This window comes from Ornithinimicrobium sp. INDO-MA30-4 (assembly GCF_021535045.1).
GTDB lineage: Bacteria > Actinomycetota > Actinomycetes > Actinomycetales > Dermatophilaceae > Ornithinicoccus.
In genome coordinates this window covers 1577234-1631763 of record NZ_CP091056.1, presented here as the reverse complement: position 1 = coordinate 1631763, position 54530 = coordinate 1577234, and the positions used below count along the sequence as shown (strand labels likewise).

At 62.0% G+C, this 54530-nt stretch carries 64 protein-coding genes, 10 pseudogenes and 1 riboswitch (1 of these 75 cut by a window edge); of the genes and pseudogenes, 45 read left to right on the top strand and 29 right to left on the bottom strand.

Annotation, left to right across the window (positions count from 1 at the left end; translation table 11 throughout):
- Positions 1-354: 354 nt before the first annotated feature.
- The 5 genes and pseudogenes from L0A91_RS09490 to L0A91_RS09470 all read right to left on the bottom strand — a co-directional run bounded on the left by L0A91_RS09490 (position 355) and on the right by L0A91_RS09470 (position 2447).
- Positions 355-1349: pseudogene (locus L0A91_RS09490) on the bottom strand (YihY/virulence factor BrkB family protein).
- Positions 1350-1432: 83 nt separating this feature from the next.
- Positions 1433-1759, bottom strand: coding sequence for a DUF3618 domain-containing protein (locus L0A91_RS09485; protein ID WP_235244127.1), 327 nt, complete (start codon positions 1757-1759; stop codon positions 1433-1435).
- Positions 1756-1860 (bottom strand): phage holin family protein, encoded by a 105-nt coding sequence (locus L0A91_RS09480; protein ID WP_235246684.1) that lies wholly within the window; start codon positions 1858-1860, stop codon positions 1756-1758. The genes L0A91_RS09485 and L0A91_RS09480 overlap by 4 nt, the downstream gene beginning before the upstream one ends.
- A gap of 29 nt (positions 1861-1889) precedes the next feature.
- A pseudogene (locus L0A91_RS09475) lies at positions 1890-2068 on the bottom strand (phage holin family protein); the annotation flags it as partial.
- Between the two features lie 88 nt (positions 2069-2156).
- Positions 2157-2447 carry a hypothetical protein gene (locus L0A91_RS09470; RefSeq protein WP_235244125.1) on the bottom strand — a complete coding sequence of 97 codons (291 nt, stop codon included), beginning with the start codon at positions 2445-2447 and terminating at the stop codon, positions 2157-2159.
- 150 nt (positions 2448-2597) lie between these two features.
- Here L0A91_RS09470 and L0A91_RS09465 point away from each other — a divergent pair, with 150 nt between their 5' ends.
- Entirely contained in the window at positions 2598-2870 is a 273-nt protein-coding gene (locus L0A91_RS09465) for a DUF4235 domain-containing protein (RefSeq protein WP_235244123.1), read from the top strand.
- Positions 2871-2933: 63 nt separating this feature from the next.
- Here the strand turns inward: L0A91_RS09465 and L0A91_RS09460 are convergent, their stop codons facing one another.
- Positions 2934-3107, bottom strand: coding sequence for a hypothetical protein (locus L0A91_RS09460; RefSeq protein WP_235244121.1), 174 nt, complete (start codon positions 3105-3107; stop codon positions 2934-2936).
- Positions 3108-3350: 243 nt separating this feature from the next.
- Between L0A91_RS09460 and L0A91_RS09455 the strand changes: the two genes are divergently transcribed.
- Together L0A91_RS09455 and L0A91_RS09450 are read left to right on the top strand one after the other, a co-directional pair.
- The gene (locus tag L0A91_RS09455; protein WP_235244119.1) at positions 3351-3653 is read left to right on the top strand and encodes a TetR/AcrR family transcriptional regulator; all 303 of its coding nucleotides are present in this window, start codon (positions 3351-3353) and stop codon (positions 3651-3653) included.
- Complete coding sequence (locus L0A91_RS09450) at positions 3650-3937, top strand: hypothetical protein (protein WP_235244117.1); 288 nt, start codon at positions 3650-3652, stop codon at positions 3935-3937. The genes L0A91_RS09455 and L0A91_RS09450 overlap by 4 nt, the downstream gene beginning before the upstream one ends.
- A gap of 31 nt (positions 3938-3968) precedes the next feature.
- Here the strand turns inward: L0A91_RS09450 and L0A91_RS09445 are convergent, their stop codons facing one another.
- Positions 3969-4283: a multidrug efflux SMR transporter gene (locus L0A91_RS09445; RefSeq protein ID WP_235244115.1), complete on the bottom strand. Its 315-nt coding sequence runs from the start codon at positions 4281-4283 to the stop codon at positions 3969-3971.
- Between the two features lie 114 nt (positions 4284-4397).
- Positions 4398-4606, top strand: a riboswitch (cobalamin riboswitch).
- A 123-nt stretch (positions 4607-4729) separates the two neighbouring features.
- Here L0A91_RS09445 and nrdI point away from each other — a divergent pair.
- The 3 genes and pseudogenes from nrdI to nrdF all read left to right on the top strand — a co-directional run bounded on the left by nrdI (position 4730) and on the right by nrdF (position 8401).
- On the top strand, positions 4730-5176 hold the full coding sequence (gene nrdI, locus L0A91_RS09440) for a class Ib ribonucleoside-diphosphate reductase assembly flavoprotein NrdI (protein WP_235244113.1): 447 nt from the start codon (positions 4730-4732) through the stop codon (positions 5174-5176).
- Positions 5177-5265: 89 nt separating this feature from the next.
- Positions 5266-7347: pseudogene (gene nrdE, locus L0A91_RS09435) on the top strand (class 1b ribonucleoside-diphosphate reductase subunit alpha).
- A 14-nt stretch (positions 7348-7361) separates the two neighbouring features.
- Positions 7362-8401, top strand: a pseudogene (gene nrdF / locus L0A91_RS09430) (class 1b ribonucleoside-diphosphate reductase subunit beta).
- A 116-nt stretch (positions 8402-8517) separates the two neighbouring features.
- Here the strand turns inward: nrdF and L0A91_RS09425 are convergent.
- A pseudogene (locus L0A91_RS09425) lies at positions 8518-9288 on the bottom strand (SDR family NAD(P)-dependent oxidoreductase).
- A gap of 15 nt (positions 9289-9303) precedes the next feature.
- A pseudogene (locus tag L0A91_RS09420) lies at positions 9304-10445 on the bottom strand (acyl-CoA dehydrogenase family protein).
- Positions 10446-10571: 126 nt separating this feature from the next.
- Between L0A91_RS09420 and L0A91_RS09415 the strand changes: the two are divergent.
- The 12 genes and pseudogenes from L0A91_RS09415 to L0A91_RS09365 all read left to right on the top strand — a co-directional run bounded on the left by L0A91_RS09415 (position 10572) and on the right by L0A91_RS09365 (position 19398).
- A complete protein-coding gene (locus L0A91_RS09415) occupies positions 10572-11171 on the top strand; it encodes a patatin-like phospholipase family protein (protein ID WP_235244110.1) in 600 nt (199 codons plus the stop codon).
- Positions 11172-11205: 34 nt separating this feature from the next.
- On the top strand, positions 11206-11436 hold the full coding sequence (locus L0A91_RS09410) for a hypothetical protein (RefSeq protein WP_235244109.1): 231 nt from the start codon (positions 11206-11208) through the stop codon (positions 11434-11436).
- 50 nt (positions 11437-11486) lie between these two features.
- Positions 11487-11753 (top strand): sulfatase-like hydrolase/transferase, encoded by a 267-nt coding sequence (locus tag L0A91_RS09405; protein ID WP_235244107.1) that lies wholly within the window; start codon positions 11487-11489, stop codon positions 11751-11753.
- Positions 11750-12004 (top strand): sulfatase-like hydrolase/transferase, encoded by a 255-nt coding sequence (locus tag L0A91_RS17470; protein WP_260115177.1) that lies wholly within the window; start codon positions 11750-11752, stop codon positions 12002-12004. The genes L0A91_RS09405 and L0A91_RS17470 overlap by 4 nt, the downstream gene beginning before the upstream one ends.
- Entirely contained in the window at positions 11988-12965 is a 978-nt protein-coding gene (locus L0A91_RS09400; RefSeq protein ID WP_260115176.1) for a sulfatase-like hydrolase/transferase, read from the top strand. Before L0A91_RS17470 ends, L0A91_RS09400 begins: the two co-directional genes overlap by 17 nt.
- Before the next feature lie 30 nt (positions 12966-12995).
- The gene (locus L0A91_RS09395; protein ID WP_235244105.1) at positions 12996-13850 is read left to right on the top strand and encodes a hypothetical protein; all 855 of its coding nucleotides are present in this window, start codon (positions 12996-12998) and stop codon (positions 13848-13850) included.
- A 151-nt stretch (positions 13851-14001) separates the two neighbouring features.
- Entirely contained in the window at positions 14002-14841 is an 840-nt protein-coding gene (locus tag L0A91_RS09390; RefSeq protein WP_235244103.1) for a formylglycine-generating enzyme family protein, read from the top strand.
- 96 nt (positions 14842-14937) lie between these two features.
- Positions 14938-15899 (top strand): annotated as a pseudogene (locus L0A91_RS09385) (IS481 family transposase).
- Positions 15811-16599: an SDR family NAD(P)-dependent oxidoreductase gene (locus tag L0A91_RS09380; RefSeq protein WP_311198157.1), complete on the top strand. Its 789-nt coding sequence runs from the start codon at positions 15811-15813 to the stop codon at positions 16597-16599. Before L0A91_RS09385 ends, L0A91_RS09380 begins: the two are co-directional and overlap by 89 nt.
- A gap of 133 nt (positions 16600-16732) precedes the next feature.
- Positions 16733-17842 carry a thermonuclease family protein gene (locus tag L0A91_RS09375; protein WP_235244101.1) on the top strand — a complete coding sequence of 370 codons (1110 nt, stop codon included), beginning with the start codon at positions 16733-16735 and terminating at the stop codon, positions 17840-17842.
- Between the two features lie 169 nt (positions 17843-18011).
- On the top strand, positions 18012-18467 hold the full coding sequence (locus L0A91_RS09370; protein WP_235244099.1) for a hypothetical protein: 456 nt from the start codon (positions 18012-18014) through the stop codon (positions 18465-18467).
- 184 nt (positions 18468-18651) lie between these two features.
- Positions 18652-19398: a PepSY domain-containing protein gene (locus L0A91_RS09365; RefSeq protein WP_235244097.1), complete on the top strand. Its 747-nt coding sequence runs from the start codon at positions 18652-18654 to the stop codon at positions 19396-19398.
- Between the two features lie 25 nt (positions 19399-19423).
- Here the strand turns inward: L0A91_RS09365 and L0A91_RS19865 are convergent, their stop codons facing one another.
- The 8 genes from L0A91_RS19865 to L0A91_RS09335 are packed head-to-tail and all read right to left on the bottom strand — an operon-like array spanning position 19424 to position 22824.
- Positions 19424-19504 carry a hypothetical protein gene (locus tag L0A91_RS19865; RefSeq protein ID WP_397333872.1) on the bottom strand — a complete coding sequence of 27 codons (81 nt, stop codon included), beginning with the start codon at positions 19502-19504 and terminating at the stop codon, positions 19424-19426.
- Between the two features lie 23 nt (positions 19505-19527).
- Positions 19528-20070 carry a hypothetical protein gene (locus L0A91_RS09360; protein ID WP_235244095.1) on the bottom strand — a complete coding sequence of 181 codons (543 nt, stop codon included), beginning with the start codon at positions 20068-20070 and terminating at the stop codon, positions 19528-19530.
- Positions 20036-20509, bottom strand: coding sequence for an ATP-binding cassette domain-containing protein (locus L0A91_RS09355; protein WP_235244094.1), 474 nt, complete (start codon positions 20507-20509; stop codon positions 20036-20038). Before L0A91_RS09355 ends, L0A91_RS09360 begins: the two co-directional genes overlap by 35 nt.
- A complete protein-coding gene (locus L0A91_RS18930) occupies positions 20506-20979 on the bottom strand; it encodes an ABC transporter permease subunit (RefSeq protein ID WP_311197757.1) in 474 nt (157 codons plus the stop codon). Before L0A91_RS18930 ends, L0A91_RS09355 begins: the two co-directional genes overlap by 4 nt.
- Complete coding sequence (locus L0A91_RS18925) at positions 20880-21350, bottom strand: hypothetical protein (protein WP_311197756.1); 471 nt, start codon at positions 21348-21350, stop codon at positions 20880-20882. Before L0A91_RS18925 ends, L0A91_RS18930 begins: the two co-directional genes overlap by 100 nt.
- Complete coding sequence (gene modA / locus L0A91_RS09345; RefSeq protein ID WP_235244092.1) at positions 21347-22147, bottom strand: molybdate ABC transporter substrate-binding protein; 801 nt, start codon at positions 22145-22147, stop codon at positions 21347-21349. The genes L0A91_RS18925 and modA overlap by 4 nt, the downstream gene beginning before the upstream one ends.
- Positions 22144-22539 (bottom strand): molybdopterin-binding protein, encoded by a 396-nt coding sequence (locus tag L0A91_RS09340; protein ID WP_235244090.1) that lies wholly within the window; start codon positions 22537-22539, stop codon positions 22144-22146. The genes modA and L0A91_RS09340 overlap by 4 nt, the downstream gene beginning before the upstream one ends.
- Before the next feature lie 27 nt (positions 22540-22566).
- Positions 22567-22824, bottom strand: coding sequence for a hypothetical protein (locus tag L0A91_RS09335; RefSeq protein ID WP_235244088.1), 258 nt, complete (start codon positions 22822-22824; stop codon positions 22567-22569).
- A 130-nt stretch (positions 22825-22954) separates the two neighbouring features.
- On the opposite strand from L0A91_RS09335, the gene L0A91_RS09330 reads away from it, so the two are divergent.
- From L0A91_RS09330 to L0A91_RS09280, 11 genes are all read left to right on the top strand, one after another.
- The gene (locus L0A91_RS09330; RefSeq protein ID WP_235244086.1) at positions 22955-24118 is read left to right on the top strand and encodes a DEAD/DEAH box helicase; all 1164 of its coding nucleotides are present in this window, start codon (positions 22955-22957) and stop codon (positions 24116-24118) included.
- The gene (locus L0A91_RS09325; RefSeq protein ID WP_235244084.1) at positions 24085-24729 is read left to right on the top strand and encodes a C-terminal helicase domain-containing protein; all 645 of its coding nucleotides are present in this window, start codon (positions 24085-24087) and stop codon (positions 24727-24729) included. Before L0A91_RS09330 ends, L0A91_RS09325 begins: the two co-directional genes overlap by 34 nt.
- On the top strand, positions 24624-25997 hold the full coding sequence (locus L0A91_RS09320; RefSeq protein ID WP_235244078.1) for a hypothetical protein: 1374 nt from the start codon (positions 24624-24626) through the stop codon (positions 25995-25997). Before L0A91_RS09325 ends, L0A91_RS09320 begins: the two co-directional genes overlap by 106 nt.
- Positions 25985-26794, top strand: coding sequence for a hypothetical protein (locus tag L0A91_RS09315; RefSeq protein WP_235244076.1), 810 nt, complete (start codon positions 25985-25987; stop codon positions 26792-26794). Before L0A91_RS09320 ends, L0A91_RS09315 begins: the two co-directional genes overlap by 13 nt.
- Positions 26731-27402, top strand: coding sequence for a protein p26 (locus tag L0A91_RS09310; protein WP_235244074.1), 672 nt, complete (start codon positions 26731-26733; stop codon positions 27400-27402). The genes L0A91_RS09315 and L0A91_RS09310 overlap by 64 nt, the downstream gene beginning before the upstream one ends.
- Positions 27403-27495: 93 nt before the next feature.
- Entirely contained in the window at positions 27496-27987 is a 492-nt protein-coding gene (locus tag L0A91_RS09305; RefSeq protein ID WP_235244072.1) for a hypothetical protein, read from the top strand.
- Complete coding sequence (locus tag L0A91_RS09300) at positions 27963-28745, top strand: Eco57I restriction-modification methylase domain-containing protein (protein ID WP_397333871.1); 783 nt, start codon at positions 27963-27965, stop codon at positions 28743-28745. The genes L0A91_RS09305 and L0A91_RS09300 overlap by 25 nt, the downstream gene beginning before the upstream one ends.
- Entirely contained in the window at positions 28652-30421 is a 1770-nt protein-coding gene (locus L0A91_RS09295; RefSeq protein WP_235244069.1) for a hypothetical protein, read from the top strand. The genes L0A91_RS09300 and L0A91_RS09295 overlap by 94 nt, the downstream gene beginning before the upstream one ends.
- Complete coding sequence (locus tag L0A91_RS09290) at positions 30418-31614, top strand: DEAD/DEAH box helicase (protein WP_235244068.1); 1197 nt, start codon at positions 30418-30420, stop codon at positions 31612-31614. Before L0A91_RS09295 ends, L0A91_RS09290 begins: the two co-directional genes overlap by 4 nt.
- Positions 31615-31619: 5 nt before the next feature.
- Positions 31620-32438 (top strand): hypothetical protein, encoded by an 819-nt coding sequence (locus L0A91_RS09285; protein WP_235244067.1) that lies wholly within the window; start codon positions 31620-31622, stop codon positions 32436-32438.
- Positions 32435-32794, top strand: a complete 360-nt coding sequence (locus L0A91_RS09280) for a hypothetical protein (protein WP_235244066.1) — start codon at positions 32435-32437, stop codon at positions 32792-32794. The genes L0A91_RS09285 and L0A91_RS09280 overlap by 4 nt, the downstream gene beginning before the upstream one ends.
- A gap of 109 nt (positions 32795-32903) precedes the next feature.
- On the opposite strand, the gene L0A91_RS09275 is transcribed toward L0A91_RS09280, so the two are convergent.
- Positions 32904-33263 carry a hypothetical protein gene (locus L0A91_RS09275; RefSeq protein WP_235244065.1) on the bottom strand — a complete coding sequence of 120 codons (360 nt, stop codon included), beginning with the start codon at positions 33261-33263 and terminating at the stop codon, positions 32904-32906.
- A gap of 38 nt (positions 33264-33301) precedes the next feature.
- Here L0A91_RS09275 and L0A91_RS09270 point away from each other — a divergent pair, with 38 nt between their 5' ends.
- The 5 genes from L0A91_RS09270 to L0A91_RS09250 all read left to right on the top strand — a co-directional run bounded on the left by L0A91_RS09270 (position 33302) and on the right by L0A91_RS09250 (position 38959).
- On the top strand, positions 33302-33964 hold the full coding sequence (locus L0A91_RS09270) for a helicase-related protein (RefSeq protein WP_235244064.1): 663 nt from the start codon (positions 33302-33304) through the stop codon (positions 33962-33964).
- Complete coding sequence (locus tag L0A91_RS09265; protein WP_235244062.1) at positions 33916-36096, top strand: DUF1998 domain-containing protein; 2181 nt, start codon at positions 33916-33918, stop codon at positions 36094-36096. Before L0A91_RS09270 ends, L0A91_RS09265 begins: the two co-directional genes overlap by 49 nt.
- Positions 36039-36479 (top strand): hypothetical protein, encoded by a 441-nt coding sequence (locus L0A91_RS09260; RefSeq protein WP_235244060.1) that lies wholly within the window; start codon positions 36039-36041, stop codon positions 36477-36479. The genes L0A91_RS09265 and L0A91_RS09260 overlap by 58 nt, the downstream gene beginning before the upstream one ends.
- A complete protein-coding gene (locus tag L0A91_RS09255; RefSeq protein WP_235244058.1) occupies positions 36476-36718 on the top strand; it encodes a hypothetical protein in 243 nt (80 codons plus the stop codon). Before L0A91_RS09260 ends, L0A91_RS09255 begins: the two co-directional genes overlap by 4 nt.
- A gap of 63 nt (positions 36719-36781) precedes the next feature.
- Positions 36782-38959 (top strand): 3'-5' exonuclease, encoded by a 2178-nt coding sequence (locus tag L0A91_RS09250; RefSeq protein ID WP_235244056.1) that lies wholly within the window; start codon positions 36782-36784, stop codon positions 38957-38959.
- Between the two features lie 307 nt (positions 38960-39266).
- On the opposite strand, the gene L0A91_RS09245 is transcribed toward L0A91_RS09250, so the two are convergent.
- The 4 genes from L0A91_RS09245 to L0A91_RS17460 form a co-directional block, all read right to left on the bottom strand.
- Positions 39267-40322 carry a D-arabinono-1,4-lactone oxidase gene (locus tag L0A91_RS09245; RefSeq protein WP_235244053.1) on the bottom strand — a complete coding sequence of 352 codons (1056 nt, stop codon included), beginning with the start codon at positions 40320-40322 and terminating at the stop codon, positions 39267-39269.
- A 178-nt stretch (positions 40323-40500) separates the two neighbouring features.
- Entirely contained in the window at positions 40501-40608 is a 108-nt protein-coding gene (locus L0A91_RS19860) for a hypothetical protein (protein ID WP_397333695.1), read from the bottom strand.
- A complete protein-coding gene (locus L0A91_RS17465; protein ID WP_260115175.1) occupies positions 40568-41194 on the bottom strand; it encodes a hypothetical protein in 627 nt (208 codons plus the stop codon). The genes L0A91_RS19860 and L0A91_RS17465 overlap by 41 nt, the downstream gene beginning before the upstream one ends.
- 13 nt (positions 41195-41207) lie before the next feature.
- Complete coding sequence (locus L0A91_RS17460; RefSeq protein ID WP_260115174.1) at positions 41208-41582, bottom strand: hypothetical protein; 375 nt, start codon at positions 41580-41582, stop codon at positions 41208-41210.
- Positions 41583-41620: 38 nt separating this feature from the next.
- Here L0A91_RS17460 and L0A91_RS09235 point away from each other — a divergent pair, with 38 nt between their 5' ends.
- The 3 genes and pseudogenes from L0A91_RS09235 (at position 41621) to L0A91_RS09225 (ending at position 44034) form a co-directional block, all read left to right on the top strand.
- The gene (locus L0A91_RS09235) at positions 41621-41950 is read left to right on the top strand and encodes a hypothetical protein (RefSeq protein WP_235244051.1); all 330 of its coding nucleotides are present in this window, start codon (positions 41621-41623) and stop codon (positions 41948-41950) included.
- Between the two features lie 39 nt (positions 41951-41989).
- Entirely contained in the window at positions 41990-42382 is a 393-nt protein-coding gene (locus L0A91_RS09230) for a hypothetical protein (protein WP_235244049.1), read from the top strand.
- A gap of 185 nt (positions 42383-42567) precedes the next feature.
- Positions 42568-44034, top strand: a pseudogene (locus L0A91_RS09225) (peptide MFS transporter).
- Between the two features lie 154 nt (positions 44035-44188).
- Here L0A91_RS09225 and L0A91_RS09220 read toward each other — a convergent pair.
- Both L0A91_RS09220 and L0A91_RS09215 read right to left on the bottom strand, forming a co-directional pair.
- Positions 44189-44845: an SGNH/GDSL hydrolase family protein gene (locus tag L0A91_RS09220; RefSeq protein ID WP_235246586.1), complete on the bottom strand. Its 657-nt coding sequence runs from the start codon at positions 44843-44845 to the stop codon at positions 44189-44191.
- 112 nt (positions 44846-44957) lie between these two features.
- Positions 44958-45631 (bottom strand): annotated as a pseudogene (locus L0A91_RS09215) (uracil-DNA glycosylase).
- Between the two features lie 85 nt (positions 45632-45716).
- On the opposite strand from L0A91_RS09215, the pseudogene L0A91_RS19855 reads away from it, so the two are divergent.
- From L0A91_RS19855 to groL, 7 genes and pseudogenes are all read left to right on the top strand, one after another.
- Positions 45717-46852, top strand: a pseudogene (locus tag L0A91_RS19855) (FecCD family ABC transporter permease).
- 16 nt (positions 46853-46868) lie between these two features.
- The gene (locus tag L0A91_RS09200; RefSeq protein WP_235244036.1) at positions 46869-47108 is read left to right on the top strand and encodes a hypothetical protein; all 240 of its coding nucleotides are present in this window, start codon (positions 46869-46871) and stop codon (positions 47106-47108) included.
- Positions 47087-47884, top strand: a complete 798-nt coding sequence (locus L0A91_RS09195; protein ID WP_235244034.1) for an ABC transporter substrate-binding protein — start codon at positions 47087-47089, stop codon at positions 47882-47884. The genes L0A91_RS09200 and L0A91_RS09195 overlap by 22 nt, the downstream gene beginning before the upstream one ends.
- On the top strand, positions 47881-48666 hold the full coding sequence (locus L0A91_RS09190) for an ABC transporter ATP-binding protein (RefSeq protein ID WP_235244032.1): 786 nt from the start codon (positions 47881-47883) through the stop codon (positions 48664-48666). Before L0A91_RS09195 ends, L0A91_RS09190 begins: the two co-directional genes overlap by 4 nt.
- Before the next feature lie 150 nt (positions 48667-48816).
- The gene (locus tag L0A91_RS09185; RefSeq protein ID WP_235244030.1) at positions 48817-49113 is read left to right on the top strand and encodes a DUF3263 domain-containing protein; all 297 of its coding nucleotides are present in this window, start codon (positions 48817-48819) and stop codon (positions 49111-49113) included.
- Between the two features lie 186 nt (positions 49114-49299).
- Positions 49300-50058 carry an MBL fold metallo-hydrolase gene (locus L0A91_RS09180; RefSeq protein WP_235244028.1) on the top strand — a complete coding sequence of 253 codons (759 nt, stop codon included), beginning with the start codon at positions 49300-49302 and terminating at the stop codon, positions 50056-50058.
- A 200-nt stretch (positions 50059-50258) separates the two neighbouring features.
- Positions 50259-51890 carry a chaperonin GroEL gene (gene groL, locus L0A91_RS09175; protein WP_235244027.1) on the top strand — a complete coding sequence of 544 codons (1632 nt, stop codon included), beginning with the start codon at positions 50259-50261 and terminating at the stop codon, positions 51888-51890.
- 90 nt (positions 51891-51980) lie between these two features.
- Here groL and L0A91_RS09170 read toward each other — a convergent pair whose 3' ends face one another.
- Positions 51981-52115 carry a hypothetical protein gene (locus L0A91_RS09170; protein WP_235244024.1) on the bottom strand — a complete coding sequence of 45 codons (135 nt, stop codon included), beginning with the start codon at positions 52113-52115 and terminating at the stop codon, positions 51981-51983.
- Positions 52116-52404: 289 nt separating this feature from the next.
- Here L0A91_RS09170 and L0A91_RS09165 point away from each other — a divergent pair, with 289 nt between their 5' ends.
- Complete coding sequence (locus L0A91_RS09165) at positions 52405-53199, top strand: DUF4031 domain-containing protein (RefSeq protein WP_235244022.1); 795 nt, start codon at positions 52405-52407, stop codon at positions 53197-53199.
- 11 nt (positions 53200-53210) lie between these two features.
- Here L0A91_RS09165 and L0A91_RS09160 read toward each other — a convergent pair whose 3' ends face one another.
- The 4 genes from L0A91_RS09160 to L0A91_RS09150 all read right to left on the bottom strand — a co-directional run.
- On the bottom strand, positions 53211-53564 hold the full coding sequence (locus L0A91_RS09160) for a hypothetical protein (protein WP_235244021.1): 354 nt from the start codon (positions 53562-53564) through the stop codon (positions 53211-53213).
- Complete coding sequence (locus tag L0A91_RS09155) at positions 53525-53911, bottom strand: hypothetical protein (RefSeq protein WP_235244020.1); 387 nt, start codon at positions 53909-53911, stop codon at positions 53525-53527. Before L0A91_RS09155 ends, L0A91_RS09160 begins: the two co-directional genes overlap by 40 nt.
- Before the next feature lie 285 nt (positions 53912-54196).
- Positions 54197-54322, bottom strand: a complete 126-nt coding sequence (locus L0A91_RS17455; protein WP_260115173.1) for a hypothetical protein — start codon at positions 54320-54322, stop codon at positions 54197-54199.
- A gap of 114 nt (positions 54323-54436) precedes the next feature.
- A protein-coding gene (locus L0A91_RS09150; protein ID WP_235244019.1) for a hypothetical protein crosses the window boundary here: on the bottom strand, positions 54437-54530 show its 3' end. The gene runs 227 nt beyond the window's last position; the window shows 94 of its 321 coding nt (coding positions 228-321); its start codon lies off the right edge, out of view; the stop codon is at positions 54437-54439.

The window sequence follows — 54530 nt, the reverse complement described above, 5'->3', positions numbered from 1 at the left end:
CCAGCCAGCCGTGGCCTAAGTTGTTAATAAGGTGAGGCTTACTTCGTAAACCTGCCCACACGAGAGGAATGACTATGACCAAAACGAATGATCACCATGCGAATGAAGGTGGCGGCGAGCACGGTCCAGGCCCGGCTGAAACCGATGTGAAAAATGACAAGGCGAAAAGTGCTGAGCGTCGTATTCACAAGACTGAGGCAGAAGCGCTTGGGGACGAGAAGGGGAACAGCGGCCACGGTCCCGGACCAGCTGACCCCAATTAAGGTCGAGCCCTAGACTAAACAAATACTCACCCCTGATATCTCGATGTCAGGGGTGAGTATTCGTTATGAAGCGAACGTCGCGGTCGGTCTACTACTTACCTGAGCCGTCCGGATCGGTAGTGTCGCCATTCGACCTACGCAGAGCTCGGCCTTTGTCGATGTCGGCCTGCTCCTTTTCCTCGTTCTTGATGATCTTGGCATCGTCGCGGGGAGGCAGTTGAATGTCTTTCTCTGCCTTAATACCCGCCAAGAGCTGGCGCGAACGCTCCATCTCAGCGTCGACCTCGGCACCAAACAAAAGTGCCAAGTTAGTGATCCAGAGGTACAACAAGAAGATGATGACCCCGGCGAAGGCGCCATACGTCGCCCCGTAGCTCGAGAAGTTTGTGATGTAGAAGCCGAAGAGAACAGAGACTAGAACCCACACGACAATGGCAATCGCGGCACCAACACTGATCCACCGAAACTTCGGCTGCTTCACGTTCGGAGTCGAATAGTACAAAATCGCCACGATGAGCATGACCAACAGCAAAATGACCGGCCACTTGGCAAATTGCCAGACCGTTAGCACGGTTGATCCAAGGCCGATTGAGTCCCCCACGGCGGTTGCTACGGGCCCCGATAGCACCAGCATCAACGCAACAAGGACGACAAAGAGAATCATGACCAGAGTGATGAGCAGCATCACTGGGCGTAGCTTCCAGATCGGCCGGCCTTCACCAATTTCGTAGATCTTGTTCATCGCCCGGCTGAAAGCCGTGACATAACCAGAGGCCGACCATAACGCCGTCGCGAGACCGATGATGAGGGCAAGTCCAGCGCCAGAAGATGTGGCCAGAGACTCCACGACTGGCTCCAGTGTTGTTGCACCGGACTCGCCAAGGACACTACTGAGCACCGGCAGAACGGTGTCGATGACCTTTGGCTCTGCCCGACCAGGCCCAATAGGGAGAAGATTGCGATAAGCGCGGGGAAGATTGCGAGCACGGAGTAGTACGTCAAAGCCGCAGCAAGATCGGTGCACTGGTCATCCAGGAACTCTCGGAATGCCTTGCGTCCGGTGTATTTCCATCCCGGACTCGTCATTTCAGTCGGGGAGTCCGGCTTGTCTTCGTGCTCTGCCTGGGGTGCCTCGTCGCGCTTAGGGCCCCTATCCGACGCTGTCGAACTCATTGGCGCCTCCTGCGAATGAGGCCAAGCGCCAAGATAACGGCGGCTAGGACAGCAAGCGCGGGGGCCGCCATAGCGGCCAACTCTGCAGGGTCTGCAGCTTGCGCGCGAACCTTTGTGGCCTGCAGTCGATCGGAAACCTCTGCTTTTGCGGAGGTCATCTTATGTTGGGCCTGCTTCTTCACGTCCAGTCGCTGAGTCAACTCATCGACTGTGTGGCTCAACTCTTGGCGGTGGCGGGCGATGTCAGCCTCGATCTGCTCAGGGTCTTTGTTCGCGGCGCTATTCGCATCCGAAACGCCATCGGTATCGTTTGCAGTGCTCATGGCTTAGCGTGCTCCTTCACCTCGGCAACATCGTGCTGCAAGTTGTTCATAGTGCGTTCGGGTTTGGCTGGCGTGGCCTGCTCGACCTGTTTCTTGCCCAAAGGGACACCACCGCTGCCGCGGCAAATAAGACGGCCGTCACGATGAGCGCAGCCGCCCATGCGGGCAGCACCAACGCTAGCGCCAAAATGGCTGTAGTTATCAGGCTGGCGATGCCAAAGAAGGCCAGCAGGCCCCCACCCCAAACATACCTAGACCGGTGCCAGCGTGCTTGGCCTTCGCGCTCATTTCCGCTTGCGCGAGACGCATTTCGTCGCGGATCAAAGTGCTCGTCTGCTCGGTCATCCGAGCGATCAGATCCCCGGTAGACGCCTGACGGGTCTCGGGCGATACGGACTCAGCCACGGTAGTGCTCCATCTTGTCTGGGTCATCTAAGGACGTGTCACCGTAGGTTGCGACCGAGGGGACCTCGGAATCGTCGGCCGTCGAGCCCTCCCCAGAGTCGTTGCTCAAGCCGGGCATCCGGTCTTTAGCCTGTTCGGAGACCTTTGCTGCCTGCTCTTGCACCTTGGGGTTAGACCACAACTCCTCAGCCTTGGCCTTCAATTCCTCATAGCGCTGCCGGCCAGCCTTGCTGCCGAAGATATAGCCCGCGCCGAACGCAGCTGCCATTGTAATTTTGCTCATGTCTGCTCCCACTGATCGATGAAGTAATCCTGAGGTCGCCAAATCACGCCTCAGTGCTTACTATGTAAACTTACGGCGTACGCAGGAGCGATGCAAGCTTTGGATGACCCGGCTTTGATCAAGCCGTCCCTACCTATTCGAGGAGAACACATGAGTGACAAGCTTTGGAGCCTGGCTACTACGGGCGCTGCGATCGGAGCTGGCGTGCTTGCCAAAAAGGTTACCGAGGGCACGTGGAAGTTCGTGACAGGGAGCAACTCGCCTAGTAATCCCGAAGACCCCGAGGTCAACTGGGGCGAAGCTGTGATGTTTGCCCTCGTCTCTGGGGCGGTGGTGCAGTTGATTAAAGTGACGGTCAATCACAAGTCCACGCAAGCCTATGCGAAGCGAAAAGGCCATCTGCCTGAATCTGTCGCTGCTTAAGTTAAGCGCAATGAGGCAGGGCCCAGACCGCTACGGTCCGGGCCCTGCTTTATGGAGCGAGGTTCAGAGGCTGAAACCACCAGTTAGATCGGACAAATTAATGCCGAACTTTTCCAGGGTGCCCTGGTCCTTTTCGGTGTCGACCTTCTCGGGCAGGTCGGACTCGGCCTTCTGAGCCTTGTCGTGGTCCCCGCGGTTTTTGAGCATGTCAATAATCTTTTGTTTCGAGATCTCCATGACGAACTCCTATCTCCGGTGTCGGCAGCGTCATTGCTGCTTACGAAGTAAACGTATGTGACTGACCACTACTCCGCAACCTGGCAAGTTCAGCAATTTGATGGCAGGCTATAGGCAAATGAGAAAACAGATGACCCAAACGCAGACCTCGGCCCATGACTCGGCACGCCCTTCCTTAACCGGCCCCAGATCGTCCAGGCAGCCATTGCGGCTATCGATCAATCCGGGGCGGACGCATTGACGATGCGTCGTCTCGGCAAGGATTTGGGCGTGGAGGCGATGTCCCTCTATCGCTATGTTTCTGGACGTGAAGACCTCCTCGACGCGGTGGTAGACGCACTTCTCGATGGTGTCACTGACAATATTGATGCCCAGGAGCCCACGAGTTGGCAAAATTATCTGCAGTTAATGGCCCACGAAATCCGCAAGATAGCCATCGCTCATCCTGCTGTGTTTCCACTGGTTGCGACAAGGCACCCTGCGGCGCCGTGGTTACGCCCCCGTTACGCAGCATTGATCTCGTCGAGCATTTTCTGCAGTCAATGACAGACCGAGGTTTCAGCGACGCTCGGGCCGTTGACGCGTACAAGGTGTTCACTGGATTTCTTGTCGGTTCGCTTTTGTTAGAGGTGGCGGTGCGTGGTGAAAGTATCGTCCCGCTGAGCGAGCGCGAGGGCCCCACCGGCGAGCAAGACCCTGGCCTCGTCCTTGATGATGCGCCGCTCGTGCGTCGGATGAAACCCCGTCTCAGCGAAGACACGAGTGACCAAGAATTCGAGATCGGTGTAGAGTCGCTGATCAATAGGATCGAGTGCTCGATCTCTCGTTAGCCCGAGCAGCGCAGGCAACTAGAAGTGATTTCTAGCTGACGACCTTCAGGCCAATAACGCAGCCAATGATCCCAGCGAGAAGCAGCGCCTTGATGATTGAGAATGGCTCGCCGCCCGTGGCCATGGCGTAGGTGACGGTGCCAACCGCCCCGATGGCAACCCACACCACATAGGCGGTGCCGACGGGAATGGCGCGCATCGCATACGCCAGGCCGCCCATGCTTGCCACGATGGCGACGCCGAAGACAATCGAGGGCCCGAGTTTGGTGAAGCCATCAGACTTGCCCAGGGCCGTGGCCCAGATGGCTTCCAATATCCCGGATACGACCAGAACAATCCACGCCACGATGTCTCCTTCGATGGTGTAGCACTGATCGTGCCGCACGTATCACAGATATCCAATACATCTGGAAGCAAACACAAGATGTCGGGCTGTTGATTATCTTAGGTACTAGATGTAGCGTACGCATCAGTAGTTGGTTCACCGCCCAAACCGGGGCGGTGAGGCAAGAGGGAACCCGGTGTGAATCCGGGACTGCCCCGGCAGCGGTATATGGGAACGACCGCCGTCAAAAGCACTGGGTTCGACCTGGGAAGCGACGGCTAGTAGGAGGGCGATCCAGCCCGAGCCCATGAGTCCGAAGACCTGCCCGCTACGCCGCACGCAACCGCGTGACGGCTCGCCAGCGCCCCGAGGGAGGGCAGCGGCGACGCGTGCAGGCTGCCCAGCTTTAGGCGTGCTGCCCCCGTTGTCGAACCCTCTCGAACGTGCGCATTGTCCGTGGAGGGACTTTGCGAGATTTCGCCGCACTCGACACCGAGCTCATATATTTTTCGAGCATCTCGGAGAACACTCACCGCTTCGTCCAACGTTTGGACTCGCCAGCCCGGCGCATCCCGCTGCGACCGCGACTGGACGGCTTGATCGCCGCTAGCAAGCCATACGTGCTGATCACGCCCACGTATGGCGGGGGAGACAGCAAGAGCGCGGTGCCTCGTCAGGTCGCAACCTTCCTCAATGATCCGAGCAATCGCGCGCTGCTGCGCGGCGTCATTAGCTCGGGCAACACCAACTTCGGGGCCGCCTACTGCCTGGCTGGTCGAGTCATCTCGGCCAAATGTGGCGTGCCTCAACTTCACCGTTTCGAGTTGCTGGGCACCCCCAGCGACGTCGACATCGTCAACAACCGCTTGGAGAACTTGTGGCAACAGCACCTGCCGATGGGGGTCGCAGCATGAGCACCATCGACCTTTCCGAATTCACGTCTGCGCCGAGTGTGCAAGCAGCATCAGTGGGGGAGCGCAAGGATTATCACGCGCTGAACGCGATGCTCAACATCTATGACTGCGACGGAAAACTGCAGCTAGACAAGGACCAGCAAGCAGCCCGTGAGTATGTCGTCCAGCATGTTCGCCCTCGTGAGCGCACCTTCTCCTCGTTAACCCAGCGGGCTGCCTGGCTCGTCGAGCACGAGTACTACGACGGTGAGGTGCTGCGCGCATACTCGCAAGATTTTGTCGCTGACCTGTTTGAGCAAGCGCACGGCGCCGGTTTCCGGTTTGCGACCTTCTTGGGCGCGTTTAAGTTCTACACCTCGTATGCACTGAAGTCGTTTGACGGTGACCACTACCTCGAGCGTTTTGAAGACCGCGTGGTGATGACTGCTTTGGCACTGGGCGAGGGGGATGAGGTGCTCGCCAAGCGACTTGTCGCTGAGATGCTGAGCGGTCGTTTCCAGCCGGCGACCTCCGACCTTCCTGAACGCGGGCAAGGCCCAACGGGGTGAATTGGTGTCGTGCTTCCTGCTGCGCCTCGAAGATAACCTCGAGTCAATTGGCCGCGGCGTGAACTCGGCGCTGCAACTATCTAAGCGTGGTGGCGGTGTCGCGTTGCTGCTCACCAACCTGCGTGAGCGCGGCGCCCTGATCAAGCAAATTCAGGACCAGTCTTCCGGTGTCGTGCCGGTGATGAAGATCCTCGAAGACTCCTTCTCCTACGCCAACCAACTTGGCGCTCGCCAGGGTGCCGGTGCTGTCTATCTGCACGCGCACCACCCTGATGTCATGCAGTTTTTGGACACCAAGCGCGAGAACGCCGACGAAAAGATCCGGATCAAGTCGTTGTCGCTGGGGCTTGTGGTCCCAGACGTCACGTTTGAGTTGGCTCGTCGCAACGAGGACATGCACCTGTTCAGCCCGTATGACATCGAACGGGTTTATGGAGTGCCAATGTCTGACCTGGGCGTGGGGCAGCACTACGACGAGTTGGTGGCTGACCCGCGGATCCGGTCAACCAAAATCAGCGCCCGCACCTTCTTTAAGACAGTGGCGGAGTTGCAGTTCGAATCGGGCTACCCGTACCTCTTCTTTGAAGACACCGTGAACCGCGACAACCCGATCCCCGGACACATCAACATGTCCAACCTGTGCTCGGAGATCTTGCAGGTCAACAGCCCCAGCGTGCTCAACGAGTCGCTTGATATGACCAGATGGGCAGCGACATCTCGTGCAACCTCGGCTCGATGAACATTGCCTCGATGATGGCTGGCCCTGACTTTGGCTGCGCGGTTGAGGTGGCGGTGCGCGGGCTGACCTCGGTTTCGGATCAGAGCAATGTTGCGTGCGTGCCATCGGTCGACCTCGGCAACTCCCAGTCGCACGCGATCGGGCTGGGCCAGATGAACTTGCACGGCTATCTGTGCAGCCAACACATCCGGTATGGCTCGGCTGAGGGAATCGATTTTACCGACATGTATTTCGGTGCGATCACCTTCCATGCGCTGCGGGCTTCGAATCGGATCGCCACCGAGCGGGGTGAGGCTTTCGTCGGGTTCGCGGACTCCGAATATGCCAACGGTCGCTACTTCGACCGCTATCTGGAGCGTGACCTGAGCCCAGCAACGCAGCGGGTGGCAGAGGTCTTTGAGTTGGCCGGAGTCCACCTGCCGACCCATGAAGACTGGGCTGACCTCAAGGCTGACGTGATGGAAGGCGGCCTCTACAACCGCAACCTGCAGGCCGTCGCGCCGACCGGCTCGATCAGCTATATCAACCACGCGACCGCCTCGATTCACCCGGTCGCGGCCAAGGTCGAGATCCGTAAGGAGGGCCGTCTGGGGCGCGTGTACTACCCGGCGCCGCATCTGAACGACGACAACTTTGAGTTCTTTGAGGATGCCTACGAGGTTGGCTACGAGCGCATCATCGACACGTATGCGGCGGCCACCAAGCACGTCGACCAGGGGTTGAGTTGCACGCTCTTCTTCACCGATGAGGCAACCACCAGAGACATCAACCGCGCGCAGATCTACGCCTGGCGCAAGGGCATCAAGACGCTCTATTACATCCGCCTGCGGCAGTCCGCGATGGCTGGCACCGAAATTCAAGACTGCGTCAGCTGCGCGATCTAAGACTGGAGAACCTGATGACTATTGCTGAATCGTCCCCACTCACCGCATCGCACGGTGCTGTGTCTGCGGCTCGCACGCCCCCGGCATACCGACATGACCCGCAGGTGCGCCTGCGCCCGATCAACTGGAATCGGGTCCAGGACGACAAAGACCTTGAGGTATGGAATCGCCTCACCGCCAACTTTTGGCTGCCCGAGAAAGTGCCGTTGAGCAATGACATCCCGGCGTGGCAGCGGATGAGCCAGACCGAGCAGACGCTGGTGATGCGGGTGTTTACCGGTCTAACGATGTTGGACACGGTACAGGCCACAGTGGGTGAGATCTGCCAGATCGCTGACGCTCAGACCGAGCACGAAGAAGCGGTCTACACGAACATTGCGTTCATGCAGTCAGTACACGCCCGCAGCTATTCGTCGGTGTTTTCCACGCTGTGCACGACTCCGCAGATCGATGAAGCCTACGACTGGGCCATCGCCAATGACCTGCTGCAAGAGCGGTGCAAGCACGTGATGCAGCACTACGTCAGCGATGACCCGATGAAGCGCAAGGTGGCCAGCACGCTGCTGTCGTCGTTGCTGCTTTACGCAGGCTTCTATCTGCCGCTGCACCTCTCGACGCACGCCACGATGACGAACACGGCTGACATGGTGCGGTTGATCCTGCGCGACAAGGCGGTGCACGGCTACTACTCCGGCTACAAATATCAACAGGCGCTGAAGAAGGCCTCGACCGCGCGGCAGCAAGAGATGCATGACTTCACGCACGCTCTGCTGGCTGACCTCTATCAGTTGGAGCTGGACTACTCCGGGAGCTGTACGAGCCGCTGGGCTTGATGGAAGACGTGGCGGTGTTCGTCCGCTACAACGCCAACAAGGCGCTAATGAACCTGGGTTATGAGGCCGTGTTCTCAGCCGAAGAGACGCAGGTCAACCCGGAGATCTTGGCCGCGCTGTCACCGGGATCTGATGAGAACCATGACTTCTTCTCCGGCTCTGGCTCCTCGTACGTCATCGGTCGGGCGGAGGACACCGACGACGAAGACTGGGAGTTCTAGCTAGCTGGTCGCCGCAAACGCGGCCGGTCCCGGCAGGCTGCTAGAAACCGGAGAACCCGGTTGAGAGGCGAGGTGCTTCTCAACCGGGTTCAGCCGTGGTCTCTCTTTGGCTGCGCTCAGCGCGGAGGCATCCGCAGCGCACCGTCCAGGCGAATCACTTCACCATTGAGCAGGGGTTCTCAACGATGTGGGCGGCGAGTGACGCATACTCCGCGGGCTTGCCCAGGCGCGAGGGATGCGGCACGAGCGCTTCGAGGGAGTCTTTCACTTCGCCCGGCAGGCCAGCCATCATCGGCGTCTCAAAGACACCAGGCGCAATGGTCATCACGCGAATGGCTTTGTCCGCCAGGTCGCGAGCAGCGGTTAGGGTGAGGCCCGCGACGCCCGCCTTGCTGGAGGCATACGCGGCCTGTCCGATTTGGCCATCAAAAGCGGCAACTGAGGCGGTCATGATGATGACGCCGCGGTCGGCGTGCTCGCCAGCTAACGGCTCTAAGGTCAGCATGTGCTCGGCGGCCAAGCGCAGCACGTTGAAGGTTCCGATCAGGTTGATCTCGATGACATTGCGGTAGTCATCCAAGCCCAGTGTGCCGCGCTTGGAGATGATCCGACCGGGGTGGCGACACCGGCGCAGTTGACGACAATTCGCAACTCACCTAAGCCAGTCGCGGTCTCGATGGCCGCCCGCACCTGGTCTTCGTCGCGGACGTCAGCAGGCGCAAAGCGGCCTTGTCGCCCAACTCTTCGGCCAGTGCTTCGCCGGGGCCACCGGCGAGGTCGACCAACACAACCCTGGCGCCGTCAGCGAGCAGTCGTCGGGCGGTGGCTTCGCCAAGTCCGCTGGCACCGCCCGTGATGAGGGCGACGGTGTTGTCGGTGATCTCCATTGATCCTCCTGAGGTTTAGGACGTCAACTGGCGCGAGATGACCAGTCGCTGGATTTGGTTCGTGCCTTCAAAGATTTGCATGACCTTGGCTTCGCGCATGAAGCGCTCAACCGGGAAGTCCGTCGTGTAGCCATAACCGCCCAGCACCTGGACCGCATCCGTGGTGACCTTCATCGCCGCGTCGGTGGCCGTGAGCTTGGCGATGGACGCCTCAAGGTATGCGGTTTGCCCGCGTCCTTCAGGCGTGCGGCGTGTAGATAAGCGGCGCGGGCTGAGCCCACGGCAGCGGCCATGTCGGCGAGCAAAAAAGCCAGGCCCTGGTTGGCAATAATCGGCTTGCCAAACTGCTCGCGCTCGCCCGCATACTGTGACGCGACATCAAGGGCACGTTGCGCTAGGCCGACAGCAACAGCGGAAATCCCGAGCCGGCCAGCCTCCAGAGCAGCAAGGGCGATGGCCATGCCCTGACCAGGCTTGCCGATCAGGCGATCTGCGTCGACGGGCGTCTGATCGAAGAGGACTTCAGCGACCGGGTCAGCAGTGCAAGCCCATCTTCTTTTCGGGCTCGGCGAAGGTCAGGCCATCAGCATCGGAAGGCACCAAGAAACAGGAGAGCCCCTTGCCTTTGTCGTCGCTGGTGCGGGCGAAGGTCGTGTAGAAGTCGGCGTGCCCTGCGTGGCTGATCCAGGCCTTGTTGCCGGTCAGCGCATACCCATCCTCGGTCGCAGTGGCCTTGGTGCGGATGGCTGCAACGTCGGAGCCGGCCTGCGGCTCAGACAGGCAGTAAGCGCCTAATTGCGAGCCGCTCATCATCGCGGGCAGGTACTTCTCCTGCTGCTCGGGGTTGCCGCCGTGGCTGGCGGGAAGCAGGTCAGGGAGTGCACGGAGACCCCGACTGCGACCGAGGTCCAGCCGTAGGCAATCTCTTCGAGGACTTGCAGGTAAACCTCATAGGGCTGACCGCCGCCACCCTTGCTCTCTGAATAAGGCAACGTGAGGAGCCCGGTTTCGCCCAGCATCGCGAAAACCTCTCGCGGGAATCGCCCTTCGGCTTCGGCCGCGTCGACCTGGGGGAGCAACTGCTCCGCCACGATGTCGCGGACCAGCTCGATCAGGTCCTCAGCTTCTTCGGTGGGGAGCACTCGTTGCACGGCCATAAAGCGACCTTAGCCAGTTGTCGTGGGGGCAACACCAGTGGGCGGTGCTAAGCCCCATTGCTAAGTGCCAAGGTGGTTAACTTGCGCCATAGTTCTCTTATGACGGCAACAGGCGTTGGCCACAGCATGAAGAATCTACCTGCACCGATTGCGTATGTCTTGGGTGGTGGTGCCAGTCTGGGCGCGGTTCACGTGGGAATGCTCGAGGCACTGGCGGAGTCGGACGTCCGGCCCGACATGATTCTGGGCACGTCGGTGGGATCACTAAACGGCGCCATACTTAGCGAAGACATCGACGCTGCCCCCGCGCGGCTGCGTCAGGCGTGGATGACCGTCGAGCGTAGTCATATCTTCGACTCCAACCTGCTGCACGTCTTGCGGCAGTTTCGCGAGACCCGGACAAGCTTGGTCGGCGCGGAAGGAGTTGCTGCTGCCGTGGCTGGGGCACTCAAAGCCACCACATTCGAGCAGTTGCCGATCCCGTTCGCTGCGGTGACGGTCGACCTTCGCAGCTCTCGGGTGTGCGTCATTGACAAAGGCCCACTGGCGCCCGCGTTGATCGCGAGTTGTTCGATTCCAGGATATTCCCGCCCGTTGAACTCAACGGCAAGTTGCTGGTGGACGGCGGAATTCTGGCGAACGTGCCGATCACAGAGGCATATGACCGTGGTGCAGGGTCGGTCGTGGTTTTGGACTGCACCATCCCGACTCCAGAAGGCTCCTTAGGTGCTGTAGAGGGTTGCTGACGCGCGTGAACCGGGTGCAGCAGCATCAACAGACTGAAGTTGCCATCTCAGCCGTTTCCCGTGAGCTGCCGGTGGTTTATCTGAACACGCCACCTGGGCGGGTGGTTTCTCCGCTTGACTTTGATCAGAGTGAAGACCTCATGCGTGACGCCTTGGCAGTGACGCGTGCGCAACTGAAGACGCTACGGATCGATGGCCCGGGTCTCTACGGGAGCAGCACGGATCGTTACGTAGGCGTCGAATAGTTAGCCCGTTCCTCTTACCTTGTGGCCGGTTGACCCTCTTAATATGAAACATGGAGAATAAGCAGCCATTGTCCAGTGGTCGATATCTGGATGCCTATCGTTCGACGCTTCCCATCGTCACTCCGACTCGAACGCCGACCTTCCCGGTCGATGCGCGTGAGGCAGACCTACCGGAGACCACGTCTCAACTTCGACCACCAGATGGTGCGCCCAATGTGTTGATTGTGCTCATCGACGACATGGGCTTTGGCGCTACTTCAGCCTTCGGGGGGCCGTGTGAGACGCCCACTGCTGAGCGACTGGCCAAGGAGGGTTGAAATTCAACCGCTTCCACACCACGGCGCTGTGTTCTCCCACTCGAGCTGCCATGCTCACCGGTCGTAACCACCACTCGGTGGGCATGGCTGCCATCACCGAAATCGCCACCGCATTCCCGGGTACGACCTCGGCCCGCCCGCCCAGCGCGGCACCCGTTGCTGAGGTGTTGAAGCTGAACGGCTACAACACGGCATGCTTCGGCAAGTGGCACCAACTCCCCGTCTGGGAGGGGTGTGTCTGGTCCGTATGACCACTGGCCTACCGGCGAGGGCTTTGAGAAGTATTATGGCTTCCTCGGGGGCGAAACCGACAACTACAACCCGACGCTCTTTGAGGGCACCACGGCCATCGACACCCCAGACGAGCCGGGCTATCACCTGAGCGAAGACCTGGCGACGCGCACGATTTCCTACATTCGTGAGCAAAAGGCGATGACGCCAGACAAGCCGTTCTTCACCTATCTCTCCTTCGGCGCCACGCACGCACCGCACCACGCCCCACCGGAGTATGTCGAGCGTTATTCCGGTGCCTTTGACCACGGCTGGGACAAGCAGCGTGAGTTGACGTTGGCCAAGCAGAACGAGCTTGGTGTGGTGCCCGAAGACGCCGAGTTGACGCCACGCCCAGAGAGCATCCCGGACTGGGAGGGTCTCGATGAGGACCGCCACCGGTTGTTCTCCCGGATGATGGAGGGGTATGCCGGGTTCGCTACGCATACCGACGAGCAGGTTGGCCGCGTGGTTGACGCACTGGAGGACCTGGGCGAACTCGACAACACGCTGATCTTCTACGTCCTGGGCGACAACGGCGCCAGCGGTGAGGGTGGCCCCGACGGGTCACTAAATGAATACGCGGCCTACAACCTGGTGGAAGAGACCGTCGAAGAGATGATCACTCATCTCGACGAGATCGGGTCGGACCGACTGTTCAACCACTACACCGTGGGTTGGGCGCACGCGATGAACACGCCGTATCAGTGGACGAAGCAGATCGCGAGCCACTGGGGTGGCACCCGGACCGGGATGATCGTGCACTGGCCTGGTGGCATCGAGGCCGAGGACGGCATCCGTGATCAGTTCACGCACGTCATCGACATTGCGTCGACGATCCTGGAAGCGGCTGGCATCCCCGAGCCGACCTCGGTCAACGGCGTGGCGCAGAAGCCGATTGAAGGCACCGAGTTCAACTACGCCTTTGACGCCCGAGGCTGATGAAACTCCACCACCCAGTACTTCGAGATCATGGGTAACCGCGGGATCTATCACAAGGGTTGGTCAGCCTGCACGATCCACGAGATTCCTTGGACCTTGGGCACCTCCGGGCACCCGTTCCCCGAGGACGAGTGGGAACTGTACGGTCCCGATGACCCGACACAGATCAACAACCTGGCTGCCGAGGAGCCTGAGCGATTGGCTCGGATGAAGGAACTCTTCCTCATCGAGGGCTCGAAGTATCAGGTCTTCCCCCTTGATGACCGCAAGGCGCTGCGTTTTGATGCACAACTGGTCGGGCGGCCCAGCCTGCTGGGTGATCGGACGACCTTGACGCTGTATCCGGGCATGATGCACCTGGGCGAAAACACCGTCCCGGATGTCAAAAACAAGTCGCACGCCGTTGTGGCGACCGTGACCACGCAGACCGATGCAGATAGCGGCGTGATCATGGTTCAGGGCGGACGCTTCGGCGGCTGGGCGCTCTACCTACACCAAGGCGTGCCCACGTATGTCCACAACTGGGTTGGTCTGGAGCGCTACTTCGTGCGTGGCGAGTCGGCTCTGCCTGCTGGCGACCATGAGATCCGCTTCGAGTTCGACTACGACGGTGACGGTGCTGGTAAGGGCGGCGACGGTCGGGTTTTGGTCAACGGCGAGGTCGTCGGCGAGGGCCGTATCGAGAAGACCTGTGGCTACCTCTACGCCTTGACTGATGCTGCTGATGTTGGCGTCGACACCGGCTCGATGATCGTCGAGGACTTTGGCAGCGATGACCCGCATGGACACTTCGAGGGCACTCTGCATCACGTCGTGATCGACATCGATCCAGGTGCTCACCCTGACCCGGCGGGCTATGTCACTGCTTCGTTGCGTCGTCAGTAAGTGCACTCACCGAGGAGTTAGACAGGCGATAATCGCTGCATGAGTGAATGTTGTAGCCCGAGCCGTCCGCAGAGCCCAGAGCCTCAGGGTTCTGCGGACGGCTCCGGTTAACCCTGGAAATGCTGAGCGTTCGGATAATCCTGCCCTGGAGATGACGTTCGTTGAAGTCGCCGGTGGTTCGTTCACGATGGGCACCGATGACCCCCGCGGCTATCGGGACGATGGCGAGGGCCCTGCGCATACCGTCGACGTGGGTGGTTTCAGTGTTGGGCCTTATGCGGTGACGAATGACCAGTTCGCCGCATTCGTTGCGGCAACCGGTCATCGTTCGACGGCAGAAGTGTTCAACAACTCCTTCGTTTTCGGCGGGTTATTGCCTGATGAGTTTCCGCCCACTCGAGGCGTCGCGACGGCGCCATGGTGGCGCGAAGTGATCGGTGCCGATTGGGCCCACCCTGAAGGGCCTCAGAGCAACCTTGAAGGCCGAGGCGACCACCCGGTTGTGCATGTCAGTTGGCACGATGCGATGGCATTCTGCGAATGGAGCGGCACCCGACTGCTCACCGAAGCCGAGTGGGAGTTCGCTGCTCGCGGGGGAATTGAAGGCTCACACTTCCCGTGGGGCGATGAGCGGGAGCCAGATGGTGAGCACCGGATGAACGTCTTCCAAGGAGAGTTCCCGGGGAACAACACCACAGAAGATGGTTGGGCTGGCACGTGCCCAGTCGGTACGTATCCGCCCAATGCGCTCGGGTTGCACGAGGTCACCGGCAACGTCTGGGAGTGGTGCTCCGACTGGTTTGATCCGGGTTATTACGCGGTTTCTGCGGAGGTGGATCCGCGTGGGCCGGAAGCGGGCCAAGCCAAAGTGATGCGCGGCGGTTCTTACTTGTGCCACGAGAGTTATTGCTGGCGCTATCGGGTCGATTCGCGCAGCGCCAACACCCCCGACAGCACCACTGGCAACCTAGGCTTCCGCGTCGCTCGCTAGCTGTTCTTCCCCGGCAGGTTGTGAACGTCTGAGATAGCGAAGACCTCCGTGCAGGATGTGGGTTACCACACTCACTGTCCAAACACGGAGGTCTTCGTGACTCACGCTAACGCTCCTTGACGCCGGAAGGGCGTCGTCGTCTCGCGGTCCTGATCGTTGATCGGGGTTGGTCCCTTCGTCGGGCCGCGGAACGGTTTCAGTGTTCACCGGCGACGGCGAAACGGTGGGCCGACCGCTATCGGGTCGGGGCATCCTTGGTCGATCGCAGCTCCCGACCCCGGACGTCGCCCTCGCGTCTCCCGCAGCGCGTCGAACGGCGAATCGTCGGATTGCGGGTCAACCGCCGGTGGGGACCGCACCGGATCGCGTTTCATCTCCGGCTGCATCGATCAACTGTCGGACGGGTCCTCGCCCGCTTTCGGATGCCGTTGCTGACCCATATCGATCAGTCGAGCGGTGTCCGGGTGCGGAGGGCGAAGCCGATCCGTTACGAGCTCGCTGAGCCGGGTCAGCTCGTGCACGTGGATATCAAGAAGCAGGGCCGCATCCCCGACGGGGGCGGGCATCGCATGTTGGGGCGGCAAGCCGGGAACCGCAACAACAAGAAGAAGGGACGCGGCTACGCGTTCCTCCACCACGCCGTCGACGACCACTCCCGGCTGGCCTATTCGGAGATCCTCGACGACGAACGCAAAGAGACCGCCTCCGCGTTCTGGGAACGCGCCAACGCGTTCTTCCAAGCCGCGGGGATCACGGTGACGGCCGTGATGACCGACAACGGCTCCTGCTACCGCTCCCGCGACTTCGCTGCTGCGCTCGGCACGATCAAACACCGATGGACTCGGCCCTACCGGCCCCAGACCAACGGCAAAGTCGAACGCTTCAACCGCACCCTCGCTGCCGAGTGGGCCTACGCCGCCTCATACGCGAGCGACGAAGACCGAGCAGCGACCTACCAAGACTGGATCCATCACTACAATCACCACAGACCCCACACCGGCATCGACGGCCAAACACCCTCAGACCGCGTTCACAACCTCACGGGGAAGAACAGCTAGCTCAGCCTTCACACAAGGGGCTGCCCAAGGAGTCGTCAACGAAGCCCGAGAAGGCGCGGTCATCGGGACGCTGCAGGCCGACCTGTCGGACCTGTCCGCCGTTGAGGCGATGGCCAGCGAAATCCTGGACGCCGCATACTCGCTGGATGTTTTGATCAACAACGCCGGTGTCTATCGGACGCCGACTCCGGTCACTGATGCCGGCCTGGACTCGCGCTTTGTCGTGAACACCGTGGCGCCTTATCTGCTGACACGGCGCTTGTTGCCCGCGTTGGCTCCCGGCGCCCGAGTGCTCAACTTGTCCTCGGCTGCTCAGGCGCCGGTCGACCTGGATGCCCTGGGTGGCTCAGTCCGGATTGCGGACATGGATGCCTATGCGCAGAGCAAACTGGCCATCACGATGTGGTCCCGGCACCTGGCGGATGAGCTGGGTGACTCGGGCCCCGTGGTGCTGGCGATCAACCCTGGCTCGCTGCTGGCTACCAACATGGTCCGCGAAGGCTTTGGCTATTCGGGTAACGACATCAACATCGGGGTCGACATCCTCGTGCGTGCCGCTACCAGTGATGATTTTGCGGACGTGACTGGCCGTTACTTCGATGACGACATATGCAGCTCTGGGGACCCACACGAGGATGCGCTAGATGCGGCCAAGAACGCTGCGGTCGTTGAGCAGATTGAGGCTCTCCTGACCCGCTAGCCCCTGCGCCGATTCATTCGCGAACCGGGCGAATAATTCTGCAGGCTCGCGAATGAATCCGCACGGGTTAGGGTGCGGTCACGTATTCGGGCACAGGGAGGTCCGTGGCGTGCAAATTTACAAGGAGGTATAAGTGGGTGCGTTGAAGTGGGTTGCCGTTGCGGCCCTCGGGGGTGCTGGCGTCGTTGCAGGGACAGCGATTGCGAGCTCTTTGAGCGGTGACGATGTCGTGGTGGAGCGCGTTATCGATGGGGACACCATCGAGGTCAACCGCGATGGTGAGATTGTGACCGTGCGCCTGCTCAACGTCGACACCCCAGAGACCAAGGACCCGGCAAAGGCGGTCGAGTGCCTGGGGCCAGAAGCCTCGCAATTCCTAGCTGAGCAATTGCCAGTTGGTTCTGAGGCGACGCTTGACTACGACGAGGAGAGGTTCGACTCATATGGCCGAGAACTAGCTGGGGTCACGCAGGACGACGTCTTGGTTAACGCCGAGATTGCCCGGGCAGGCCTCGGCGTGCCAGTGCTGTTTGAACCCAACGCGCGGTTCTACGACGAGGTCGCGGCGGCCTTCGAAGAAGCACAAGAAGGGGAGCGAGGAGTGTTCTCGCCCTCCGAAGATTGCACCTTCGCGAGCCGCTCCCAGGCTCTCACGGATAGCGTTTCCGATGCCCAGAGCGTTGCGGCGACTGACCCAATGGCGGCTGAAGATTCGGCGGTCGTGTTGATCGCCGAGGCGACCGCGCTCCTTGCACTCATTGACTCAGCAGACCCGGGCACTCTTGCCGCAGCGGGGATGCCGAGCGGCGAGTTGCAGAGTTACCGAGCCGACGCTCAGGCGAATCTTGGGGTCGCTGAGGGCCTGCGTGATGATGCAATTATCGCCCGCGAGGATCTCGAAGAAGACAATCGGAAGGCTGCAACTGCTCTCCTTGAAACCAGTGGTTCAGCGCGAAAGGTACAGGCCGAAGTAGAGCAGGAAGAGTCGGACCGTCAGGCGGCTGAGCAGGCCGAAGCCGATCGGGAGGAAGCCAAGCAAGCCGAAGCTGACCGTCAGGCTGCTGAGCAGGCGCACGAGCAACAGGATCCTTCGCAGGAAGCGCCTGGGGCGTCAAATTCTGATTCACAACCGGCGCCGCAACCGGCTCCAGCCCCGCGCCGCAACCGGCTCCAGCCCTGCACCATCTCAGCCTGGGGCGGGGTATACGGGATGTCGTGCATATATCGGAGGCCCCTACATTGATGATCAGGGCCGGAGTTACACCCCGATCGATTGCACCACGAGGGCACCCCTCGTGCCGTAGCCGCTAGCCGTTTTTCATTCGCGAACCGGGCGAATAATTCTGCAGGTTCGCGAATGAATCGGCGGGGTTGGGGTTGCCATGGTGGGTTGGGACGACTCAAGATGGCGTATGCATATCAGGCCGAAATCTGCGCAGGTTGCCATTGTCACGGGGCTGGCGACGACCATCTACTACGCAACACCCGACTTCATCGACTCGGCCGCTATCCGGACCGTGGTGAAGTCAGCCCTAGCCGGTGGGGTCTTGGCGGTCACCGGTGTCGATGTCCGGCAGAGCGAGGAAATACAGCGCGGGGCCCTCGAGGGGCTCCAAGCCCTCAGAGACACCTTTGAGCAGGTGCCAGACAAGGGCAAAGTGGGGGTTATCGCTGCCGGAGCCGTTGCTGTTGTTGGCCTAGCTGCGACCACGGTGATGGTGGAGCGGTGGATTTACCAGCACGGCAAGAAGCGCGCCGAAGCGGGCAAGTCGCTGCCGCATACCCGGTTTGCAGTGCTGGTGGGGGCCGTGTCTGCAGTTACGTGTCTCTTGCCGATGCCTGAACGAGAAGTAGCCGGCTCCGATTGAGGTACGCGGTCGATCTGTCTCAGGTCGATACCCATCCACATTGTTCGGTCAGCCACCTGGGTCGGGTGTCGCGACGCTTCCTGAGGAGCCTCTCAGGTGTCTCAGGTTCTCCTCAGCAGCGTCACGGCAGAGTTGTCCTCGGAGCAAGGGGCCGACCGGCCCACCCGACCGAGAGGACAACGACATGGCGAGCAACAAAAACACGATGATCGCGGCTGGCGCTGGAGTGCTGCTGCTGGCTGGCGGTGTGACGGCAGCGGTGGCCCTCAATGGTGACGACGAGTCAGACATCAACGGCACGGTCAGCGCAACGGAGACCGTCGCTGATGAAACCTCGGTCGATGACTCTGCCACTGACACCTCAGCTGAGGAGACGGCCGCGCAAGAGACGTCTACGCAAGGCAGCCCAGATGGCGGCAGCGCAGACGACGACAGCGCGCTGGCCGCAGCCGCGACGGTCACCGAGGCTGAAGCCGAAGCCGCCGCCCTAGCAGCCGAGGCCGGCACCGTTGATTACATCGCCTTGGACGAGGAAGATGGCTTCGTGGTGTGGGAGGTCGAGGTCCGCACTGCAGAGGGCTCCATGGTTGACCTGCTCGTTGACGCAGGAGACGCGAGCATCTTGGAGCAGGAGGCAGACCGTGATGACGACGACAACGACAGCGACCGGGACGACATCGTTGGCTCCATCGCCGTGCCAGCCGACGCCACCCCGTTGGAAGACCTCGCTACGGTGACACAGGCTCAGGCTGAAGATGCAGCTTTGGCGGCAGCGCCAGGCAACGTTGACTCAGCCCGGTTGGGCACCGAAGACGGCTTCGTCATCTGGGATGTTGAGGTCGCCGCCGACGATGGCACCTTCGTTGACCTCATTATCGACGCGGGTGACGAGAGCATCTTGGAGCAAGACGTCGACAACGACCGCGACTAACCTGTCGCGCCGCAGCCTGAGATGGCTAGGCGGGATAGACACTGACCTCGGTGGCTTTAACTCCGGCCCAGATCTGCTTGCCAGCGATCAGGCCCAGTTGAGCCACCGAGGTCGTGGTGATTTCGGCGGTCAGGTGGATGTCGCCGCTAGCCCGATCCGTGCCCGCTGGCCGGTGATGCTGATGCTGCTGACCCGCATACCCCAGGTGTTGCGGGTGGACCCGGTGGCCGGTGACTCATAGAGGGCAATGGCGACCGGGTCGATGGTGGCCCACATCAGGGCGCCATCAGTGTGCTGATCAGGGTCTTCGGCGGTGACGACCTCAAAGCCATCGTCGGTGCGCAGGGTGACGCGCTCGCCGACGCGGACCGTTCCACTGAGCAGATTCAGCCCCACGATCGAGGCAACAAAGGCGTTACGTGGTTGCGCAATCACCGCTGCTGGCCTGCCAGATTGCACGACGCGACCGTGCTCCAGGAAGACCAACTCATCAGCCAACGTCAGCGCATCCACCGGATCGTGGGTGACGATCACCGTCGTCCCGGAGAAGGTGGAGAGTCGGTGATGCAGGTCAGCGCGGGTGGTGCTTGCCGTGTCTGGGTCCAGGGCCGAGAGCGGCTCATCGAGCAGCAACAGGTCAGGGTCGGTGGCCAACGCTCGAGCCAACGCCACCCGTTGAGCTTGGCCGCTGGACAGCTGGTGGGGTTGCGCTGGGCAGCGCAGCCAAGCCAACCCCGTCCAACTCTTGGTATGCGCGCGCCCTGGCGTCGTGCTTGCTCACTCCGCGGCTGTGAGGGCCGAACGCGACGTTGTCGAGCACGCTGAGGTGGCCAAACAGCATCGGCTCGGCCAACACCAAGCCGACATTGCGCTCTTGGGCGCCCAGGTGTTGCCCTGGCCCGCTCCACGCGGTGGTGTCTGCCCCGTCGTGGGCGCTGATGCTGCCGTGGGGCACGGGGACCAAACCAGCCAAGGCCAGCAATAGCGTTGATTTGCCCGAGCCGTTGGGTCCGAGCAAGGCGGTGACGCTGCCCGGTGCCAACTCAAGGGCAGCGGTGAGGGCGAAGTCGGGGCGCTCGACGCATACGTCGAGGGTGAGGTGTTTGCTCACAACAGCCACCTGCTCCGCAGCGAGGCCAGCACCACAACGCAGATCAGCAACATCAACACCGACAACGCGACGGCGGCATCGGGATCTTGCTCCAGCAGGGTGAAGACGGCCAGCGGCACGGTTTGGGTGCGGCCGCTGAAGTTGCCAGCAAAGGTGATGGTGGCCCCAAATTCACCCAGTGCCCGAGCCCAGGCCAGGGCCGCGCCGGCAGCCAAACCGGGGGCGACCATCGGGACGGCGACCCGGGTGAAGATGCGCCACGGCGATGCTCCCAGCGTCGCCGCCACCTGGTCATAGCGCCGGTCCAGGCTGCGCATCGACCCTTCGACGGTGATGACATAAAACGGCAGCGCGACGAACACCTCGGCCATCACGACAGCCACCGTGGTGAACGGGATCGTGATGCCAAAGGCCAGGTCAAGCGGCTGCCCCAACAACCCCAGGCGCCCGTATGCGGCGAGCAGGGCCACGCCGCCGACGACCGGGGCAACACCAGCGGCACGGTCATCAGCGCCCGCACCAGCGGGACCCAGCGGCCGGTGCTGCGGGCGAGAACCCAGGCCAGCGGTGTGCCGAAGATCAGCACGATCACCAGGGTGATGCTGGTGGTGATTGCGCTCAATTTGAGGGCTTCGAGGGCCACCGGGCTGGTCAGGTCACTGGCGAAGTTTGGCCAATCCACCCGGGTGAGCAGGGCCAGCAGGGGGATAGCTAGGAAGGCGACGGCGACCCACGCTGGGATGCCGATGGCCCAGCCGAGGCGCTGTGCGGTGTTGTCTTGGCGGGCTGCTCTGGCTGAGTTGGTGCTTGCTGAGTCGGTGCTAGTGGAGCGGGGAGTCATGGTGCCCCGAAGCCAGCCTCAGTGAGCACTTGTTGTGCGGTGTCGCCCAAGAGGTCATCGATCAAGGCAGGAGCTTGGGGGTTGTCGCTGATTGCAAGTGCCGGGTAGCGATTGGTGACGTTGATGTCGTCGGGGATGTCGATGGCGGTGACGTCACTGGTGGCTGCGGCGATATCGGTGCGATACACCACGGCGGCGTCCGCCTCACCGCTGCTGGCTTTGGCCAAGGTGGCTCGCACATCTGGCTCAAAGGAGGCGATGTCGGGGGAGAAGCCAGCCTGGGCAAACATCTGCTCCGAAGCCTCTCCGCACGGCACTTGCTGGGCACAGACGACGAGGGTGGGGCTGTCGTTGGGCGTGATGGCTAGGTCGAGGTCGGCCAGGCTGGTGATATTGGCGGGGTTATTGGCGGGCACCGCGAGGGTGAGGCTGTTGGTAGCAAAGATGACCGGGCTGGTTGCCGGGGCGCCGTCTGGGGTGATCAACGTAGACAGCGATGACTCACCGGCCAACAAGATCACATCTGCCGGGGCGCCCTCGTTGACCTGCTGCACGATGGTTGATGACCCGGCAAAGCTGATGTCCAGGTCATAGTCGATGCCCTCGGCGGCCCAGGCTTCTTCGATCTCGGGCAGCACAGTGGTCAATGATGCTGCCGCCAAAATCGTGATCGACTCGCGGCTCTCGGGCTCAGCGGATGGGTCATCAAGGGGACCGCCGTTGAAGACCCAGTCCGAGCAACCACTCAGGACGAGCGCGGCGCTCGCAGCCAACGCGACCGCATACCGGCGGATCATTGGGGCAAGCCGATGGTGACGTGCGTTGCTTTGACACCAGCGACCACGACGCTGCCGACCTCAAGCCCCATCTCGCGCACCGATTCAGCGCTGAGCAACGACACGACACGAAACGGGCCACATTGGGTGTCGACCTGGGCCATCACGGTGTTCATCGTGATGTTGGTGACGATGCCGTGCAGTTGGTTGCGTGCCGAATTGAGTGGTGAGTCGCCGCCGCGGGGCAGGTTTGCGAGGTCTTGGGCATAGCGAGCGACATCGGCGCCGGGCACCACCGTGCGCCCTTGAGCGTCTTGGCTGGCTGGCAGCGTGCCGTGGTCAATGGCTCGGCGGACGGTGTCGGAGGAGACGCCGACGAGCTGGGAGATCTCAGAGACTCGCAAATGCGTCATGAATGCGACAATACAGCCGCTTTTGCATTAAGAGCTACCGGGCTTCGCTCCCGATGACCAGAAAGCGTCCTGAATCACGGCCACGAGTTCACGGGCTGTTTGAGCGTCCAGTTGTATGGCTTGGCTCATCTTTGGTGCTGACTTCCTCGAATCAGACCCGAATGTTGAAATGTGGAGATACTTTGTGCCGTCCTCGGCCTCCACGACCTGGTAGAAGGCATCCACTTCGGTGGGGTGCACGTCCACGCGTTGCGTTCCGGGCGATAAATTGCGGACCTTGGCCATTGGGGCTCCTTCAAGGGGCGGGTGCGGTGCCACTGTGTCAGAGCCGAGGCACACGTGCCATGCTCTGCCGGTCGACGCGCCCTCAGTTAGGGTTGAAACTTCAACACCAATCGGGGACTTGAGGACATAGATGTCGGAATCCACACTGGCGGTCGCGCCCGGCTCAATCGTTGTCGTGCGTGATGAGGAATGGCTGGTCACGAGCGTTGAACAGACCAGCGATGGGGCTTTAGTTTCGGTCCGTGGGCTATCCGAGTTGGTGAAAGACACCTCGGCGATGTTCTACCAGGGCCTTGACGACATTGAGGTCCTCGACCCGGCTGCTGCCACGGTGGTTGGCGACGATTCGCCCGGCAATCGCCGTGCGCTGCTCTGGCTCGAAGCCACCTTGCGCAAGACTCCGTTGCCGGTCGATGACCAGTCGATCACTGTGTCTGGTGAAGCACTGGCCGACCCGTTGGACTATCAACAAGAGGCCGTCCGCCGCGCTCTCGACCCGGCCAACCTGCGCCCGCGCATCTTGCTGGCCGATGCTGTCGGTCTCGGCAAGACCCTCGAAATCGGCATGATCCTGGCTGAGTTGGTCCGCCGTGGCCGGGGCGAGCGCATCCTGATCGTCACGCCCCGACACGTCTTGGAGCAGATGCAGCAGGAGATGTGGATTCGGTTCGCGTTGCCGTTTGTCCGCCTTGACTCCGTCGGCATTCAGCGGGTCCGGCAGCAACTGCCGTCGACCCGCAACCCGTTCTCGCTCTACAAGCGGGCCATCATCTCCATCGACACCCTCAAGAGCGACCGCTATTTGTCCCACCTGCGCAAGCACCGTTGGGATGCCGTCGTCATCGACGAATCACACAACGTCACCAACAACGCCACCCAAAACAACCGGCTGGCCAGTGTCCTCGCTCCGCAGACGGACGCCTTGATCCTCGCCTCAGCCACCCCGCACAACGGCAAGGCCGAGTCGTTCGCCGAGTTGATCCGTCTGCTCGAGCCCACCGCGGTGCGACCCGATGGCACCGTCATCGAAGAAGAGGTCCAGCGCCTGGTGTTGCGCCGTCACCGGCACAGCCCCGAGGTGGCCAGGGTGGTCGGCAACGATTGGGCTGAGCGCAAGACCCCGCAAAACATCCCGGTCGCCCCGATCCGGCCGAAGACGCCGTGGCCCACGAGTTGGCCGACCGCTGGCTGCACCCGCAAGGCAGCAGCCCCCACTCCGGCAACTCCCGCCTATTTTCGTGGACCTTGGCCAAGGCCTTCTTGTCTTCGCCGGCCGCGCTGCAGGCCACCCTGAAGCAGCGCATCAATCGCCTCGACCCCACCCTCGTCACCGAAGCCGTCGAGATCGAAGCGTTGCGTGATCTGCAACACCTCAACGAGCGATCTTTGGCCGAGCGGGGCGGCAAATATGGCGCCCTGGTTGATTACCTCAAAAAGATCGGCATCGGCCGCAACAAACCGGAGCGGGTGGTCATCTTTGCCGAGCGCATCGCCACCCTCGACTGGCTGGCCGCTCGCCTGACCAAAGAGTTCAAACTGCCCGATGACGCCGTCGCGATCCTGCAAGGCCAGCTCTCTGACCAGGAGCAGCAAGAGGTTGTTGAGAGCTTCAAACAAGAGTCGTCGCCGATCCGCATCCTGATCACCGGCGACGTTGCCTCTGAGGGCGTCAACTTGCACCTGCAATGCCATGAGCTCGTGCACTACGACATCCCTGGTCCCTCATCCGCCTGGAACAGCGCAACGGCCGCATCGACCGGTATGGCCAGCGTCACCAGCCGCAAATCACCACCTTGGTGTTGGAGCCCACCCACGACCGCTTCTCCGGTGACCTCAAGGTGCTCACTCGCTTGGTCGAAAAAGAGCATGAAGCCCACACCGCCCTGGGCGACGTCGCTGGCCTGATGGGCGAGCACGACGTCAAGGCCGAAGAAGACCGCATCCGCGACGTGTTGGCTGGCCGCAAGCAACTCGATGATGTGGTCAAGGAAGTGGGGCAGGTGCAGCAAGGCAACGACCTCGCTGCCCTCTTTGCTCGAATGCAGTCCTTGCCCGCAGAAGAAGAAGCACCCGAAACCACCGAAACCACCACTTTGTATGCCGATCGCGCCGACTACCTGCGCGAAGCCCTGGTCGAGGTCTACAGCGAGCCACAACAACCGCTGAGCGCACTGGGCGGTGGCGTCAACTGGCGCGAATATGCCACTGACCAGATTGTGCAGATGTCGCCACCTAGCGACCTGCGCAAACGACTCAACGTGTTGCCGCAGTCTTACCTGCGGGATCGCCAGGTGACCGAAACCTTCAAGTTGGCCACCACCAAGACCAAGGGCGAGACCTTGCGGCGCAATGCGCTCGCCGATGAGTCCGGCTCATCCTGGCCAGAAGCGCACTTCCTGGGGCCGTTGCACCCGATCTTGGAATGGGTCAGCGACCGAGCCTTGGCGCACCTGGGCCGCAACCAAGTTTTCGCGGTCCGTGGTGATGTTGACGCGCCGACCGTGCTGTTGCTGGGGTCGTTGACCAACCGCTCGGGTCACACGGTGACTTCGTCGTGGTTGGCCGTGGAGTTCCCCACGGGCCAACCCAGTTTTGCCTTGGTGGCGCAACACCGCACAGCAGAAGAACTGCTCGACTCGGTGGGCATCAAACGCGGCATCAGCAACCCCGGCCCGATTGCCGACGCTTCAGCGCTCAATGCCCTGATGCCGGCAGCCGTGGCCCAAGCCGATGAAGCCCTCAAGCCTGCCTTTGCCGCTGCCCGCCAGCAAGCGGAAGCCCATGTGGCCGCTGGTGGCAGCGCGCGCAGACCTGGAGCGAACAGGCAGATGCCATCAGCCAGCGCCTCAACCTGCGCGATCGTCGAGCGACCGTTGAGGAAGAGCAACAACTGGCCGATGAGCGATCACCGGATCGCCCTTTATCCGCCCGCTCCTCGTCGTCGTCCCCCACAACCACCCGGTTCAGGAGGCCTGACATGGCCAGCAATGATGCCTTCGTCGTTGGCGAAGATTGGATCAGCGAGCACTACTTCACCAGTGAAGCTCGCAACGAGTCCTTCCATGGCCGGGTCCTTGCTCGCCGCAAAGCCTGGGACGCCGAAGAAGCCGAGACCACCCGTTCTCGCTTCACCGCAAGCCGCGCCGACCTGGAGCGTCGGGTGGGTGGCCTGACCGAAGAGGGCCAGAGCGACCCGGCGGCAGCCCGTGCTTTCACCCACGACCTGCTTGACGTGCTGGGTTATCACACCGGCGAATTCACCTTGGACGCCGATGGTCCCCTGACCAGGGTCTCCACCGTGGGCGTCACCGGCCCGGCCCCACTGGTGCTGATCCAGGCGACCCCGGTCACTGCTCTTGATGACCTCATCGACAAAGACGCAAAAACGCTGGCTGAGCCCGTCGAGCAGCCCGATGGCAGCATCATTACCTCGGTCGCTCGCCAACTCTCCGCCCTGTTTGTCAGCGATGAGGCTCCACAGTTTGCCCTGGTGTTGGCTGGCCGCTGGTGCCTGATCGCTGAGCAAGAGCGCTGGCCCGAGGGCCGCTATCTCGGGGTTGACCTGCAACTGGTCACCGAGCGCAACGACACCAAGCGCGGTGGCGAGTTGGACCGGGCTTTGGCTTGCCTTGACGCGGCCTCTCTGGCCCCCGATGCCGATGGCAATATCTGGTGGAGCGATGTGCTGGCTGACTCGGTCAAGCACACGGTCGGGGTCTCCGAAGACCTGCGCGAAGGGGTGCGCCGATCAGTGGAGATCGTCGCTGATGAGGTCGTGAACCGGCGTGCCGCTCAAGGTTTGCCGCCGTTGCCGCAAGACCAGGCCCAGGTGTTGGCCGTGCAATCGTTGCGCTACCTCTATCGCATCCTGTTTTTGCTGTATGCCGAAGCCTCACCTGAGCTGGGGTGCTGCCCACCGGCGCCAGTGAATACGACGCCGGCTATGGCATTGACCGACTGCGCGAGTTGACCCTGGTGGAGTTGCAACAGGAGAGCTCCCACCACGGCACGCACCTGTACGCCTCGCTGCACCAACTCTCACGCCTGATCGACCAGGGGCATCACCCTCACGGGCAAACCAACCACGCCAGCAGCGACGCGCTCACGTTTGACCCCTTGCGCGCTGACTTGTTCCGACCCGAGGCCACGGCGCTGATCGATGAGGTCAAGCTGGGCAATGAAGCCGTCCAGCGGGTGTTGCAGCACTTGCTGCTGAGCAAAGAGGCCAAGGGCCGCGACCGCGGGTTTATCTCCTATGTCGAGTTGGGCATCAACCAACTGGGCTCGGTCTATGAAGGCCTGATGTCCTACACCGGCTTCTTTGCCGATGAAGACCTCTTTGAAGTGGCCAAGGCTGGCGATGCCACCAAGGGCTCCTGGGTGGTGCCGGTCACTCGAGCCGACCACCTGGATGAAAAGGACTTCGTCCGCGTCGAAGACCCCGAAACGGGGAGTCTCAGCCTGTCCGCCACCAACAGGGCGCCTTTGTTTTCCGACTGGCTGGCCGGGAGCGCCAGCAGTCGGCGTCGTATTACACCCCGAGGTGTTGACTCGGTTCACCGTCAGCGAAGCCCTTGAGGAGTTGCTGGACCAAGACGGCCAGAGCACGACTGCCGCCGAGATTCTTGAGTTGAGTGTTTGTGAGCCCGCTTTGGGCTCGGGTGCCTTGCGTTGGAAGCGGTCGATCAACTGGCCCGCAAATATCTGCGTCGTCGCCAGGAGGAGGTGGGCGAGCGGATTGACCCCGATGACTTCCCAACCCAGTTGCAGCGGGTCAAGGCCCACATCGCTTTGCACCAGGTGTACGGCGTTGACCTGAATGCCACCGCTGTGGAGTTGGCCGAAGTCTCGCTCTGGTTGGACACCATGGTGCGTGGTTTGCAAGCGCCGTGGTTTGGTTTGCGGCTGCGTCGCGGCAACTCCCTGGTCGGGGCACGACGAGCAACGTATGCGCGGCACGCGGTCAACGACAAGAGTTACCTGAGCGCAGCGCCCAAGGATGTGCCGCTCACTGCGCTGTTGGCTGATGCCAAGGTCGGCAAAGTGGGCCCGGCGGTGTCGTCTTCGGCATTCCAGTTTTGTTGCCTGCGTCCGGTTGGGGCTCAGCGGTCGAGGTGCCCAAACAGGTCCGCGACTTGGTGCCCGAGCAAGTGGCTGCGCTGAAGGCGTGGCGCTCGCAGACCAAACGCAAACTGACTAAGACCCAGGTCGACACCTTGATGGGGCTGACCCAGAGGGTGGAGCAGTTGTGGGATTTGGCGCTTCGCCGATTGCAGATCGCTGAGCAAGAGTCGAGCCGTAGCCTGCACTTGTGGGGCCGGGAGGAGCCGGCTGAGTCTTCGGCGGTCACTCGGGAGCAGATCGAAGAGGCCCTGGCCGATCCCGACGGGGCGTATCGCCGGTTGCGGCGCGTGATGGATGCCTGGTGCGCGTTGTGGTTTTGGCCGCTCACCGAAACTCAGGTTGAGCCGCCGAGCATCGATGAATGGCTCGACGGGCTGACGATGTTGCTGGGGCGCGACACCAGCAACCGGGCCAAAACTCGGGCCGGTCAGCAGACGTTCCAGGATCTGACCGACTGGTTCCAACTGGGTGACGCTGAGGATGACGACCGGATCTATAGCGGCTCTAAGCGTGCCCACGAAGTCTTGGAGGCGCACCCGTGGCTCGTGGTGTGTGAGCAGATCGCCAGCCAACAAGGTTTTTTCCACTGGGAGTTGGACTTTGCCACAGTCTTTGCCCAAGGCGGCTTTGACCTGCAGGTGGGTAACCCGCCGTGGGTGCGGCCCGACGTTGATAGCGATGCCTTGCTTGCTGAGGGCGACCCGTGGTGGCAACTCGCGGAGAAGCCGTCGGAGGCAGCCCGCAACGACATGACGGCGACGACCTGGCGGTGCCTGGGGTTGAAGCCTTGGTGTTGAGTGCGACCGGCGATGTGGTGTCACTGCGCGAGTTCGTCAGTGGCGCTTCGACCTATCCGCTGTTGGCTGGGCTGCGTCCAGACCTCTACCGCTGTTTTATGAGCCAAGTCTGGGCCCACGCCTCGGCTCAGGGTGTTTCCGGTTTGATCCACCCTGAGACACATCTGACCGATGAGCGGGCCGGGCTGCTGCGGGCCCAGACCTACCGGCAATTGGCCCGCCATTGGCAGTTCATTAATGAGTTGGTTCTCTTTGAGATAGACCATCACGTTTCCTACGGCGTTCACGTCTACGGCTACGCGGGTCACGACGAGGTGGCCTTCGACAATGCGGCGGGGCTGTTTCACCCCGACACAGTGACCCGTTCTCGGGTGCATGACGGCTCCGGGGAACAACCGGGTTTCAAGCACGAGGGCAAATGGGACTTGCGCCCCCACCAGTCACGCATCCAGTCGGTCACCGACGAGACGTTGGCCGTCTGGGCCGATGTGCTTGAAGACGACAACCCGGCACAAACTCGGATGGTCTACACCGTGAACGAAGCAGCCTTGCGGACTCTGGAAACGTTGTCAGCAGCGCCGCGCGTCGGAAAACTTGGCCTGGATTTTTCAGCAGGCTGGAACGAGAAGACCGATCGTCAAGCTGGCCGGTTCAAGGGCTCTTGGGGCCCTGCAGTTTGGCAGGACGCGATCTTGCAGGGCCCACATCTGCATGTCAGTACCCCGTTCTACAAGTCACCAAACGCCACGATGAAGCACAACCAAGACTGGTCGGCGGTGGATTTGGAGCGGTTGGCGCCAGACACCATGCCAGTCACGGCCTACAAGCCAACGGGCGACCCGGTGGCCTACAACGCCAAATACACCCATTGGGGCCCAGATAGGTCGAGCTCTGCCCGGGATCACTACCGCGTGGCTTGGCGGGCGATGGCGGCAAATACGGGGGAGCGAACGCTGATATCCGCGGTAATCCCCCCAACGAGTGCTCACCTGTACACCTTGTATTGCGTCGGGGGAGGTGATGCAGACCTGCGCACGCTGATGAGTGTCGCTGCGTCAGCCACGAGCCTGTTGCATGATTTTCAAGTCCGGGCAGCGCCAAAATCGGCGATCTTAAAGGGAGTGTTCGCGAGCCTGCCAATGGTGTCCCTTGATCATCCACTAATCAATTCGTTGCTTCTTCGGGCCCTTCGGCTGAACTGCCTCACCGATGCCTACGCCGACCTGTGGGCGCAGTGTTGGGATGACGCCTTCCTCGACGACGCCCCGATATTGACCCAACACGACCCCGGCCAGATCGGGCCAGAGTGGACGGCGCAGACGCCGTTGCGCCGGGCAGTGGATCGCCGCAACGCTCTGGTGGAGAACGATGCTCTGGTTGCGTTGATGCTAGATGTGCCCATTGATGACCTTGTGACCATCTATCGCACTCAATTTGCTGTGCTGCATGGCTATGACCAGCGCGATTACACCTACGACATCAACGGCCGGTTGGTGCCCAACAGCGTGTTGGCAGTGTGGCGCAAAAAGGGTGACGCAATCAGCGTGGACGAACGCACAGCCACCCACACTGAGGGCCACGACTACGTCTACGAGTTGCCGTTTAGCACGCTGGACCGGGAGGCTGACCTGCGCACCGCATACGCCGAGTTTGAGCGTCGTTTGGCTGACTCATGAGTGAGCTGCTGCCTTCGCTGCAAGCCCGTGATCTGCGCGAAGGGCTTGTTGACTACCTGACAACGACCTTTGCGCTGGTGGACCCAGAGCCGCGGCGAGCGCTGCGCGAGTTCCTTGACGATGAGAGCGACGGCATCTTCAAGGGGCCCTACCTGCGGCTTCGATTGCCGTTTCGGCCCGCCGATGCCGGGTGGCAATCGAGCCTCGACTGGTTGCCTGAGTTCACGCCCTACCGCCACCAGGCACAAGCCTATGAACGGTTAACCACCAAGGGGCGATTCGATCAAGGCACCCGGCCCGAGCCCACCTTGGTCACTACCGGCACCGGTTCGGGCAAGACCGAGTCGTTTTTGCACCCGATTTTGGACCATGTGCTGCGTGCCAAACGTGCTGGTGTGACCGGCACCAAGGCGCTCATCCTCTATCCGATGAACGCCCTTGCCGACGACCAGGCCGGGCGGCTGACCGAACTGCTGACCACCGACCCAGCTTTGGCTGGTGTCACGGCTGGCATCTATACCGGTGGTCAAACCCGCGAAGATACGCGAGTTTCGTCCAGGGGTCTGATCACGAGCCGCCATGCCATGCGCGATCAGGCACCCGACATTTTGCTCACCAACTACAAGATGCTCGACCAACTGCTGCTGCGCCCCGATGATCAGTCGATCTGGGCGCAAAGCGCACTGTCGTTGACCTATCTGGTGCTTGATGAGTTCCACACTTACGACGGGGCTCAAGGCACAGACGTGGCGATGTTGCTGCGACGCCTTGGCATCGCTCTCAAAAGCCACTGGCCCGATGAGCACCCCGAGATCAGTCCTGCCGACCGAGCGCGACCGATGGGCAAAATGACCCCCGTCGCGACATCAGCAACCCTGGGTGACGACACCGACGCCTCAGCGATGTTGGCGTTTGCGCACACCGTCTTTGGCGAAGAGATTGCTCCCGATGCGGTGATCACCGAGACCCGGCAGAGTTGGGCACAGTGGAGCGATGGTGCCCAGGCTCCCGCGCCCTCTCGCCTACGTGAGATGTCCGGTGAGCAGTTGAGCCAGGTGGCTGCCGCTGCCAGCGACCACGCTGACGACCCGGCAGCCCTGACGGGGGCTGTGTTGGCCTGCCTGCACACCGAGTCGATCGAGCAGTTTGAGCCGCTAGACCTGATCAAAAGCACCCCGACATTCAGGGTCTGATCGAGGTGACCAAGCGAGCCGCGACCTACGACGATGCACTGACCGCGCTCTTTGCCCGACCAGCCACCGCTGCCGAAGGGCCGCTGCGGGTTGGCGCACCAGAAGCCCTCCTTGCTGCCCTGAGCCACATCCGAGCCACCTCTGGTCGTGATGCCCTGGGCGTCGAGCTGAACTTGTGGATCCGCGAACTCACCCGCATCGACCGGGTGGCTGCAGGCGTCCCGGCCTATCACTGGAGCGACGACGGCGCCTGGGTCGGCAGCGAAGGAGAGCGCAGCGACGCCTCGTTCCCGGCGATCTATTGCCGACACTGTGGTCGCTCGGGGTGGGGCATCCAACTGGCCGCCGTCGGTGACGACCTAGCCGCCCAAGACACCCGCATCCGTGGCAACCACATGGCCAAAGAAGGCCGCTTCCGCGCACTGCTTCACGCCCCCGGCGAAGGCGCACGCAACACCGATTCGCCCCGCGAAGACACCGTGGCTGGGTTGCGGTGGCTATCAGTCAAACGCAGCACGCTGCTGGCCAACCCGCCCGCTGAAGACGACCCCGACCTGCTGGCGGGGCTCTTGCTGCCGGTGCTGACGCATACCGGGCAGGACGCCGACCAGTACTCCAAGGCCGACACCTGCCCTTCGTGCCAACAAGCCGATGGTGTGCGCTTCCTGGGCAGTGCCGTGGCCACCCTGCTGTCGGTGACGCTCTCGGTGATGTTTGGCAACCCCGCGCTGGACCCCGCGAAAAGAAGTCGCTCGTCTTCACCGACTCCGTGCAAGACGCCGCCCACCGGGCCGGTTTCGTCCAAGCACGGTCACACTCCATGACCTTGCGTGCTGCGCTGCGCTCAGCACTGACCGGCGCCGCCAGCACCCTCGACAGCCTGGTGGATGACGTGCTGGCCGATGCCGGCAGCGATGCGTTTAAGCGCTATCGACTGGTGCCGCCAGACATGTTGGAGCAAGAGGCATTCCACAACTTCTGGTCGCATGAGTCGGTCCGCACTGTCGAGGGCGACACCGCAAACTGGTCAAACAACGACTGCTGCTTGACACCTCCCTCGAGGTCGGTTTGCAGTCGGCCTTGGCCGGACACTGGAGGCCACCGGCTCCATCGCGGTCTCTGTCGATGCTGGTGGCCCGCAGCGCTTGGTCAGCCTGGCCAAACAGGCCTTGCACCGTGACGAAACCGACTTACTCCCAGGCGTTGAGCCCAGCGAGGCACAACTCATCCAGTGGGTGCGCGGCACCCTGGAGCACATCCGACAGCGCGGCGGCATCCACCACGAGTGGTTAGACCGATACATCACCGAAGACGGCAAACGGCATTGGATCTGGGGAGGCAGAAGGCTGGGCATGCCAGCCTTCCCCAGCGGTCGCTCCGTGCCAGCCTTTCCGCGGGCCGGCGCGCCGTTGGCTGGCCGCAAAGACCGCGACATCAACCTCGACTCGGTGCGTTCGGCCCAGTCTTGGTATGCGCGATGGAGCGCGAAGACGCTGGGCGTCAACACCGCGCACGGAGCCAAACTTGCCGAACACCTCTTGCACACCTTGGCCCGGCAAGACGTGTTGCGCTCCTTTGTCACCGAGAGCAAAGCCAACGTTTATGCCATCAGTCAGAGCGCCGTGCTGATTGAGGCCATTGATGCTCAAGACCTCGCCGCCGGGCAGACGCTGCTGGTGTGCGACCTATGCCGCGACCACGTGCCAGCAACACCAACCGTGGTTGGACAACTGGCTGGCGGCCCTGTCTGGTGGCTCGCTGCGCCGGGCAGCTGCTGGCGACGCCGCGCGACGACAACTTTTATCGACGCCTCTATGGCTCAGCCGACATGCGCCGGGTGGTCGCCCGCGAGCACACCAGCCTGCTCGAAGACGTCGACCGGCGGGCAGTCGAAGACGGCTTCAAAGCAGCTCTGCCCTCTCCCGATGCCCCCAACGTGCTGGTTGCTACCCCGACGCTGGAGATGGGCATTGACATTGGTGACCTGTCTAGCGTCATTCTGGCCTCGCTTCCCGAATCCGTGGCCAGCTATTTACAGCGCATCGGGCGCGCCGGCCGACTGACCGGCAACTCCCTGAACTTGGCCTTCGTGCGAGGTCGTGGCGACCAGCTGCCCCGGCTCGGCAACCCGCTGTCGGTGATCAACGGCGAGGTGCGGCCACCAGCGACCTACTTGGATGCAGCCGAGATCTTGCGCCGGCAATATTTGGCGGCAGTGATTGATGACGTGGCCCGCAACAGCCCCGATGTCATGCCCGCACGCTCTGAGCGGGCGTTGAAGTCATCGGCGCAGGACACTTTTTGGGCGAAGTCATCAGCCAAGGCAGCGCTCGCGGCGAGTCGCATCTAGACCGCTTCCTCGCTGGTTTTGCCACTCTCGACCCCGCTGTCGTGGAGGATCTGCGGCGCTGGGCGCTGACCACCGACGACCTCGACGACAGCCTGCCTGCCCTGGTGCATCGGGCCAGCCAAGACTGGAACCAGGTCATCGAGACACTGCAACGCCGTCAGCGCGAAGTCGAAGAGGTGCTGCCGGGCCTGCGCGCCGCTGCCGAAAGCCCCGCAGCCACCGAAGATGACCGGCGCGACTTCCGCACCGCCGAAGCCACCCTCAAACTCACGCGAGGGGAGTTGTCGACCCTGCGCACCCAACACTGGGTCGCCAGCCTGGAAGAACGCGGCATCCTGCCCAACTACACCCTGCTCGACGACATCGTCACCCTCGAAGCCCGAGTGACCTGGGTGGACCCCGACTCAGGCCGATTCGAGTCAGACTCACGCACGGTGCGCCGCGACTCGGCTCAAGCCCTCCGCGAGTTGGCACCGGGTGCAACGTTCTATACCCGCAGTTTGGCGATGAAGATCGACGGCGTTGACCTGGGCCAAGACGGGGCCGACATTCACCCCTGGGTCTTTTGCTCCGAGTGCGGCTTTGGTGAGCAGACAGAAACCGCCCTGGCGCAATGCCCACGGTGTGGCAGTGGGGCCATCGCTGACACCAGTCAACACCTCAATGTTGTGCGTATGTCGCACGTGCACTCCGAAGTGCGCCGCGACCGAGACCTCATCACAGATGGCAAAGACGAACGCGACAACAAAGCCTTCACCATCATCACTGCGGCCGACCTCGACCCCATGACGATCGACCGGCAGTGGAAGGTCGCGGGTGTCGACTTTGGCGTAGCCCACCACCGCAAAGCCGACCTGCGATGGCTCAACTTGGGGCCAGCCAGTCACGGCGCGATCAACTCGGGCCGGGTCGCTGGGCGAGATGTTTCGGCTCCGCTCTTTCGTGTCTGCGCGGGCTGCGGCAAACTCGACAACACGGCTGGGCACAACACCCGCAACGAGCACCGGCCCTGGTGTCGCCACCGTGGCTCCAACAGCGAAGACACCAGGTCAATTGCCCTCAGCCGGCACCTGCGCACTCAAGCGGTCGTGGTCACCCTGCCGCAATCGGCAGAGCTGGGCGACGACTTTGGCCTGCCGAGCCTGGCTGCTGCCTTGCTGCTGGGGCTGCGCGAAGAGATCGGCGGCGAGCCAGACCACCTGCAAGTCGAGATCGTGCCAGCCCCAGTGCCAGAGGGCGGCCCCGGTGATGTGCGCGATGTCTTGTTGATTCACGACATGGTCCCCGGTGGCACCGGCTACTTAGCCGACCTGGCACAGCCCGAGCGGGTGTGGCGGCTGCTGGCCCTGGCATACCAAACGATTGCGCAGTGCCCATGCCGCGACGAAGGGCGACTGGCTTGCTATCGGTGCCTGCTGCCCTACTCGCGAGGGTTTGGTGCCGACCGGCTCTCTCGGGTCTCGGCCGAGCGACACCTGCGCGAGATCCTGGCCCTGGCCGAGGATCAGTCGGTGCAGGATGTTGACCCCGAGCTGATGCCCTGGCCGATTGAAGATGGCCCGGTGCAGCAGGAAGCGAGCGAGTCGCCCCTGGAGTTGCAGTTCCGGCAAGCCTTCAAGGATGCGGTCGCCCGTGTCGGGGCGATCATCACTGAGCAACCCGGCCCGACTGGCAACACCATCAAGGTGCGCGGCGTCGATCACAACCGCGCGTGGACGCTGCGGCCGCAAGTGTTGATGCATGGCAGCAAACCGGACTTTGTCCTGGAGCCCGAGGTTGGCAACGGGCCCAGCATAGCGATTTTTGTGGATGGTCACGCCTTCCACGCAGGGGTGGGTGCTAAGAACCGGATTGCCGATGACTCCGTCAAACGGGCCGCCCTGCGCGATCAAGGTGTTGAAGTTTTCGCGGTCACCCATGCTGACTTGTCTGGGCCGCCTCGTGACCTGACCTGGCTGCGCCAAGACGCGGTTGCCACCCTGATGGGCCTGCCTGCCGGAGTTCCGGGCTCTGGCCTGACCCAAAGGTGGTGGACACCGCACGCCTTGGGCCGATTGAGATGTTGTTGGGCCGGATGCTGCGACCCGAGGAGCGCGGCCCTCGGCGTGAGTTGGCTGAATCGGTGGGGCTGATGATGTTCCGCGAGGCTCACAGTGTCTTGATTTCGGATGAGGCACCACTGGCCCAGGTGGCTGCCGATGTGCTGGACGGGGAAACTCTGGGCGGCAGCAAGCAGGCCGCGCTGTGGCGCCACGGGCACGTCGTGGCCCTCGTCGACTTTGCCGGCTCGGTGCCGCGCACCGTAGTGATGATTGATGATCGCCCCGAGGCGCTCGACACCACCAGCCACCACGACGACTGGTTGGAATGGCTTGCCCTGAGCAACGTGATGACGGCGGCCCAGTTGGGCGTTGAGATCACCGCACGGTCGCTGGTCATCGCCGAGAGCGGGCGGAGGCAGAGCCCGATGAGCCTCGGTTGCCGGCGGCCTGGGACGAAGTGGCTGAGCACATGACGCTGGCCGAGCGCTCGCTGGCTGGCCAGTTGGCCGCGCTCGGTGTGCCCGTGCCCATTGTCGGTGCTGAGGTGTTGGATGGGCAGGTGGGCGATTTTGTCTGGGAAGACGCGCGGGTCGTGGTGCTGCTGGAGGCCGACGCAGAGTTGGAGACCGAGTTGGCGGCTGCCGACTGGCACGTGCTCGGGCCGACCCCAGAATTGATTAGTCAGGCATTGCAACAGGTGGGAGAGCGCTAATGGCGGGCATCTTTTTGCAGCAAAAAGATCGACAAGTCGATCAAGGCCAAGGCCTACACCTTCATGGAGAAGTTGCAGACCGACGACACCGCACCCGGGCTGCACATTGAGCCCATCGTGGGCGCCCAAGACTCTCGGGTGCGCACCGGCAGAGTCGATGACAACTTTCGTGCCGTGATGTTCAAGGTGACTGCTGAAGGCAGCGTCACCTATGTCATGCACGGCTTCTGGAAGCACGATGTGGCCAACCGCATTGCCGAGTCGGTCATGCTGACGGTCAACCCACTGACCGGTATCGCCGAAATCAAGACCTCCGTTGACTCCGAGGCGCTCGCAGCCGTGGCTGAGGCCTCAGCTGAGGCAGCTGCTGGCTCGTCGACGCCAACGCCAACACCTACGGCAGCATCAACGCAGCCTGAGGTGACTGCCGGGCCGGGGCTGTTGGAGCACTATGGCCTCGATGCTGAAAAGCTGATCAAACTTGGCCTGGATGAAGAGTTTGCCCGCGCAGCCATGACTGTCTCGGATGAGGCGGCGCTGATGGCCTTGGTGGAGCGCTGCTCAATCGAGTGGCAAGGGCTGGCCTTGATTGATCTCTCAGCGGGCAAGCCCATCGAAGAAGTGAAGTCGATCTATGGCCTTGATCGCCCTGTTGACGAAAGCGGCACTGAAGACGAACAACTCCTGCGAGGTCTGGAGCACCCGGCGAGCCAGCTCACGTTCGCCTGGATCGAAGACAACGAAGAGTTGCGGCGGGCTATCGAGGAGTCAGAGTTTGCTGCCTGGCGCACTTTCTTGCACCCGCTGCAAGCCAAGTTTGTGGAGCGAGACTTCTCCGGGGCTAGCAAAATCACGGGCGGTGCAGGCACCGGCAAGACGGTGGTCGCACTGCACCGAGCCCGCCGACTGGCCAAGGAGGCAGGCAGCCCACGAGTGGTGCTGACGACCTACACCACCAACTTGGCGGCGAGCCTGCAACGAGACATCGTGCGACTGGACCCAGACGTCGCCTTAGCCAAGCGGTTGGGGGAGCCGGGTCTGCGGATTGATGGTGTCGATGCGCTGATCCGTGCGGTGCTCGCCCAAGCGGGTGCGGGTATCGCCACGGCCAGCGAAGCAGTGCTGGGCTATGGCACCACTCAGGTGTTGCAGCGCACCGACAACCAGGCGTGGGACGAAGCCATCGAAGCGGCAGGTCAAGAGCTGCCGGACAAGCTCAGAAGTGCTGCGTTCTTCGCTGCCGAATATGGAGCTGTGGTGTTGCCACGACGGGTGAAAACCGAGACGGCCTACTTCCGTGCGCCACGACGCGGGCGGGGCGTTGCGCTCTCCCGCGGGCAGCGAGTGGCCGTCTGGGCGGTGATCGAGAGTTATCGAGCCTCGAGCCGTGCCCGAGGGACGATTGACTTTGAAGAGGCCGCAGCCATCGCGGCTGAGCACCTGGATATTGAGGCCGAGACCGGTTCGCGGCTTGCCGATCATGTCTTGGTCGATGAGGGCCAAGACCTGGTGGCCACCCGGTGGCAGTTCTTGCGTGCTCTGGTCGCGCCGGGGCCGAATGATCTGTTTATCGCCGAAGACTCCCACCAGCGCATCTATGGGCAAAAGATCACCCTGTCGCACTTGGGCATCCAAACTCAGGGGAAGTCGCGCAGGCTAACGCTGAACTATCGGACGACGGCGCAAAATCTGCGATGGGCGATGAGCGTGCTCGATGGCTCGAGCTTTAGCGACATCGACGGCGACAGTGAGTCACATGACACCTATCGCTCGGCTCGCTCTGGCCCGGTGCCGGTGGAGTTGGCCTGCGGGTCAATGACCGACGAACTAGACCAGGCAGCTGAACTGCTCAAGGGTTGGCTGGCTGATCCTGATGTGGCTTCGGCTCCCGAGACCGTCGCGGTGCTGGTGCGTGACCAGTATCAGCGCGAGCGCGTGGTCAACGGACTCGAGGAGCGCGGCATCGACGTGCGGCCCGTTGACCGGGACGCCATCCGGGCAGGAAGCCCCGTGGCCATGACGATGCACCGAGCCAAAGGCACTGAGTTTGCGCGGGTGCTGCTGTTTGGTGTCCGTGACGGCTCGCTGCCCTCGGGGGTCAAAAAGTATGACTTCAGCGAGGCTGACCTGCAGGATGCGCTGTTGCGAGAGCGTTCGTTGCTCTATGTTGCGGCTAGCCGAGCCCGGGATGTGCTGGCGATCTCGTGGTCGGGGCAGAAGTCATCGATGCTGAGTGACTGATCTCTTCGTGACTTAACTCCACGCGTAATCGGGTGCCCGCGTCTCCCGTGACATACAAACCCGGAATGCTCAAACCGACTACGGCACACGTCACGCGCTTCGAATCGCACCGCGTTATCGGGGGAGGCCACTTAGCTTGTTGCCGGTGCTCGAATAGACGGTCTCGCAGTCAAAACTCATCGCCTGCTGAGGTCTTCCGGGGAACACGTCCGCCGAGGATGACCGCTGAAGCGCTTTTTCCGTCGCTTGATCACGGTCCTTATAACTTCTACAGATCGAAGTAAGCGACGAACAGAAACAACAGAGCCTAGCCAAACACTCGCTGGGTCCAAGCATTAGCGAACTTCGCTTCCGGGTCTATCCGCGAGCGCAAGACCATAAAGTCATCCCAGCGCGAATACAACGGAGCCAACGACTCACGCTCCGCAACAAAACACTTGCCCCAGTGCGGGCGGGCACCCAACGGGAGGAGTAGTTCCTCCATAGCCGGAAGCAACGCATACACGGCATCGGTATCTCCCACCCAGGTGAAGTGGAAGGCGACGGTGTCTCGGCCGTAGGCTCCGCTGAGCCACAAGTCATCGCTGCGCATTGAGCGGATCTCGGACGTCTGGATCACCCCAGCCATCTGCGAGGCCAAAGAACGCATCGCGTCCATTCCTTCCAGCGCGTTCTCACGCGGCAAGAAGTATTCGCTCTGCAACTCGTCGCCACGGCTCGGGTTGTGACTGGCGCGAAAGTGTGGCAACCGCTCATGCCAGGGGCCCGGCACTCCGAGCTGCTGCGTCACACCTTCAACAGCCGCGCCGTCCAGCATGTGCTGAGTCTCGGTGCCAGGCTGGGCGCCAAAGAGATCGCTTGGTGCTGTGTCCGACTTCGCCTTCAGCCAGGCTTGATAGACGCCAGCCTCATTCCACCGGGTGAACATGCTGACGCTGTAGGCGGCCGAAGTCAGGGCGTCAAAATTGCCATACACGGAGTCCCAACGCAGATCGAGATAGATATCTTGATGGATGTTGTAAGTCGGGACGAGGTCGAGAGTGATCCGAGCCAGAATGCCCAGTGCCCCCACCGCAACCACGGAGCCATCAAAGTCGACATCACCGCGCTCAAGTCGTCGCAACTCACCATCTGGACCGACTAACTCGACCGCCCGGACTGCCGAGGAGAGCGTGCCGGTCGCATCGCCCGAGCCATGCGTCCCTGTCGAGATAGCCCCAGCCGCCGAGATGTGTGGCAACGATGCCATCGCCTCCAGTGCCCATCCTTGGCGATGTAACTCGCTCGCCAACTCCGCATAGCGCAACCCTGCCGAGACGCTCACAGAGGCGGTCGACGCATCGACGAATATCTCAGCCGGCAACTGGTCCAGCAGTAACAGCCCCCAGATGTGTCAGCTACATCGGTGAAGGAGTGTCGCGACCCGAGCGCACGCACTCGATCGTGCTGCGCCACTAGTTCTTGCACATGGGGCACGCTTTGGGGGTGATCGCCTGCGCCGCACGGTAGGAGTAGTTGCCTGCCCAGTTCTTCATCGCGACCTAGCCCGGTGCATACGTCGTCGTGGACTGCCAGGTCTCGCCGGGCTCAAGCACCGGCGACGGGAAGTTAGGTTGGTTGGGTGCGTCTGGGAAGTGTTGCGTCTCCAAACACAACCCGGTGTATGCCGGGAACGTGCCCCTTCGCTGGCAGGCCTTGGCCCAGATAGATCTGTAGGCCCGGCAGCGTCCCGGACACCGATATGCGCCGCCCCGAACCGTTGTGCGCTACCCAGGCCATGAGGCGAGAGCCAGCCGGGACGGCTTCAGCACCGATCCAGTCTGGCTTCGGCATGTGGTCGGTGAAAACATAGTTATTGTCGAGGCCCTCGCCAAGGATGGCGTCTTGGGTCAGATCGAGCAGTAGCCGACCCGATCGCAAATCGAACGGAGTCCCGGCAACCGAGGCGATCTCACCGGTAGGAAGCGCAGCATCGTCTACGGGGGTGTGTTGTCGCGCTCCCGACCAGATCTCGTGCGACAGCACATCTGGGGTCTGCATCCGTTGCCCAGACTCAGTCGTCGGGAAGCCAGCGAGGTTGAAATAGGCGTGGTTGGTCAAGCTAACGATCGTCGTCGCATCGGTCGTGGCGGTGCTGATGATCCGCACGCCTCCGCTCGGCAGCAGGACAAAGTCGACGCGGACCTCAAGGTTGCCGGGGAAGCCCATCTCACCATCGGGGCTAGTTCGAGTCATCGCGATTGCGGGATCACCATTGACCTCGGTAATGACCCTTCCAGCACTGACGGTGGAAGCCCTCAACCTCACCGTGCAGTGCTTTGTCGTCTTCATTCGGCGGCACTTGATAGGTCTGACCGCCCAACTCGAAGCGCCCACCAGCCAAGCGGTTGGCGTACCGGCCAACGGTCGCCCCCATGAAGTGCCGATCGGCTTCAACACCAGCCAACGTCGCTGGAGCGGCCAGTACGTTGGCTGAGCACCCATCCTGATCGGGCAGCCACCAGTGCACCCAGGTAGCGCCATACGTCAAAACACTCAGCCCGGTCTGGTCCGCGCGCCGCAGTGTCAGTCGCTCGACCGGGGTCCCAGCCTGAGTGACGCCCATCGCTTCTCGAGTTTGCACGAGTCATTTCCTTTGCCTGTTGCCCGTACGGTTAACCGGTGCCTTGGGAAACGTTACTGCTGTTGCTGATCGCTGGGGTGGCGGCGGGCCTCGTCGGTTACCTCATGTGCTTGGCATCACTAATCAGCTTCCCCGCGTTGCTGGCCGCCGGACTTCCACCGCTGGCGGCTAACGTCACTAACACCGTGAGTCTGATCGGGATCGGCGTCGGCTCAACCGCAAAGTCGGCACGGCCACTGTTTAGATCCGGTCATGTGGGCCTGAAACGACAGATACCGATCGCAGTTGCCGGTGGCACTCTTGGCGCGGTCCTCCTGCTTGCCGGAGGCGAGGAAGTCTTCGCGGCGATCGTGCCCCTTTGGTGTTGATGGGCTCTATCACCGTCTTGATCAGCCCCCGACTGCGCAATGAGTGGTGACACCGACCGACCCCGGCTCTACCTCGTCGGCATGTTCCTCGTCTGCATCTATGGCGGCTACTTCGGGGCTGGCGCGGGGGTCTTGTTCCTCGCGCTAATTCTGATTGGCACGGCGACTCCAATGGCGTTTGCCCTGATGCAACGAGCATTTCTACTGGGCATTGCCAACTTGGTCTCCGCCATTGTTTTCATGTTCATCGCGCCGGTGGCTTGGCCGCAGCGCTCGCGATGGGCACCGGCTGCCTGGTGGGCGGCGTCCTCGGCCCGTCGTTGCGGATTACATCCCCGAGCGGGGCCTGCGCTGGGCGGTCGCGATTGCTGGTGTAGGGCTGGCGATCTGGCTATGGTTTGCCCAATGAGTGCGCAAGTGGCGCAAGACTGACGGATGTCGGCCTTCGTCCAACTACGTCACTACTCCTTCCCCGGAGCCTTAGTGACGTCGTTTTGGCTGTGTACTTCATCGCCAGTTAAGGCACTGAACAAGTGAAACGACGGATACATAATCTTGGCCGAAACTTGGGCCGTCTCGGATTGACTCACCCCTTGCTGGCGAGTCTCATTGGTCCAATGAGCACCACACAAACGCCTCAGAGCGAAACGGATCCTAGGGGAACATTCTTCGGCCATCCACGGATGCTGGCTAACCTATTTAGCGTCGAGCTGTGGGAGCGATTCTCGTTCTACGGCATGCAGGGGATCCTGCTCTACTACATGTACTACACGGTCGCCGAGGGTGGCCTGGCGATTGACCGTGCGACCGCGACTGGCCTGATCGGTGCTTACGGCGGTGGCGTGTATCTGTCCACCATTTTGGGTGCATGGCTGGCCGACCGAGTGTTGGGCTCCGAAAAGGTCCTTTACTACTCGGCCATGATGATTATGTTCGGCCACATCGCTCTGGCTGTGCTACCCGACACCTTGGGTCTAACCATCGGTTTGGTGCTCGTCGGCATTGGCTCAGGTGGGCTCAAGGCCAACGCCACCTCGTTAGTAGGCACCCTGTATGCCGAGGGCGACGACCGCCGCGACGCTGGCTTCTCTATTTTCTACATGGGCATCAACATCGGTGCTCTTGTCGGACCGTTGATCACCGGTTGGCTGCAGGTCAACTATGGCTTCCACATTGGCTTTGGTGCGGCGGCTGTTGGTATGGCCGTCGGACTCACGCAGTATGCGCTGACCCGCAAGAACCTTCCGGCGGCGGCTGGCGAAGTCACTAACCCGCTGCCATCATCTGACCGCAACAAGTACCTGCTGATTGGCCTGGCCACCCTTGTCGCCCTTGCCCTCGTGCTCGTCACGGGTCTGATCAACGCGGGCAACCTGGCTAACGTGATGGCCACCGTCGCCATTCTTGCGTCTATCGCCTACTTCGTCATTCTGCTGCGCAGCCCGCGGGTCACCGAGGTCGAGCGCAGCCGAGTGATGGCCTTTATCCCGATGTACGTCGCTTCCGTCGGCTTCTGGGCGCTGTTCCAGCAGCAGTTCACGGTAGTGGCCATCTACTCAGAAGAGAGCCTCAACCGCTCCATCTTCGGGTGGAAATGCCACCGAGCTTTGTGCAGTCGATCAACCCGGTCTTCATCATTATCTTTGCCGGTGTGTTCGCCGCCATTTGGACCAAGATGGGATCCAAGCAGCCTGGCTCGCCGCTAAAGTTCGCTGCGGGCCTGGTCGTCATGGGCTTCGCCTTTTGGCCTTTATCCCATTCTCGGGTGGCGGTGCGAACAGCACCCCGCTGTTGGCCCTGGTGTTCATCCTGTTCTTGTTCACGGCTGCCGAGTTGTTCCTATCGCCGATCGGCCTTTCGGTGGCCACCAAACTGGCACCGTCGGTGTTCCGCACCCAGATGGTGGCGCTGTTCTTCTTGTCGATCTCGGTCGGCACGACCCTGGCTGGCATCTTGGCTGGCTACTACGACCGCGACAACGAGATCCCTACTTCTCGGTCATCGGCATCGTGTCGATCGTGTTGGGCATCGGCCTGGCCGCCCTTGCGCCCATGCTGAAGAAGGCTATGCGCGGAGTTAACTAAGCGAGGTTACCTAAGGCCGCGCAAAGGCGCCTCGTCCCAGTTGGGCGAGGCGCGCTTTGTCGTGGAGGCGTCGTTGTTTATGAGCCCTTGCTTGGATCCACCGGCGTCAGGCTTGGATACTTCGGGTTCACAAAGTCTCCAGAGGATTTGCCGGTCAACCGGCGCTGCACCCAAGGGCCGGCGTAGATCTTGGCCCACTCGGCGTTGGCCCGGACCATGTCTTTGCGCCCCGGGAGTTGCTGAGGGGCAGCGGCACATGCCAGTCGGCTTGCTCAGGGTCGTGACCAAGCGTGGTGTATGCCGCCAGCGCCACTCGCTTGTGGCCTTCGGTCGAGAGGTGGATCCGGTCTTCAGACCACATCCGCCAGTCCTGCAGGAAGTCGAAGGACCACCGATTGAGGACATAGCAACCATGCAATTGGGCGATCCGCCAGATATTGGCCGAGTAAGTCGCCATCCGGCCACGGACGTGCTTGATCACCGGTGCGCCACGTGGGTCTGACGGGGTGGCGATCAGCACATCAGCACCGGTCTTGCGCAGTCGGATCACGGCGGCTTCCAACTGATTGGAGATATCGTCCAAGTCGACCTTGGGGCGCAAGATGTCATTGCCGCCGCCAATCATGCTGACCAGATCAGGCTGCATCTCGATCGCTGCGTCGGCCTGCACCGAGACGACATCTTTGAGTTTGCGACCTCGCACCGCCAAGTTGGCGTAGGCAAAGTCGTCAACGTGTGGCGCCAGCAGTGAAGCGAGGCGATCCGCCCACCCGATATAACGGTCTTCAACCTCGGGGTCGCGGTCGCTCATCCCCTCGGTGAACGAGTCCCCAATAGCCACATAGCGCTTCCACGGCTGGGGTTGAGGGCGCAAACTGCCCACCCTGGCAGCGGGCGCGACGGCATACCGGATGAGAGTTGAGTCAAGGCAAACTCCAGTCAATCGGATCGGCGCCCTGCTGAGCCAAGAGCGCGTTGGTTTGTGAAAACGGTGCAGACCCAAAGAAACCACGCCGGGCTGACAGAGGGAGGGGTGGGCACTTTGGACAATCGGCACATCACCCAAAGCAGGCGTCAACGATCGAGCATCACGACCCCAAAGTATGGCGACGAGTGGGCCGCCGCGTTGCACCAGGGCGTCGATCGCTAGCGACGAGACTTGCTCCCAACCTTTGCCGCGATGGCTGGCTGGGGTGCCTGGTTGCACGGTGAGGACACGGTTAAGCAGCACTCCACGATCAGCCCATGGAGTGAGATCGCCCGTGGTCGGCATCGCGAAGCCGAGGTCATCGACCATCTCGGCGTAAATATTCTGCAGGCTGCAGGGGGACTGGCGCCACTTCAGGCGCCACCGAAAGCTCAGCCCAACGGCGTGGCCCGGCGTGGGGTAGGGGTCTTGCCCGACGATCAAGACTCGAACGTCATCAAGGGGCCGGGTGAAGGCCCGCAGCACGTATTTGCCCTCGGGCAGATAGCCGCGCCCCGCTGCGACCTCTTCGCGCAAAAACTGGCCCAACTCGGTGATGGTGTCTTCGACCGGTGCCAAAACACGCGCCCAACTCGGGTGCACGAGTTCGGTTAGCGGCAGCGGAGTCACGTTCTCATCGTAGGTCGGTTACGATCGGGTTGCTTATTGCAAAGGTTTGCAATAAGCAGTTCGACTAGCGGCGACAGGAGCACGGATGGCACAGACGGCACGGGAGCGACCCGTGGCGATGGGGCGCAGTGTGTCGGCGCGCGCGTCCACGAGCACTCCTGCACCAGATCGCCTTGGCCTTCGTGCTCAGCGACGACGCACCGTGAGTTGGATCATCGGCCTCAGCGCGTTGTTGCTGGTCTCGATCGTTCTTGGCGTTGGCGCCGGCGCGGTGCAGATCTCGCCAGTCACGGTGGCCAAGATCATCGGGCACCACCTCATTGGTTGGCCCGCCGAGGTCACCTGGACCCTGCCAGAGGGCTCCATCGTCTGGGATGTCCGAATGCCCCGGGTCGTCCTGGGGATCTTCGTCGGCGCTGGCCTGGCTGTTTGTGGTGTCGCCCTGCAAGCAATGGTGCGCAATGTGCTCGCCGACCCCTACCTGCTTGGCATTAACTCGGGCGCCTCGAGTGGCGCTGCAGCCGCCATTCTCTTTGGCTTCGGCGCTGGCTTTGGCCAGTACGCTCTGCCGATCAGTGCCTTCCTTGGCGCGCTGGCTGCATCGTTCCTCGTTTTTTCATCGCTCGCAGCGGCGGGCGAGTGACTTCGATTCGCCTGCTGTTGGCCGGAGTCGCCGTCGGGTATGCGCTGTATGCCGCAACGAGTTTTCTGATCTTTGCTTCCGGCTCGGCACAGGGCGCCCGGTCCGTGCTCTTTTGGCTGCTCGGCTCGCTGGGCTTGGCCCGGTGGGATGGGCCGCTGGCCGTCGTCTGCATCGTCATTCTGGGCACCATCGCGGTGCTCATGATCTGGGGTCGTCGACTGGATGCCTTGGCTATCGGTGACGAGACCGCGCATACCTTGGGCATTTCACCGGAGCGCTTCCGGACTGTCCTGCTCGCCGTGGTCGCTCTGGCGATTGGGGTGTTGGTGTCGGCAGCCGGAAGCATCGGCTTCGTTGGCTTGGTGGTGCCGCACATGGCTCGCCGCGCCGTTGGCGGTGTCCACGCGCACGTCGTCCCGGTTGCTGCCCTGATGGGCGCCATCTTGCTGGTTTGGGCCGACCTAGCCGCCCGACTCTTGCTGCAGCCACAAGAAATTCCGATCGGCATCGTGACCTCATTGGTCGGCGCGCCGTTCCTGCTCATTCTGATCCGCCGCTTTCAGGCCGAATCCTCCTAACCCGGAAAGGAAACGCATGTCATCTCGCAATCGTGCACGCTCGGTTTCTGCCGCGCTCCTGGGCGCTTCCCTGCTCACGCTCGCAGCCTGCTCTGGCGGCGATGCGCAGGAGACCGCTTCGTCAACCCAGGCGGCAGCGGCCAATGGCGACTACCCGCTGACCATCCAAAACTGCGACACCGAGGTCACTTTGATGCAGCACCCGAGCGCGCCGTGTTGCTCAGGGCCGACGCGGTGCCCTATCTGCACGAGTTAGGGGTGATGGACCGGGTGACTGCTCGCGCCGGGGTGTATCCGCCGGAGTACTACGACGACGAGACCCTCGCCGAGTTGGACGAGATCACACTCATTACGGATGAGTTGGACACCAGCGGCCACTTGCAAATCTCCAAGGAGGTTGTGATCGCACAGCAGCCGGACCTGGTGCTCGGTGAAGTCGATAACCTCTCGCGCAGCACGCTGTCGGCCGTTGATATCCCGCTGATCTCCGAGCCCGCCTTCTGCCCAGCGGGAATGGATACCCCCTCTTTTGACGACATCTATAGCCAAATGTCTTTGTATGGAGATGTCTTTGGCCAGCCAGACCAAGCGGCACAGGCAAACGAAGCTCTGCAAGCCCGGATGGATGAACTGACCGCCGAAGTCGATGCCGACTCCGGCCGCACCGCGGCGGTCCTTTACCCCACGGTTGGCGGAGGCACGACCTACGCCTATGGCACTAAGAGCATGGCGCACCCACAGTTGGAGGCCGCCGGCTTTGAGAACGTGTTTGCCGACGTAGACGAGCGGGTCTTTGAAGTCTCCGTTGAAGAGTTGCTGGGTCGCAACCCCGACGTGCTGGTCCTCTTGTATGACGCAGGTGACCCGGAAGAGGTCGAGGCCGCCGTTGCTGAGTTGGCTGGCGCCGAAGGCTTGTCGGCGATCCAAGACGGCAACGTGATGACCCAATTGTTCAACTTCACCGAGCCAGCATCGCCATTGACCATCGATGGGCTGGAGATGATCACTGACCGGTTTGGCGACGAACCATGATTCGGGCTGAGGATGTCTCCTGGAGTTATGGAGACAGCCTGACCATCGACGGTGTCTCGCTGGAGGCGCGGCCAGGTCGAGTGTTGGGTTTGATCGGGCCAAACGGCAGCGGCAAGACAACTCTGCTGCGGCTGCTCTACGGCGCGCTGAAGACGAAGACCGGCCATATCGCCATTGATGACACAGATCTGCGCTCCATGTCCGCGAAGGCCACTGCGCAAAACCTCGCAGTCGTGGTGCAAGAGAGCGTTGGCGAGACCGTGATGACGGTCTCGGAAATGGTGATGCTGGGGCGACTGCCCCACTTGTCGACCTTCCAGCGCGCTAGCGACCATGACGAAGGCATCGTCGCTGACTGCCTCGACCGAGTGGGCGCCTTGCATTTGGCATCACGATCTTTTGCTGGTCTCTCCGGTGGTGAGCGGCAGCGGGTGTTGATTGCTCGTGCTCTCGCCCAAGAGGCCACCCACTTGTTGTTGGATGAGCCCACCAACCACCTCGATATTCGCTACCAGCACGAGGTCCTGAGCATTGTGCGGGCCCTAGACACCACCACCATCGTGGTGCTGCACGATCTCAATCTGGCGGCGCGTTATTGCGATGACCTCGTGCTGCTCAGGCCTGGCAGTGTTGCCGCGGCAGGGCCAACGTCACAGGTGCTGGACCCACAGACGCTCACCGAGGTCTACGGCATCGGTGTGGAGCGCGTGGAATCTGGTGGCCATTTGCACTTGCTGTTTGAGCCGCTTCGGCCAGCCATGGCTGAGGCTAAACAGCCCTGATGGGGTCGCTGTGACTCGTGGGGCAGCAGACACGCGGGGCAAATGACATCGTTGTGGTTCCGTGCCTAAACTGGGCAGTAGCACGGGCCATTTGGCGTGTGCGGATCATCAGCAATGCACCCCAGTAATGCACCCGAGAGGATCGTCGGTATGGCCGCGGCTCACCAGATCGATAAGGCACCGGGCTCGTCGGAGCTCTCGGAGCGCGATCGCGGCATCCTCGACTTTGAGCGTCAGTGGTGGAAGCAACAGGGCCTCAAAGAGCAGGCGATCCGCGAAAAGTTCGACATGGGGACCACTCGCTACTACCAGGTGCTTAACCAACTTCTTGACTCAGATGTCGCTCTGGCGCATGACCCGCTACTGGTCAAGCGACTACGCCGACTGCGCTCGCAGCGCCAACGCAAGCGCTCAGCGCGGCGTTTGGGCTTTGAGCTCGACACCTGATTTGTAGGCAAAGCCACCTAAGTGTGTAGGCATATCTGCAGGTCGCCGAACCTGTTGCGGCACATTACAGTTCCCCTTTTCGCTTGCTCCGTCCTACCATGGAGTTATGCCAGCCCCCAGTGGCGCGAGATCGCGCCGAGTGTCTACGTCCGTAGGCACGACGAGTTGGAGCTGAACTGTGGCCTGGTGGTCGGCGACAAGCGAGCCTTAGTTATCGACACCAGCGGCTCCTCCGCGCGGGGCCAGCAGCTTGCCCAGTCGATCCGCGAGATCACGCCCCTTGAGCCCGTCGTCGTCAACACCCACGCGCACTACGACCACTGCTTCGGCAACTCCGCATTTCGTGATTCTCAGATCTACAGCCACTCCGGTGCCGCCGATGATCTACGACTGACGGCCGAGCACCAGCGCGAGCAGTTGATCGCCCACCTCAACAACACCGAGCGGGCGGAGTGGGCCGAGGAAGTCCGCAACACCGAGATCGTGTTGCCGTTCTATCTGATCGACCAAGACACTGAGGTCGACCTCGGTGGTCGTGTGGTCCACCTGCTGCACGGCGGACCGGCGCATACCGACCATGACCTGGCCGTTGCCATACCTGATGCTGGCGTGGTGTTTTGGGGCGACATGGTCGAGCAGGGCGCTGACCCGATGATGGAGGACGCCTTCCCACTGCAGTGGGCAGAGACGATGCGCAACCTGCAAAGCAAGCCAGTCGTCTCCGAAGCCACCATTGGGGTGCCCGGTCACGGCGATGTTGTTGACCCCGTCTTTGTTTTAGAGCAGGCAGAGAAGTTGCAACGCCTGGCCGACGAACTGGCTGAGGCGCTGGACTCTGGCGTCCGTGAGGTCGATGCGCTCGTCAATAAGAGCCGTGGCTTGGGCCTGCAAGACACCACGCTTCGTGAGGCAGCAATGCGCGCCCTCGAAGTATCACGCCGCTAACTGCCGCAACATTTGCACTCGCAGGGGTCGAGTGCTAATCATGGAACTAGCACTCTCTATAGGAGAGTGACAGAAATGACAGACCGATCGCCTTGTTGAGGGTTGGTTGAGCAGGGAGACATGATCCCTGAGCGACCTTCTCGTCCGTCGCGGGCAACCTGGCGATCATCACCGTTCAGCGTGTGGGAGGAACCACCCGAATGGCTAAGACCATTGCTTTTGACGAGGAAGCACGCCGCGGACTCGAGCGGGGTATGAATACCCTGGCCGACGCGGTCAAGGTGACCTTGGGGCCAAAGGGCCGCAACGTCGTGTTGGAGAAGAAGTGGGGCGCACCCACGATCACCAACGACGGTGTGAGCATCGCCAAGGAAATCGAACTCGAAGACCCCTACGAAAAGATCGGCGCTGAGCTGGTCAAGGAGGTCGCCAAGAAGACTGACGACGTCGCCGGTGATGGAACCACCACCGCGACCGTGTTGGCTCAGGCGATGGTCCGCGAGGGTCTACGCAACGTTGCCGCGGGTGCAAACCCGATGGCACTCAAGCGTGGCATCGAGCAGGCAGTCACCGCTGTGACCGCCGAGCTGCTCAACATGGCCAAGGACGTCGAGACCAAGGAGCAGATCGCCCAGAGCGCATCTATCTCTGCGGCTGACACCGAAATCGGCGGCATGATCGCCGAGGCCATGGACAAGGTCGGCAACGAGGGTGTTATCACCGTCGAGGAGTCCAACACCTTCGGCCTGGAGCTTGAGCTCACCGAGGGTATGCGCTTCGACAAGGGCTACATCTCGCCCTACTTCGTGACCGACACCGAGCGCATGGAAACCGTGCTTGAGGACCCCTACATCCTCATCATGAACTCCAAGATCGGCACCATTAAGGACTTGCTGCCCCTGCTGGAGAAGGTCATCCAGTCCGGCAAGCCGATGATGATCATCGCTGAAGACATCGAGGGCGAGGCCCTGGCCACCCTGGTTGTCAACAAGATCCGTGGCAACCTCAAGGGCGCTGCGGTGAAGGCACCCGGATTCGGTGACCGTCGCAAAGCCATGCTCGGCGACATCGCCATCTTGACCGGTGGCCAGGTCATCTCCGAGGAGGTCGGCCTCAAGCTCGAGACCGCCGAGATCGACGTCCTGGGCCGTGCCCGCAAGGTCGTCATCACCAAGGACGAGACGACCATCGTTGAGGGCTCCGGCGACGAGGACCAGATTGCTGGTCGCGTCAGCCAGATCCGTCGCGAGATCGAGAACTCGGACTCCGACTATGACCGCGAGAAGCTGCAGGAGCGCTTGGCCAAGATGGCCGGTGGCGTTGCAGTGATCAAGGCTGGCGCAGCAACCGAGGTTGAGCTCAAGGAGCGCAAGCACCGCATTGAGGACGCTGTCCGCAACGCAAAGGCTGCCGTTGAAGAGGGCATCGTCGCCGGTGGTGGCGTTGCACTCATCCAGGCATCCAGCGCATTTGAGGGCCTGCAGTTGACCGGCGATGAGGCCACTGGCGCCAACATCGTCAAGGTCGCCATCGAGGCACCGCTGAAGCAGATCGCCATCAATGGTGGTCTTGAAGGTGGCGTGGTCGCCGAGCGCGTCCGCAACCTCACCCCCGGCCACGGCCTCAACGCCGCCACGGGCGAGTATGGCGACATGCTGGCCTTCGGTGTCGCTGACCCGGTCAAGGTGACCCGTTCGGCCCTGCAGAACGCAGCCTCGATTGCTGCGCTGTTCTTGACCACCGAAGCAGTTATCGCTGACAAGCCGGAGAAGGCTTCGGCCATGCCAGCTGGCGACGACGGCATGGGTGGCATGGGCGGCATGGGCTTCTGATCGACGCCTAGCTCACCAGGCTGCACAGCAGTTTGATGCACCAAGGGCGGCCACCTCACTCGAGGTGGCCGCCCTTGGCGTCTGCTGGGCCTACTGAGCAGTGAAGCGCGCGCGGTTCATCTCTTCGACCGAGGCGTAGTCATCACCGGCCGACTTCAGCGCCAACGAAATCTGCTGCAGGCTGGCCCGCACCCGCTCCTGCGTGGTGTTCCAGTCGGCTGCCACCGTGGCGAAGTTGCCAGCCGCCCCGCCCTGCCACGACCCTGCAGGGCGTTGAGTTTGCCCATCATGGCCTTGACCTCGCCTTCAATTGAGGCGGCGATCCGGTTGATGTCACCCGAAGCGGCTTGGATTTGTGCGGTATCAACGCGAAATGTTGAGCTCATGGTTCCCTCCCATTGGTCTGCGCAAGCCGGTTGGCGTCGCGACTTCGACCATATGAAGATCGGAACATCCACCGCAGAAGATATCCACAGACCTCCCCTCAGACCCGTTCTGGGACTAAGGTCAACGCGTGACCATTTGGATTGATCCGCCGAGGTGGCCCGCACACGGCCGCCTCTGGGCGCATGTCATCTCGGACACCTCGGCAGCCGAACTGCACGAGTTTGCCCGAGCGGCTGGCATACCTAAGCGGTCGTTTGAAGGGGATCACTACGACATTCCGGCCGAGCGGCACGCTGATGTTGTGGCCGCGGGAGCCACTGCGACCTCGGGGACTGATCTGGCGCGACGGCTGGCCAAGAGTGGGTTGCGCTTTCGCAAGCGTCGCGGTGAGCGGCCGCTAGGGCGATTTGAGGAGGGTTTGCCTGCCGTCGGAGGCCCGCACACCCTCGACATCGTTGCCTCGCCACACGAGCCTCCTACGTCCTCTGGTGCGACCGTGGTGCTCATCACCAGCGGTGACCAAGTAGTGCTGGTGCGGAACGCTTCACGCCCAGGGTGGATGCCACCGGGCGGCAAGCGCGAGCAAGGGGAGACGCTGCGGGAGTCGGCCGTGCGCGAGATCCGGGAAGAAACCGGGCTATGCCTCGAGCCGCAAGACTTGATGCCAGTCGGCTATGAGCGCATCACCATCACCCCCGGCGAAGAGCGGCGGCACTGGGACGCGGGGGATAACCACATCGCGGTGTATGCCGCGCAGGTGCCGGATAGCACGCCGGTCGCCCCGCTCGAAGCGGACGTCTTGGAAGCCCGCTGGTTCAACCTGAAGGAAGCGCACGAACTGTGCATTGACCAGCCGTGGTGTGTGTTGGTGCAGCACTTCTTGGAGCATCGCTGGCCGGAGCTGGTGGAGCAGAGCGGCTAACCCACAGAGGGCTAACTCAGAGTGGCTAACGAAGTGCGGCTAACGGAGTGCGGCCAACTCCGAGCTGACATTTGCGCGGGCGGCCGCTTCCCCTCTGCCTGCGCCATCGATGTGGCATAGACCTGTGGCCGATCGATCAGCGCGGCCATGATTTGCGTCCGACCGGCAGCAAACATGGCATCCGGCACGTGCGCATACTCGGTACGCACGTCACGCGCATACTCCGCATAGCGCCGTGGTGGAGCACTCAAGATCCACAAGTCCGCGTCGTTAAAGGCAGCGCTCAAGGCAGCTGAGACGTCGCCGCTGTCGATGCCGTCGTGGGTCACCGTCGCCAAGATGAGAGCCTCAACGGCGTCAACCACGTCATCATCGACGCCGAGCCGGTGCAGGTGATCGCGCGCTTTGGCAGCGCTGCGATATTCGTTGCTGCCAGCCTGGGCGCGGGGTTGTATTCAAGATCGTGAAACCACGCGGCGATGCGGGCTACTCGGTGCTCTGCCTCGGAGAGCGTGCCACTCAAGCAATCCAAAGCGGACAACATCTCGTGCAGGTGTTGCTCATTGTGATAGGCGCGATGCGACTCTGACCAGGCGCTCAGCAGCAATTCCAACTCGGCTTCCCAGAGTTGCTCACCGGCAACTGATGCGACGACAGCCATGTCGGCGAGCCAAGACTCGCGTGCCGCTTCGCTGGGGCTTAACTCAGCCATACCGGCCTAGCGGGTCGCCTGTCGCGACTGCCACAGCTTGATGAGACGGTCATCGCCCTTGGCCAGGGGAGTCTCAAAGACCTCGCCGTCATCCAGCACAACCGACATATGAGTGACCAGCGGGCCGGGGGCTGGGGCGAAACATCGGTAATGATCCGCCAGTCGATATCGGTGCTGCCACTCATCCCACTGACGATCTTGATGCCCTTGTCGTTGACCACCACGGCCTGCCGACGAGCGCGATAAACCTGCGAGAGCGCAACGGTGACCCAGCCTGCGGCAAAATCAAATCCACGATCCGCCTTCGTCGATGATGCTGGAGACTAGCCACAGCACAGCGATGATCGCTTGGACAACCCAGATAATCACGAGAAGGCGAGTGATCCCGGGGCGCAGCGTCTGGGGCGACATTTTGGTCCTTGATGTTGGCGAGCAGTGCACCTACGACGATACGGCAGAGACACTTCAGGCCATGCAGCCACCCTGGGGGCAGCCGCATGGCCTAAAGGTTGTTTCGTGCGGGACCTAGCTGCGCGAGGGCAGGGCGTCCTTTGCGCTCGAGGCAGCGTCCACCGCCAGAGACTTGGCGGACTTGCGAGCGTCCTTTGCCGACTGCTTG

What these genes read in the sequence shown, in the direction of transcription:
- L0A91_RS09485 (WP_235244127.1), bottom strand. Translation starts at nt 1,759, where the DNA reads ATGAGCACTGCAAACGATACCGATGGCGTTTCGGATGCGAATAGCGCC.
- L0A91_RS09470 (WP_235244125.1), bottom strand. Translation starts at nt 2,447, where the DNA reads ATGAGCAAAATTACAATGGCAGCTGCGTTCGGCGCGGGCTATATCTTC.
- L0A91_RS09465 (WP_235244123.1), top strand. Translation starts at nt 2,598, where the DNA reads ATGAGTGACAAGCTTTGGAGCCTGGCTACTACGGGCGCTGCGATCGGA.
- L0A91_RS09460 (WP_235244121.1), bottom strand. Translation starts at nt 3,107, where the DNA reads ATGGAGATCTCGAAACAAAAGATTATTGACATGCTCAAAAACCGCGGG.
- L0A91_RS09455 (WP_235244119.1), top strand. Translation starts at nt 3,351, where the DNA reads ATGCGTCGTCTCGGCAAGGATTTGGGCGTGGAGGCGATGTCCCTCTAT.
- L0A91_RS09450 (WP_235244117.1), top strand. Translation starts at nt 3,650, where the DNA reads ATGACAGACCGAGGTTTCAGCGACGCTCGGGCCGTTGACGCGTACAAG.
- L0A91_RS09415 (WP_235244110.1), top strand. Translation starts at nt 10,572, where the DNA reads ATGAAGAATCTACCTGCACCGATTGCGTATGTCTTGGGTGGTGGTGCC.
- L0A91_RS09405 (WP_235244107.1), top strand. Translation starts at nt 11,487, where the DNA reads ATGGAGAATAAGCAGCCATTGTCCAGTGGTCGATATCTGGATGCCTAT.
- L0A91_RS09395 (WP_235244105.1), top strand. Translation starts at nt 12,996, where the DNA reads ATGGGTAACCGCGGGATCTATCACAAGGGTTGGTCAGCCTGCACGATC.
- L0A91_RS09390 (WP_235244103.1), top strand. Translation starts at nt 14,002, where the DNA reads ATGACGTTCGTTGAAGTCGCCGGTGGTTCGTTCACGATGGGCACCGAT.
- L0A91_RS09370 (WP_235244099.1), top strand. Translation starts at nt 18,012, where the DNA reads ATGCATATCAGGCCGAAATCTGCGCAGGTTGCCATTGTCACGGGGCTG.
- L0A91_RS09365 (WP_235244097.1), top strand. Translation starts at nt 18,652, where the DNA reads ATGGCGAGCAACAAAAACACGATGATCGCGGCTGGCGCTGGAGTGCTG.
- L0A91_RS18925 (WP_311197756.1), bottom strand. Translation starts at nt 21,350, where the DNA reads ATGACTCCCCGCTCCACTAGCACCGACTCAGCAAGCACCAACTCAGCC.
- modA (WP_235244092.1), bottom strand. Translation starts at nt 22,147, where the DNA reads ATGATCCGCCGGTATGCGGTCGCGTTGGCTGCGAGCGCCGCGCTCGTC.
- L0A91_RS09340 (WP_235244090.1), bottom strand. Translation starts at nt 22,539, where the DNA reads ATGACGCATTTGCGAGTCTCTGAGATCTCCCAGCTCGTCGGCGTCTCC.
- L0A91_RS09335 (WP_235244088.1), bottom strand. Translation starts at nt 22,824, where the DNA reads ATGGCCAAGGTCCGCAATTTATCGCCCGGAACGCAACGCGTGGACGTG.
- L0A91_RS09330 (WP_235244086.1), top strand. Translation starts at nt 22,955, where the DNA reads ATGTCGGAATCCACACTGGCGGTCGCGCCCGGCTCAATCGTTGTCGTG.
- L0A91_RS09290 (WP_235244068.1), top strand. Translation starts at nt 30,418, where the DNA reads ATGAGTGAGCTGCTGCCTTCGCTGCAAGCCCGTGATCTGCGCGAAGGG.
- L0A91_RS09280 (WP_235244066.1), top strand. Translation starts at nt 32,435, where the DNA reads ATGACCTTGCGTGCTGCGCTGCGCTCAGCACTGACCGGCGCCGCCAGC.
- L0A91_RS09270 (WP_235244064.1), top strand. Translation starts at nt 33,302, where the DNA reads ATGCCGCGACCACGTGCCAGCAACACCAACCGTGGTTGGACAACTGGC.
- L0A91_RS09260 (WP_235244060.1), top strand. Translation starts at nt 36,039, where the DNA reads ATGCTGCGACCCGAGGAGCGCGGCCCTCGGCGTGAGTTGGCTGAATCG.
- L0A91_RS09255 (WP_235244058.1), top strand. Translation starts at nt 36,476, where the DNA reads ATGACGCTGGCCGAGCGCTCGCTGGCTGGCCAGTTGGCCGCGCTCGGT.
- L0A91_RS09250 (WP_235244056.1), top strand. Translation starts at nt 36,782, where the DNA reads ATGGAGAAGTTGCAGACCGACGACACCGCACCCGGGCTGCACATTGAG.
- L0A91_RS17465 (WP_260115175.1), bottom strand. Translation starts at nt 41,194, where the DNA reads ATGACTCGAACTAGCCCCGATGGTGAGATGGGCTTCCCCGGCAACCTT.
- L0A91_RS09230 (WP_235244049.1), top strand. Translation starts at nt 41,990, where the DNA reads ATGAGTGGTGACACCGACCGACCCCGGCTCTACCTCGTCGGCATGTTC.
- L0A91_RS09220 (WP_235246586.1), bottom strand. Translation starts at nt 44,845, where the DNA reads ATGAGCGACCGCGACCCCGAGGTTGAAGACCGTTATATCGGGTGGGCG.
- L0A91_RS09200 (WP_235244036.1), top strand. Translation starts at nt 46,869, where the DNA reads ATGTCATCTCGCAATCGTGCACGCTCGGTTTCTGCCGCGCTCCTGGGC.
- L0A91_RS09190 (WP_235244032.1), top strand. Translation starts at nt 47,881, where the DNA reads ATGATTCGGGCTGAGGATGTCTCCTGGAGTTATGGAGACAGCCTGACC.
- L0A91_RS09185 (WP_235244030.1), top strand. Translation starts at nt 48,817, where the DNA reads ATGGCCGCGGCTCACCAGATCGATAAGGCACCGGGCTCGTCGGAGCTC.
- groL (WP_235244027.1), top strand. Translation starts at nt 50,259, where the DNA reads ATGGCTAAGACCATTGCTTTTGACGAGGAAGCACGCCGCGGACTCGAG.
- L0A91_RS09155 (WP_235244020.1), bottom strand. Translation starts at nt 53,911, where the DNA reads ATGGCTGAGTTAAGCCCCAGCGAAGCGGCACGCGAGTCTTGGCTCGCC.
- L0A91_RS17455 (WP_260115173.1), bottom strand. Translation starts at nt 54,322, where the DNA reads ATGTCGCCCCAGACGCTGCGCCCCGGGATCACTCGCCTTCTCGTGATT.